Consider the following 54,186-nt stretch of genomic DNA (forward strand, 5'->3'; position numbering starts at 1 on the left):
TTCAATTTAAGATTTTGTTCGGCTCAATGAATACTGAACATTACATAAAGTAATGTTTGAATTGACTGTGCTGAATCTTTCGATTCAATGGTCACTTCGTTTCATTGAAACCTAATTTGATACCGAAGTATCTAATTGGATTATCATCAACGAGTGCCCACACAGATTGATAGGTTCTTATTTTTAAAGAGCTTTTCTAACATTTTCAGCAACTTAGTTGCTCGTCGTTAGGGGTGCGTATCTTACTTTACACCGTGAGAGAGTCAAGCATTTTTTTCAAATTCTTTTTTCTCTCTTCTCGACTCGCTGTGTGACTTTCGTCTCACTCCGTGTCGGTGGATGCGCAGTATAGGGGGTTGAGAAATTAGTACAAGCGTTTTTTGCAAATAAAAAACCAACCGGTCACAAATTAGTCAAAAGTGCGATATTTGCATATTTCTTCGTCACATTTGAGACATATCACAGCAATTGGTTGGAAAAACACCAACCATATACGTAAGATTCATGTGTCTATTCTGTTAATGGACAATCGATCTCTTTATCACTATGTGTAGTAATTAAAATGACGTCTAAAAAAAATCTGATTTTATGTGTTGGGCTGGCCATCGTTGGGGGAATCATCTTCTCTCAATTCATCATCCCACCAGCCTTGAGCTTCCTCATTGGTGTTATCGCTACTGCTTTTCTTTTTTCATTTTCTAGCAAAACACCTGTTCTTCAATCTTCGGATCCTGATCCTTCAACTAAAACGCTGTATGTCGGCAACCTTCCTTATAAGGCCAATGAGAGTCATGTTCGCGATTTGTTTGCTGAATATGGACAGGTCTATGCGGTACGCTTAATGAAAGATAAGCGTACTGGAAAAAGAAGAGGGTTTGGTTTTGTAGTGATGGCTGCGGCAGATGCCAAGCCAGCTATCGCTAAACTTAATGAAAAGGAATATATGGAGAGAACGCTAAAAGTGAGAATTGCGAACGATCCTAAACATCCGGATGGTGGTAAACCTGAACAGGATTAAAACCTAGCTTCTTTAAACAAATGTTCAGTGCATCTTCCTGCCAAGGAGTTGCACTGGCATAAATCGACTTACTTCCCTCTTCTGTATCCTCAATTTCATCACTTAATAGCAATGCTTTTACTCGACGTGCAATCGCTGCGCCTGAATCAATTAAAGTAACGTCCCCACCCAAAGCTTGATGAATCTCCTCTTTGATTAAAGGGAAGTGAGTACAACCGAGCACCGCAACATCGACTTTATCGCGAAGGGGAAGCAGGATATTTGTCAGTTCGTCGAGAGAAACGCTGTTGCCTCGCAACTTCTCTTCGGCCATATCTACCAAGCGAGTTGATCCCACCAGCTCAACTGGTTTGCCTTGCGCAAAGTCCCGTATTAACTCGTGAGTATATTGGCGTGTTACTGTCGCCGGAGTGGCGATCAGCCCTACCCCTTTTGATGCTAAAAGCGATGCGGGTTTAATCGCAGGGACAACACCAACAACGGGAATCGATAAATTTTCGCGTAAGGAAGGAAGCACTATGGTGCTCGCCGTGTTGCAAGCAATGACGACAATGTCGACTTGGTGTTCTTCGACTAATGAAGAGACCAGTTGGTTAACTCGTGAAATGAGTACAGCCTGATCGAGTTCACCATAAGGGTAAGCCTGATTATCGAATAAGTATAAGTAGTCTAGCTGGGGCAATAGGCGATGTATCTCTTGGAATACAGAAAGGCCACCAACACCGGAGTCAAAAACTAGGACTTTTTTCTTACTTGCTACTCGCACGAGCCTTACCTAAAGAACAGAAACGTTGCGATCATACTGCGTAGATTTGTTTTGGCAATGCTTTAGCATGGTATCTTTGATGGCTGAATCTATCTCCAGATTCTACATCTCGCTTCGTCAACTCGATATGTCCTTGAAAAGATGGCGAAGACGTGACCAATGTGTGAAATTCACCATTTTCCCCACAGGGATCAATTTGACTTGGTAATGACTCTATTAGGGCTTTGTCATACCAGCGACCACACCATTCTGGAGGGAGAACTCTTCCGTCGATGGTGATTAACATAGTTTGAATACCACGCTCTATGATTTCCATCGCTAGTTTTTCGCTGCTGTCCCCTAATAGAGGAAAGACGCATTCCCAGCCAACAGGTTCAATATAGCTGCGTCGGTAATCGGCAATGCCATTACAAAACATATCACCAAATGCGACAGCTTCTATGTTCAGACCACTACTTTGTAATACATTAACGATGGTCGATTGATAAATGTCGTTACTTGGAAAGATTTCAGGTAGCTCGATAGTAATGAGCGGAAGCGCAAGTAAGTCTGCTTGCATTTGTACGACTTCAAGCGGAGTTGCTTGGAAAGGGACTTCTTTCCCTACGTAAGTCGTGTACAAACCGACAACTTGATAATTTGGATTCTCGTTAAGGCGCTCAAGCGTTAATGTCGAATCTTTACCACTGGACCAACTGATCACCACTCGCTTGGGTTTCTTCATTCGATTTTCCACCACAAAATATTAAAAACCGCCCGAAGGCGGTTTGTGCTCATTCACGATTAGAATTCGTAGCCAACGTTGATATAGTACGCTCGCTCTGCAGCGGGGTAACCTTTTGCCATCTCATACTCTTCATCAAGTAGATTATCGATACGAGCGCTAATAGAGGTCGACTCATTCGGATAGTAAGTCACTGCCGTATCAACCAACGAGTAAGAAGAAAGCGTGATATCTTGTGAAGGCCAAGTGCTGTAATCCACATCTGGACGCTTACCGACGTACTGATAGCTAACCGACCAATCCACTTTATCGAAGCTCACTAAAGCATTCCACTTATACATTTCTTTAGCGCGGCGCTGCAACTGATGCCCTTTATCGTCTTCAGCATCTTTGTAATCTGCACTCAACTGGTGCTGCACAATCCCTGTATCAAACTCAGCAACAAGCTCCACACCTTGGATATGTGTTTCACCATCGACATTCAAATATTTGTATGTGGTTGGATGGTAATCGATAAGATTCGTGATTTTATAGTCATAACCCGTTACGGACCAAAAAACGCCTTGGACATCACCGCTGAATGCTAGCTCCCAAGCATCTGACTCTTCCGGCTTAAGATCTTTCTCACCGTATGTTGGGTCATACTGTTGATATAGGTTTGGAGCCTTAAACGCAGTACCAAAAGAAGCTTTAACCCCAAACTCTGGCACAAACTGGTAACCAGCCGCTAAGCTGTAAGTGAACTCACTACCGTATTCTTCGTTATCATCAAGGCGAGCACTGCCCTCAAGCATTGCTTTATCAATACTGGTGGTTGCCATACCAAACAGAGCGCCATTGGTACGATCAAACGTTTTATTCGCACTCTTGTCTTTATAAGACTCGTTGCGCCAATCAATACCACCAGCCAACGTCGTATTGTTGTTTAGCAAGTAACTGTTGGTCCACTGGACATTTTGCTGCTCAAGTTCATCTTCAGTACCTGAGTGTTTGCCTTTTGCTTGCTCATAGTTCCAAGACTTCTGTTTCTGTGCCGTTACTTGTAGTTCTGACATCACATTATCAGACTGATACTTACCGCCCAGAGTGACAGAAAGATCATCTTTTTCTGCTTCGTAGTAACCGCGACTGCCGTAGCTGCTGTCATATTGATAAACATTTTCGTAAGCACGTAGGTTACCAAATGCAGACCACTGGTCATTGAAGTTATGCACGTAACCTAGCAGACCATTCTTTGTATCAAAGCCATGGCGATCACCGTCATTAACTCCCGGTACAGGACGAACGTTATAACCATCATCACTTTCACTACCAAGCGCGATATTTAGCTGGCCGCTCTCTGTGACTTTAATACCAGATGCCACACTCAATTCTTGATAATCTAAACTACCTAAACCCGCACTTAACTTCGTTCCTTCTTCGTCAGCACGCGCAATGGTGATGATATTGATCACGCCACCAATCGCTTCTGAGCCATAAAGTGACGCACGCGCACCACGTACGTACTCAATACGTTGAACGTAAGTAAGTGGGATTTGGTTAAAGTCCACAGCGCCCTTCGCTGCTCGTGCAAAACGTACGCCATCAACCAGTACTAAAACTTGGTCGGAACTGGTTCCACGAACAAATAAAGACGCTAACTGACCACGACCACCATTTTGTGAAACTTGAATCCCCGTAAGGCGACGCAATACATCTGGTAGGGTTTTCGCTTGAATGCGATCGATGTCTTGTCGAGTAACTACTTCGACATCTGCCAACGTACGGCTTTCGGCTTGCTCAAAACGGTTTGCAGTAACAACGATGGTTTCGTCAGTGGAGGTTTCTTGGGCCTGTAGATAAGAGACAGGTGAAAGCAGCGATGCCAAAGTGATCGCCAGTGCGGATTTTCTCATTGTATTGTCCTAAATCGCGTAATTCCTTCCGAGCCCTGTCATCATGACAGTCCAGTGCTGTGGCTCAGTTGTTGGCAGGTATTCGGACTCAAGAGCACGGGTGTACCGCCTACTTGCTCGACTTCCCACATAAACTAATGCAGTGTCTGATGAGCGTTCGTTCTCTTTTACCGCTGCGCGTCAGTTCTGGATTCACACCAGATTCCCATTTCAGCCATCTAGATTGCTAGATAGCACCAACTTGAGGCAAATATTATTCAGCTATTGATTATTTGTCCAGCCAATATTGCCCTTAGAAGTTGTAACGTTTTGATTGATTTTGCTTTCTACTCTGCCTGTACGCACTATCTTTAAATCAATTCCAGTACAAAACTGGACATCCTATTGAGATTGAATAAAATCTGCGCTCTTAAATTGAATGCACCATAAAAGGTAAGATCATGGCTACTCTTGATGTAAACCCACAACGCTACCAAGAACAACTGGCTGAAAAAGTCGAACGTCTCACTGATATGTTCGCGCCATACAACGTGCCAGAACTGGAAGTGTTTGAATCACCAGAGCAGCACTACCGTATGCGTGCTGAGTTCCGTGTTTGGCATGAAGGCGAAGATCTTTACTACATCATGTTCAACCAAGAAACTCGTGAGAAATACCGTGTTGACCAATTCCCTGCAGCAAGCCGTCTGATCAACGACCTGATGCCGCTATTGGTTGAAGCGATGAAAGACAACGACTCACTACGCCGTAAACTGTTCCAAGTGGATTTCCTATCGACGCTAAGTGGTGAGATTCTGGTTTCACTCCTTTACCATCGCCAACTTGATGAAGAGTGGATTGAAAACGCGAAAGCCCTTAAACAGCGTTTAAATGATGAAGGCTTTAACCTAAACATCATTGGTCGCGCTCGTAAGATGAAGATTGTCCTAGACCGAGACTACGTTATCGAGAAGCTCGATGTAAATGGTCAGAGCTACATCTACCAACAAGTTGAGAACAGCTTCACTCAGCCAAACGGCAAAGTCGCAGAGAAGATGCTGGAATGGGCGGTCGACTGCACCCAAGAAAGCACTGGCGACCTACTAGAACTTTACTGTGGTAACGGTAACTTCTCGCTGGCGTTGGCACAGAATTTCGACCGCGTACTGGCAACTGAGCTAGCTAAACCATCGGTTGTATCTGCACAGTACAACATTGCAGCAAACGAGATTGATAACGTACAAATCTTACGTCTATCAGCAGAGGAATTTACCCAAGCGATCGAAGGTAAGCGTGAATTCCGTCGTCTACAAGATGCAGGTGTGGATCTGAAGAGCTACAACTGCAACACGATTTTTGTCGATCCACCACGTGCTGGGATGGATGTCGATACTTGTAAAATGGTGCAAGGTTACGAGCGCATCATGTACATCTCTTGTAACCCTGAAACTCTAAAAGAGAACTTGGACATTCTATGCGAAACACACAACGTGACGCGTTTTGCTCTGTTTGACCAATTCCCTTATACCCACCATATGGAAGCGGGCGTGCTATTGGAACGCAAAGCGTAACCCACGGCGTCAAATACAAAAAGCGAGCTCAATGGCTCGCTTTTTAATTTGATTCGTTTTGCTTATTCCGCAGAAGTCTTCTTGCTGACAAAACCTAGCTTCTTACCAATCCATGCGAGTAAGATCATTGAAACCATGATCGCGAAGAAGTTTGAGCCTGCTTCTGGGTATTGCGCTTTAATAAACGCAGAGTGACCAAACGCACCTACGAAGAAACACGCCAAGCCAACTAATGGGATATCTTCTGATACCGGATTATTTAGGTACTCTTGGTAAAGAGCTTGTACAGCCAGTACGAGTGCAATCAATGGGAAGATTGAAAACGATACTTCACTCATGGTCAACCATGACAACAAAGCATCACCACACATACCTGCAACCAGTGCCAAAATCAGCGTTTTCTTTTCAGATTTATTTCCATTCGACATTATTCTATCCCGCCTTTTAATCGGTTACGTTCACGTTCTTTGCGATACCAATAGGCCCCTTTGGCTATCATTCGCAATTGCATGATCAATCGCTCGGCGAGTTCATCGCGCTCACGTCGATCTAAATCTAAAGCTTCAGCTCCCGAACTGAAAACCAAAGTCACAGACGCTTCTGCTTGAGTATACGCCTCTTCTCTGGTCACGCCGGTGCTCATTAAATACTCGGTTAATTCTGCCGCAAAATGCTGGATTTCTCGAGCAACAGCGGTACGAAATTCAGCAGAAGTGCCGGAGCGCTCACGCAACAACAAACGAAAAACGTTCGGACTACTTTCAATGAATTCCATAAAGGTTTCGACCGAGGTACGAATTACGCTACCTTCTTTCACAATACGTTGACGCGCCTGACGCATCAGTTGACGTAGTAGCAAACCGCCTTCATCAACCATGGTTAAGCCTAGCTCATCCATATCTTTGAAGTGACGGTAAAAAGAAGTCGGTGCAATCCCTGCCTCTCGGGCGACTTCTCGCAAGCTAAGGCTGGAAAAGCTGCGATCCGCACTTAATTGACTAAATGCCGCATCGATCAATGATCGACGTGTCTTCTCTTTTTGCTGTGCGCGGATTCCCATCGATTTCATTCTTAACTTGCTCTTTTTCTGTAGGGTACAAGAGCCTCAATATAACGCAATTTGCTCCTACGGAGAAAGATATGTTGCTTCGCTCGCTCTGAGCGCGGAGAACGTTACTATTGGCATGCATCTAATTGCAATGTTCTCGATGCAATTTATAGACATACAACATACCAAATCATCCTTTTGTTCGATTCTGCGTGATCACTTCCACTCTCTAACAGGCATTACGTGTACCAATAGAGTAAATGAGTTAAAATCGCGCTAAAGCAATGTTAAGCAAATATAACAAGGAAGGCATCATGGCGCATGTTAATCACTATGACGTGATCGTAATCGGTAGTGGCCCTGGCGGAGAAGGGGCTGCAATGGGATTAACCAAAGCGGGACTGAATGTTGCCATTGTCGAGAAAGAAAGCAGTGTCGGCGGCGGTTGTACTCACTGGGGTACCATTCCATCAAAAGCACTGCGTCATGCCGTTAGCCGCATCATCGAATTTAATAGCAACCCGCTATTTTGTCGAAACAACACCAGCGTTCATGCAACATTTTCTGACATTTTAGGTCATGCTAAATCGGTCATTGATAAGCAAACTCGACTTCGTCAGGGCTTTTATGACCGTAACTCATGCACACTTTTGTTCGGAACCGCGCGATTTATCGATAACTACTCAATTGCAGTGATGCAAAGCGACGGTACAGAAGAAATCTATTCTGCGGATAAGTTTGTCATCGCGACGGGTTCTCGCCCGTATCAGCCTAACGACGTAGATTTCTTGCATGAGCGCATCTACGACAGTGATTCCATTTTGAGCCTGAAACACGACCCTCGCCATATCATCATTTACGGTGCGGGCGTTATCGGTTGTGAATACGCTTCTATCTTCCGCGGCCTTGGAGTGAAAACCGACCTTATCAATACCCGCGACCGCTTGTTGGAGTTTTTGGATAACGAAGTGTCAGATGCGCTGTCTTACCACTTCTGGAACAGCGGTGTGGTAATTCGTAATGATGAGACCTATGAAAAAATCGAAGGCACAGAAGATGGTGTGATTATTCACCTACAATCTGGCAAGAAGATGAAGGCTGACTGCTTGTTGTATGCGAATGGTCGAACAGGTAACACCGATAAGTTGAATTTGGGTGCAGTGGGTCTGGAAGCGGACTCTCGCGGACAACTAAAAGTAAACCGTAACTACCAAACCGATATTGAACACATTTACGCTGTAGGCGATGTCATCGGTTACCCTAGCCTTGCAAGCGCCGCTTATGACCAAGGGCGATTTGTCGCACAAGCCATTACGAAAGGTCAGGCAGAAAACTATCTGATTGATGATATTCCAACGGGTATCTACACCATCCCAGAGATTAGCTCTGTGGGTAAAACCGAGCAAGAGCTAACAGCTGCGAAAGTACCGTATGAAGTAGGACGCTCTTCGTTCAAGCATCTAGCTCGTGCACAGATCGCAGGAAAAGACATCGGTAGCTTGAAGATATTGTTCCATCGTGAAACCAAAGAAATTTTAGGGATTCACTGTTTTGGCGAACGTGCCGCGGAAATTATCCACATCGGTCAAGCCATTATGGAGCAAAAAGGCTCAGCGAATACCATCGAGTATTTCGTCAATACCACCTTCAACTATCCAACAATGGCCGAAGCGTATCGTGTCGCTGCGTTGAATGGTTTGAACCGCTTGTTCTAATCTATGCTTCTTGATAGCAGACAGAAAAACAGCAGGCTTGGACCTGCTGTTTTTATATCAACATTGTGTTAGGAAGGTATCCTTGTGCCATTGGTAGAGAAAGATAACCCCTAAACCAATACCCCGCATCAACATAAAGCTCGTCATTGCAAACCACAGCGCGTGATTTTCCCACTCGGCGAACAAGTAAAAGACAACAAAGAAACTGCTGGTCGCGACAAACATACTATTGCGCATGTCTTTGCCTTTGGTTGCACCGACAAAAATGCCATCCAATAGAAAGCACCACATCGACGCAAGTGGCATCACCACCAGCCAAGGTAGATACACCGCTGCTTGCTGTTGTACCGCCTCAATTGAAGTGATCATGGCGATCAACTGCGATCCCGCCAAACCAAAGAGCGCGGTCAGTCCTAAGCAAATAACCAAACTCCAAAAGAAAGTGCCGACAAGCGATGCACTCAATTGTTGCCTATCTTTGGCACCAATCGCCTTCCCGACCATGGCCTCCATTGCGTAAGCAAAGCCATCCATGCCATACGAGATAGTCATCAGGAAGCTCATCAGAACCGCATTTGCAGCGACAACCTCATCACCAAAGCTCGCACCTTGGAACGTCATAAAGCTAAAAGCCGCTTGCAGACACAAAGAGCGCAAGAAAATATCGCGATTCAATTTCACGAAGCGTCCTAACCCATGCTGAGTGTCAGCAAGTAATTGCTTGGGTGACGGCAACTGACGTGCTTGCCATGTCTTCCACACGCAGACCAAACCAAACGCCATGCCTGAGTAATCAGCAATCACGGATGCAAGCGCAGCACCTTCAACTTTCCAACCTAAGCCCATCACAAATAACAAATCGAGAGCGATGTTGGTGACATTGGTGATGATCACCATCCACATTGGTGCTTTGGAATTTTGCGTTCCGAGCAGCCACCCCAACAACACAAAGTTCATTAGCGCAGCGGGGGCACTCCACACACGGATAGAGAAATATTGCATGCCGTAGTGTTTTACCTCTGCGCTGGCGTCACTCCAGCCAAAGATCAAATCAGCAATCGGGTTATGGGCAATAAGGAAGACTAACGCAAACAGCAGCGCCATAAGTGAGCCTTGCATAAACACCAAGGCAAGTTGCTTTCGGTCTTCACCGCCATAGGACTGCGCAGCCAACCCAGTAGTCGACATACGCAAAAAACCAAGCAGCCAAAACGTCACGCTGATCATGGTGCTGCCCAACGCAACACCGCCCAAATACCAAGCGTGGTCTAGATGACCAATCACCGCAGCATCGACCAAACCGAGCAATGGAACAGTAATATTCGACAGCACCATAGGTATCGCTAAAGCTAAGACTTGGCGATGAACTTTTGGGTTAGATAAAGGAGAGAAGATTGAATTTGTCACAGGCACCTCATCAGTAAGATCGACGAGTGTACCTGAGCGCTTAACGACTAGCCAATTACCACTTGATGTGAACGAGGACTGGCGTGAGGCGATGCTTCAACATTGGAATCTTATTAAGCCAACGCTGCCAAGCTTTCCAACGAGAACAGAATCTATCGAATGGCGAGAAAGCTTTCACCCACTGTGCCCATGGTAACCATTGCAATATCTGTGCTGCAGGCGCTTCAAAGCCATGAGCATAACGATCAGAGCCAAGCTTTTGTCCCCACTTGGTTTCCGTTAAATCTCCTGCCAGCACCATACATAGCTCAGCAGAAACAAAATGTCGACCCAAGGTTTGAATAAATTTCGCGACTTGACGCTCTGTGCAATCGAGCAGTGCCATTTCACATAAAATGAGTACCGGTGCTTGCTCTGGAATAGCTAACGTCTCTAGCCACGACATTTCATCCACACTGCCACAGCGATGTTCATAGCGTTCATTTTTGTGGAACAAGCGCTGACGCCATACCAAATTTTCCGTCACATCCAGCTCTATCCAATGGCAGCGTCCATTATCCAAACGATAAAAGCGGGTATCCAACCCCGCTCCGACATTGATTATCCAAGCATCGGGATACTGCTGTAAGAAGTGACTAACCTGCTGGTCACAAAGCTGAGTCAGCGTCACGTGCAGCAATTGCTTCTGCGCAATATCACCACTCAAACAATCCGGCGCCATCTTACAGCTCAAACACGCTTTAGCAGCTATCGGATCGTACACCAAGCCATTGTCGACCATGCTTTCACGGCTACGCAATAACAGTGGCTTTAATAAATGGTTAGGAACTTGATGTTTAGACTGAGACATGGGCATTTCCTGCGCCAGAGAGAAAACATAGACATTGAAATAGATGATAATGAATATCAATTACATTATCAAGCTTATAAATTGGTCAAAACAAACAAGGTCAAGATGATGATCAAGCTTTTGGAGGAAGTAGAAAAAGAGAAAAGAAGAGAAAAGACAAAACAGCCCAGATCAACTGGGCTGCTTAAATACACTTACATCCAATCGGTATTACGAATAATACCAACGGCTAAGCCTTCAATCGTAAGGTGCTGAGACGTTAAGTCCACTTGGATTGGGGCAAACTCTTCATTCTCAGCATGCAGTAATATGGTTGAACCTTTGCGCTCCAAACGCTTCACAGTCACATCATCATCAACACGCGCAACGACAACTTGACCGTCTCTCACGTCTTGGGTTTTATGCACCGCGAGCAAATCGCCATCCATAATCCCGATGTCTTTCATACTCTCGCCATTTACACGAAGTAAGAAATCCGCTTGCGGTTTGAACATCGCAGGATCGACTTGGTAGTGCGCCTCTACGTGCTCTTGAGCCAGAATTGGCTCACCCGCTGCAACTTGACCAATCAATGGCAAACCCTGCTCATCATTGGCTGCGTCTTCAAGCAGGATACGAATCCCACGAGAAGCGCCTGGAATAATTTCAATTGCTTGCTTACGAGCAAGCGCTTTTAGGTGTTCCTCTGCGGCATTCGCAGAGCGGAAGCCAAGCTCACGCGCAATCTCTGCACGAGTTGGTGGCATTCCGGTGTCGTCGATTTTACTTTTAATCAAATCGAAGACTTGTTGTTGGCGTGGCGTTAACGGCTTCATGTCTCACCTGTCTTTTTATACAGTTAACTGTGAGTATATCCAGTAAATGCTCAAATGAAAACCCAATTGGTTGTTTTTTAATTTATTTGTGGGGAGCTTTCAGCTTACCAATTAAGTTCATTCTTTATTCGTTTAAAACATCGACTTTTCAGTTAATCAAGTCAAAGCAATAACTTAGGGGTTCGACTAATTTACAGCCAATAAAATTAAAAGGTTTGACCAGTTTCTGGTATCCTTGCAGCGCTTAAATTTTATCGCCTAGGCTTATTTCTATTGCCGTACTCATCTCTTTTTATAGAGAAGACATGCAAAGCGGAAACTGAAATAAGGTTAGGCCTGTTTGAATACCTATTGAGGCTGTGAACTTTATGTCTTCTGGACAATCATTTTCACGTTCATTACTAAAACTACCTTTATCGGTACTGGTAAAGGGCACCGCAATCCCGTCGAACCCGATTGAAGATCTGAACATCGACCTAACTAAACCGATTGTATATGCCCTGCCGTTCCGCTCGAACGTGGATTTGCTGACACTGCAAAAACAAGCCATGAGCCTTGGTCTACCCGACCCGCTCAGCCCGCTGGAAATCAATGGCAAAACGCTGAACCGTTTCGTCTTTATCGCTGCGCGTCCAACTGTGATGAACAACGATAATGATGTCCCAACCGATTCTGTCTCTCTGTTCACTGACTTACTGGAACTGCACAAGCTGGATAGTGAGTTGGATGTTCAAATGATCCCTGCAACCGTGCTTTGGGGGCGTAAGCCAGGTAAAGAAGAGAACCAAAAGCCTTACCTTCAACCGATGAATGGTCCGCAAAAAGCCAAAGCGGTAATGGCGGCGGGACGCGACTGCTTAGTTCGCTTTAGTCCCGTGGTATCTCTGCGTTATATGGCAGACTCTCACGGTACCGACAGCGCAATTGCGCACAAACTGGCTCGCGTGGCGCGTATCCACTTCTCACGCCAGAAACTGGCTGCTTCAGGCCCAAACCTGCCACAACGCCAAGTGTTGTTTGCTCGTTTACTAAAGTCTCCAGCTATTGAACTGGCGATTGCTGACGAAGCCAAGAGCAAAAACATCTCGATTGATAAGGCACGTAAAGAAGCCCACGACATCATGGATGAAATCGCTGCCGACTTCTCCTATAGTCTGGTGAAAAACGGCGACCGCATCCTGAGTTGGTTATGGACAAAACTATACCAAGGTTTGCACATAAATAACGCCTCGACTGTGCGTCGTTTAGCGCAAGACGGCCACGAAATTGTGTACGTTCCTTGTCACCGTAGTCATATGGACTACCTGCTGTTGTCTTATGTTTTATACCATGAAGGCATGGTGCCTCCGCACATTGCGGCAGGCATTAACTTGAACTTCTTCCCGGCCGGTCCTCTTTTCCGTCGTGGTGGGGCGTTCTTTATTCGTCGTAGTTTTAAAGGCAACAAACTGTACTCAACCATTTTCCGTGAGTATCTAGCTGAGCTGTTTGCCAAAGGCTATTCAGTCGAGTACTTCAGTGAGGGTGGTCGTTCACGTACAGGTCGCTTACTGCAAGCGAAAACGGGTATGCTGGCTATGACCATCCAAGCAATGCTACGTGGTTTAAACCGCCCAGTAACGCTAGTGCCGGTCTACATCGGTTACGAGCACGTAATGGAAGTGGGCACTTACGCGAAAGAGCTGCGTGGCAAACGCAAAGAGAAAGAAAACGCAGGGCTTGTACTGCGTACTCTGCGTAAACTGCGTAACTTTGGTTTGGGCTATGTGAACTTCGGTGAGCCAATTCAGCTCAACCAATACTTGAACGAGCATGCTCCTGAGTGGACGAAAGACATCGACAGCATGGGTGGTAACAAACCACAATGGATGAATCCTGTGGTCAACGACCTTGCTAATAAGATGATGACGCACATCAACGATGCGGCGGCAGCAAACGCGTTGACCTTGTGTGCAACCGCACTGCTTGCTTCTCGTCAACGTGCACTTTCTCGTGACTCGCTGATCAATCAGATCGAGTGTTACTTAAAGCTACTCAAAAATAATCCGTACTCAAGCACCTCCACTATCCCTACCGAAAGTGCTGAGGAGTTGGTCGATCATGCAATTTCGCTTGATAAGTTCGTGATTGAAACCGATAGCATGGGTGACATCATTTCGCTGGACCGTAGCCAATCGATCCTGATGACTTACTATCGCAACAACATCATTCACTTGTTCGCTCTGCCGTCATTAATTGCCCAAATGCTCATTCGTCAGCGCAACCTTTCGGTAGCCAAGATTCAAGCGAATGTCGCGCAAATCTACCCATTCTTGAAGAAAGAGCTGTTCTTAAGTTACCAAGAAGACGAGTTAGATGAATTGGTCGTTAAAACACTGCATGAATTTGCCGATCAGAAAATGATTAGTCTTGATGGTGATAAGCTAGAGATCAATCAATCGAACAACCAGCCTTTGGTTCTGCTAGGTCGTACGATAACTGAAACGCTGCAACGCTACTCTATCGCGATGAACTTGCTTGTTGCTTACCCTGAGCTGGGTAAATCGGACCTAGAGCAGAAGAGCCAAGATATTGCTCAACGCCTAGGGCGTTTGCACGGTATTAATGCGCCAGAATTCTTCGATAAAGGTGTGTTTACCGCGATGTTCAATACGCTCAAACAGCAAAAATACCTCGATAACGATGGTAACTGTGACACGAAGAAAACGCAGCAATTTGCACGGCTACTGTTCACTCTGCTTTATCCAGAAGTGAAACTGACGATAGAAGAGAGTATTCACCAACTTCGGTCGTAACCGTTTTACCTTCGTCCAATAAGAAAAAAGGCATCCAATCGGATGCCTTTTTCTATTTCTTCGCTTACCAAAATGCGACCAGTAACCCTATCGCTATCACCATGCCAACATAATTGTTGTTAAGGAAAGCCTTAAAGCACAACTCACGCTCACGGTGACGAATTAAGTGCTGCTGATAAACAAACAACGACGCTGCAATCAAAAGGGTCCAGTAGTAACTTTGTCCCAATTGGTAGAACTGCCCTAACCAAACCAACATCGCGAGTGTAATCAGTTGCAACACACCAATAATAAGCTTGTCATGACGACCAAACAGAATTGCCGTCGATTTAATGCCAATCTTTAGATCATCATCTCGGTCTACCATCGCATATTGAGTGTCGTACGCAATGGTCCACAAAGCATTAATGAGGAACAAAAACCAAACAATTAATGGTAATTCCCCAGTTTGTGCAGCCCACGCCATTGGAATCGCCCAGCTAAAAGCCAAGCCTAAAAATAGCTGTGGAATATGAGTGTAACGCTTCATAAATGGATAGATGAACGCCAACACAATGCCAGCGAAGGATAGCTGAATCGTCAGCGGGTTCATGGTCAGCACTAACAAAAACGAGCTGATACCCAAAACCAAAAATAATCCAATCGCTTCTTTTGCTGTCACTTTCCCTGATGGCAGTGGACGTTGCTTAGTACGCTTTACATGGCCGTCGACTTTGCGATCTGCAAAATCATTAATCACGCACCCCGCACTACGCATTAGGAATACCCCCAATACAAACACGATGAATACATCCCAACTCGGCATCCCTTGGGCTGAGATAATTAGCGCCCAAATCGTTGGCCACATCAGTAACAGTGAACCAATCGGGCGATCCATGCGCATCAGTTGCCAATATGCTTTGGCTTTTTCTGCGGACATTTACACTGTCTCCTTAGCGTAAACTGGTGAATTAGATAAGAATAACTCGGCGACTAGCATCGGTTTGTGATTCATCCACAACCTTGAGCGTCGCGCTAACAAACGTCCTTCTGGTACGGCTACCCATCCCATTTGTAAAGAGTCTCGCTCAACGTTATCTGCGCTGAACACTGTTAATCCTAATGGGATATCCCCTTGTTGAGCCAAATCATACTGCTGATCAACTAAGGTTGAGCGAGGAATCAATGTCCGCCCAATAACCCAGTTATTATTATCACCGCACAAAATTACCTCTCTCAGTAAGCAATCTTGTTCGGACAATAACTGGCTTTCGTCCTGTTTTAATGTCGCTGCAGTGACGATCTGATTTTGTAGCAATTCTACCGTTAACGCTTGGCAGTGCTGTTTTAAACGACGTGACAAAGACCCTTGCTCTTCAAGCCAATGCTTGGCAAATTCATTTGGAAATTCGAATTCTTCGGGGTTTTGCCACTCTACTTCCAATAAAGAAGCAAGATAGAGTGATGTTGGCTGATTCATACTAGTATTCAATTGGAGGCTTTATGCGTACAATAAAGCAACAACTTACCGTCCATAGTAATGTATGTAACCGTAAGTTCCGTTATTTGTTATAGACGGCCCATTGTATCAAGACTGAAGCGATTCGAATATCGCGATCCAGAGAAAGAAAAGTTAGAAATATGTACAAACGTTATATAGCCCAAATTATTTTTGCGTTAACCATACTATTCGCCGCACCAAGTTGGGCTGAAACGGAAGAAGCTGGACCTAAGTTGGCATACTTTACCCTAGAGCCTGACCTCACTACTAACTTTTACACCAAAGGCAAAAAGTTAGGTTATGTGCAAGTGCGCATCGACATCATGGTAATGAGTCAACAAGATTTATCAGTTGTTGAGCATCACCAACCTTTGATTCGCGATGCAGTGATTGAATTATTGGGTAAGCAAACAGAAGATACGATTAAGTCCCTGTCTGGCCGAGAAGATCTGCGCAAAACCTTAGTGACGACCCTCAACGAAACGCTTTTGCCTGAAACAGGTAAAACCATCATTGCCGATTTGTTGTTTACAAAATACCTTTATCAATAAACCCAAATCCGTTTTGAACATAAAAAAGACCGCTCTTGAGCGGTCTTTTCATTTCATCTGCTTTAGGCTTGCTGTTGGTATTTCATCTTGCCTGAATCAAACAGCGCAATCGCCATCCCCGACAGTAGCCCAACTAAGTGAGCGGTGTTTGCAATCGCCATAAATGGCTGCACAAAACCAAGAACTAACCATACCAACATAAAGACGATGATTGGCTTGGGTAGCGTAAGGCCTAAATGTGGCAAGCGGTAACCCAATATCCACAAATAACCAAGCAGTGCATAGACCACGCCAGACAAGCCGCCGAAGTTAGCCCCTTCAACATAGAACTGGCCTGCCCCTGAAAACGCTGCCGACACCACAAAGAGTTGCAATAGCTTACCGGAACCGAGACGACGTTCGATGTCGCCACCCAACTGCCACCACCATAGTAAGTTAAACACGATGTGAGTTACTGAAAAGTGCAGTAACGCATGACTTAGCCATCGCCACACTTGCCATTGTTGCCCCTCAAAAGCCGGGAAGTGCAACAACTTAAACACGCCATTGCCAAAGCCAAACATTTGTAACAAGTAGATGATGATACAGACTGTCATGATCAGCAAAGTCATGGGGCCAGCTTTCGCTTTGACCATGCTTATGATACTCGGGCTGGAATAATGAAATGTGCTCTTACGAGTATCGGCAACGTCCCACGAGGCGGCGCTGTATTTTGAATCAGACGGGTTAGCAAGGAACAGCTTAAGTTCGGCTTCCGCTTCTATTTCATGCTGGCTATCAGTCAGCCACAGCGCAAATTGCCCACCCCCTTCTGGCATCATTTCGATGTCAATTTGGCGAGAGGCCATATAATCAATAAAGGCTTGCGCCATACGTGGATTATTTAACGTTACCAATCTCTTCATTAACTTCTCACTATCGGTAGTTCTGCTCGATGCCAGGCTTCAAAGCCACCATCTACACTGTACACCTGTTCAAAGCCTTGGTTAACCAAATATTGCGCCGCACCTTGGCTACTAATACCGTGGTAACACATCACTAGAATAGGTTGTTCGAACTCCACTTCATCCATAAACGCAACGATCGTATCGTTAGTTAAGTGATACGCGGACTCCGCATGCGCAACGGCAAACGATTGAGGGTCACGGATATCTACAAGCTTCGCATCACCCTGCTCGAGCAGCGCTTGCGCACCTTGTACATCGATATGCTTAAACTGATCCATTTACTTTCTCATTGTCTTATTAATATACCCAAGCAACCTCGAACCTAACGTACTAATCAGCACCCGTGGTACAGCATAAAATCCATATTTGAAGCTGCTTGGGTATACTGCCGCTATTGTAACCTATCCAACGGCAAACTTAGACACATGGATAATCAGGCTTTTCAAAAGTGTACACATTCCAACCATTTGTGGATAAAGCTGTGAATTGCGTTGATAAAGTGTACTTGGATCTTTTGATCCACAATATGTAGTGATGATCCTGATCTAACTGTGTGTATATCTATAACTATCCCCAGATGGAAAAGTGCTTGAATCCCTTATTTTGTCCGGGTTTCGAACAGTTGATAAATAATTACTTCACAGAGTTATACACAGGTAGCACATAAAATCCGGATCGCAAACGCTATCGATTTTCGATCGACAATAAAAAAGCCGAGATCACATGATCTCGGCTTTCTATGAAAATCTTACTTTCAATTAGCAGTGGAAATTAAAATTCACCCACAGCCAATTTTAGTTTCTTCATTGCATTTTTTTCTAGCTGGCGAATACGCTCGGCAGAAACACCGAACTCATCAGCTAAGTCTTGCAATGTTGCTTTCTCATCATCTAACCAACGAGAACGCACGATGCGCTGACTACGCTCATCCAAACTCGCTAATGCATGACCCAAGCGATTGTTGGTATGCATTTCCCAGTTGGCGGCTTCAATGTTGTCGGCCACATCAGACGATTTGTCTTCTAGGTATAGCATCGGCGCTGTGTAAGCGTTTGAGCTGTCGTCTTCATCAGTTGGCATATCAAAGGTTGAATCCACCGCCGCTAAGCGTGATTCCATCTCGCGAACTTCAGAAGGCTCAACACCTAACTCGCGCGCAACGGTTTCTACTTCACCGTTGTTAAACCAACCCAAGCGCTTTTTCGACTTACGCAGGTTGAAGAACAATTTACGTTGCGCTTTAGTGGTCGCAATTTTCACGATACGCCAGTTACGTAGCACGTATTCGTGGATCTCTGCTTTGATCCAGTGGACAGCGAAAGAAACCAAGCGAACCCCTACTTCTGGGTTAAAACGCTTAACGGCTTTCATTAGACCGATGTTACCCTCTTGCACAAGATCCGCCATTGGCAAACCGTAGCCAGAGTAACCACGAGCAACGTGAACAACGAATCGTAGGTGCGAAAGAATTAGACCTTTTGCAGCCTCAATCTCACCTTTATAGTGTAATCGTTCTGCCAGCTCACGCTCTTCGTCTGCAGTCAGCATTGGGTAGCTGTTTACTGAGCGAATATAGCTATCAAGGCTATCTTGCGTGACTAGAGCCATCGGATACGCTTCTTTTGTCATTCAATTCCTCATCAATCTCTGATCTGGAGCATTACATTGCAATTTAGCTTCGATATCTTGAACTCAAAATGAACAAGTTTCAAGAAGGGGAAGCAATTATCCATAAACATTTGGTCTAAGCAAGGGTTCAAAATTAGCTAGTGCTAATGAAATCCAAGTAATAAGACCGCCATCACTTAAACTGGTTCAATTTCTTTTAAATGTCGTTGCGCAGAAAAGCGCGCCGCAATACATCCCAAAAGACTCCCAATGATGATTAGTAACAAAGATTCATCCCAACTTAGACCAATCAGGCGGAACTGGCTATCGTACAACGCAGCAAGGTCTTCCACCGCACTATTCATGACAATGGTCACTAAAGCCGTTACCAACCACGCAATAGTGGCACCTAACACGCCAAACCACATACCTGTGTACAAGTAAGGGCGCAGAATGAAACTGTCCGTCGCACCGATCAGTTTCATGGTTTGAATCTCTTCTTTATTCGCCAGCACATTAAATCGCAATGTATTGCCAACGATTAAAAATACCGCACCGAGCATCAGCACTGTCAGGGTAATGACAATAATACTCGCGAGAGTTTTGATGGCATCAAGACGCGCTAGCCAGTCTTCGTCAAGTCTCACGTCGGTCACATCTTGTTGCTCTCGAACGTCTTTGGCTAATGACTGAATATCACTTTTTAGCTCCGAATCTGGCGTAATCACCAACACACCAGGTAGCGCATAGCCACTTAAGAGGCTGATAGCTTGGTCGAACCCTGCATATTGGCTTAAATCAGATAGACCTTGTTGCGGTGAAATATACTCTACCTCTTTTACCAAAGGCCAAGTTTCAATTTGATCTTTGAGAACCATCACTCGCGCATCCGGCATACCTTCAACTAAGTAAGCACTAACTTGTGAAGGAGAAGCGACATCTTCCGCTGCCCCCGCAACGTTTTTCCCCAATAGATACAAACAAGCTGGCATGGCAAGTGCCATGGAGATGACCGCTAGAGTCAGAATGTTGCCTAGTGGTCGTTGCCATAAGGCGCTAAAAGAGGATTTAGCGTGTTTTGCGTGGACAGAGAAAAAACCATCGGTATTCGCACGCTTGGCACTGCGGCCTTTCCCCTTCTTTTGGGAGTGCTTGTTACCTGCCATAGTCTTCTACCTCACTTAGGAAGCCTTGGTTCAATTCAAAATGACGATACTGTGGGCGAGTGTTTACTAACCCCACATCGTGCGTGGCAAGTAGGATAGTCACGCCCGCACGGTTAAATTCTTCGAATAGACGCAACACACGGTTGGATAATTCTGGGTCAAGGTTACCCGTCGGCTCATCAGCCACCAGCAACGTTGGTCGATTAACCACAGCACGGGCAATACCGACGCGCTGTTGTTCACCACCAGAAAGTTGACTAGGTAGACAACGAGCTTTATCGAGTAAGCCCGTTTTATCTAACGCCGCAGAAACACGGCGTTTGATTTCGTTTTCAGAAATCGATTCGATACGCATTGGCAGAGCGACATTGTCGTACACACTGCGATCCATCAATAGGCGATGATCTTGAAAAACAATCCCAATATTGCGGCGCAAAAAAGGGATGTCTTTGCCTGGAATACGCGTGATGTCGTGGCCATTAAAATGGATTTTGCCATCGGTTGGTCGCTCTATCGCGCAGATCAATTTCAGCAAGGTACTTTTACCAGCCCCGGAATGTCCGCCTAAAAACGCCATTTCACCGCGCCTCAGGTGAAAATCGACTTTTTGCAGTGCTTGTCGACCACCTCGGTAAGCTTTGCTTACTTGCTGAAATTTGATCACCGTTGATTTCCTCTAACTCTTTTTATTCTTCACGACTAAACAGTGCGTCAATAAACTCTTGAGTTTCAAATGGACGCAAGTCTTCGATACCTTCACCCACACCAATGTAACGAATTGGAATACCGAACTGATCAGCAATAGCGAAAATTACGCCGCCCTTGGCTGTACCATCCAGCTTAGTCAAAGTAATCCCGGTTAGAGGGGCAACATCACTGAAAAGTTTCGCTTGGCTAATGGCATTTTGTCCTGTGCCTGCGTCAAGCGTTAGCATGATCTCATGTGGTGCAGAGTCATCAATTTTCTTCATCACACGTACAATCTTACGCAGCTCTTCCATTAGGTTCGCTTTGTTCTGTAGACGACCTGCTGTATCAGCAATCACCACATCCACACCACGTGCTTTTGCCGCTTCAATCGCATCATAGATAACAGAGGCACTGTCTGCGCCAGTATGTTGAGCAATCACAGGAACATTATTACGTTCACCCCACACTTGTAGCTGCTCAACCGCTGCGGCACGGAAAGTATCGCCCGCTGCAAGCATCACTTTTTTGCCTTGAGTTTGGAACTGCTTCGCTAGCTTACCGATGGTCGTGGTTTTACCCACGCCATTTACACCCACCATCAAGATGACGTAAGGCGTTTTGTTGCTATCGATTTCTAGTGGCTGTTCGACTTTAGAAAGAATCTCAGCCATTTCTTCTTTCAACAAACCATAAAGGGCTTCGCCGTCTTTCAGATCGCCACGTGTGGCTTTTTCTGTCAGGTTGTTGATAATTTTTGTTGTGGTATTCATGCCCACATCAGCAATAAGCAGTTGCTCTTCTAGCTCTTCAAATAAGTCTTCATCGATTTTCTTACCGCTGAACAGACCGAAGAAGCCAGCACCAATATTTGCTTTTGTTCGGCTTAGGCTGCGTTTAAGACGAGCAAAAAAGCTTTCTGTTGGCTTTTCTTGTTCTTGAACACGAGGCGCGGCCGATACGACTTCTGGCTCTTCTGCTTCTGCTTCTGCTTCTGCTTCTGCTTCTGCTTCTGCTTCTGCTGGGGCAGCCTCTGATTGTTTCGCTTCTTCTTCAAGTTCTGGCGTTGCTTCCGCTTGCTCAGCAACCGCTTCGGTTTGCTGCTCTTCAGAAGGCGCTTCCACTGCTTCTTCTTTTACTGTTTCTTCAGTTTTTGGTTTTGGGCTTTGTTCTTCGTCACCAAAACCTAGCCACGAAAGTAATCCGCGCTTCTTTTTTTCCGTCATCTGGGGCTATCCTAGATTGTTCTTTTATCTATTAATGACTCTTTTTTGACAAGATTATCATCTGTCTAAAAAAGGCTAATGACAAAGTTCTGAAAACTTTCCGATTAGGTAATTCTAATCTTATTAGTGTTACACTCTGTCATCTTGAATATTCTGGGCTGTATCCAAGCTCCAAGCTCATTGCTTGGGCGATTAGATATAGTATCACTTTATTAGCGGTCAAAAAATCTATGGTAAGACGTCGCCAGCAAAACTCATCACAAAAAAAGCCAACAACGGGCTTTGTTCGCATTATTAGTGGCTTATGGAGAGGCAGAAAACTTCCTGTACACGATGCTGAAGGCTTACGCCCCACGACCGATCGCGTCAAAGAAACGCTGTTTAACTGGTTAGCTCAAGATGTACCACAGGCAAAATGTCTCGACTTGTTTGCTGGCTCTGGCGGCTTGGGATTTGAGTCAGCTTCGCGCCAAGCAGAGCAAGTGACCATGGTTGAGCTAAACCCACAAGCTTTCCAACAGTTACAAAAGAATGTTGCCTCTCTTAACGCGAACAACATCCAAGTGGTAAATACCGACGCACTGAGTTTTTTGAAGCAACCGGGTTCTGCTCATCATGTGGTGTTTATTGACCCACCGTTTCGCAAAGGCCTATTGGATGAGACCGTGGCTCTGCTAGAACAAAATGGCTGGCTCGCGGAAGATGCGATGATTTATATTGAAACAGAAAAAGAACTCAATATTGCCAACTTACCAGAAAACTGGCAATTACATCGAGAAAAAACAGCAGGCCAAGTGAGCTATCGTCTGTACGAACGTACCTCCGCATAACGCCTCGATTTAAAAGGATACTTAAATGAAAGCACTAATTATGCTGGCCAAAGCGGCTATCGCCTTTGTTTGGTTAGTATTAATCCTAAATATTTTTATGCCCTTTCCCGGCAATGCCGCGATTGCGCTTTACATCATGACCGCTTTTTTGTTCATCATGCACGGTTTACAAATGGCCATCTTCATTGGTGCATTTGGCGACAAAATAAAAATGAGCAGTTGGGAAAAATATTCAATCCTGATTTTTGGTATTTTTGCCCTACTCGATATTCGTCGTAAACACATGATGTAATCGCTCAGATACGAAAAAGCCGCTCTTGTGAGCGGCTTTTTTTCTGCGTTTCGTTCGTCACCCAATGTAACTTTTTACACCATCCAAGAACATTTGAGTGGAGATCATCACCAGTAACAAGCCCATTAAGCGTTCTACCGCCTTCAAGCCACGTTCACCCAACAAGCGATTAAAGAAGCCATAAAACATCAGTATAAAAAATGTTGCGCCCCACGCAATTACGACTGATGCTGACATTTCCAACATTTTCTCTGGATGTTGCGAAGACAGTAAAAGCAAGGCTGCAATCACTGAAGGGCCTGCGATCATAGGAATGGCCATCGGAACAATAAAGGGCTCCTCGCCTGCTGCCAGTCCAGTGATGCTGCCAGCACTCGGGAAAATCATCTTAATCGCAATAATGAAGAGAATAATGCCACCAGAAATGCTGAGCGTTTCTGGCTGGACATGCAAAAAACTTAAGATGCTTTGTCCTGCAAACAGAAATAGCATCAAGATCAGTAAGGCAAACAGTAGTTCACGAATCAATACCTTACGACGACGCTTGGGATCGATATGTTTGAGAATAGACAACACAATCGGCAAGTTACCGAGAGGGTCCATGATTAGAAACAGCATGGTCGCTGCAGAAAGAATGTCCATATTCTGGCCTCACCTAAAAAATGGCGGCCAGTGTATAGCAAACTGACAACATGAGTATATGACTGAGGGCGAAAACACCATATTCACCCTCGATCTTAGCCGCCGTTTAGTGATTGCAAACTCGCGCCATATTGACCACAAACTTACCTTCAAGCTCACGAATTTTGTCGCGCTTGAGCAAAAATGCTAGTAATGCATCTAAGTCTAGATCATTCAGTTTACAGGTGTGAAAGCGAACGCTAGCGCCAAAGTGCTGTGTGAGGGCTTCGCGATCCATTGGCGTTTCTCTAAGTAGGTTTAGCAGCTCGTGAGCATGGATTTCACTCATTATTGACTCCAGTTATTAAGAACAATGCGTTCAGTTTACTGAAATCCTCAAGATCTGCTTTGACTTAAATTAGTAAATGATTGAGGCAACAATGAGGGCATGAGCAAAAAAGTAACTACCACTCACCCACAAATAGGCGTGTTTCATCGGTTTTCGATAACCGTGTATCGCGTATGCCAGCGCCGAATAGATGAGAACTAAGGTTCCGCTAAAGCCGATAGCATTGGCGTAACTCGGCACTTGTAACCAAACTTCACCGGCTGCCCAAGCAAGTTGAACCAGCATCATCCCCATGATCACAACGGGGAATACCAGAGAGTCGAGTTGAGGTAGCAACAAAAAGAACGCCACGATACTCGCTGCAAGCAGCAGGGCCAACAGCCACCAGACAATCTCACCATTAAGCTGCACCCAAAATGACTTGCTGTAGCATACCTGGGCAACCAGATAAGCCGTAAAATAGATTAGCTTACGAGTTTTAAACGAGTGCAGCGTATCTGCCACCATAGACACAATAAGCCCACCCGCAATCCAGTAGGTATATGTTGCGGATGCACCTTGAGTTAACACCAACACAAGAAGAAGTAGCAGAGTAAAGATTTTAAACACGAGGGATTGTGTCGGGTTAGCTTGCTTTGCTCCCAACACGGAATACACACCTGATAGCCCTATCGCCAGCCAACTCCACATGCAGTATACACCTTTTACTTAAACTCGCCGCTAGTCTAGGTAGACCAGTTTTGATGTAAAGACACAATCTACGAAAGTTGGATCTCGCTAGCGATTCGAAACATTTTGTAACCCTCAGCCTACGTAATAATAAAGCCGATGAGCCTGAATGATGCCACTAAACATTGGGGCCAAGCTTTGCTCATCAGCCGAACCCATCAAATCACACGACACAATAACCAGCGCTTTCTAAAACTATTTAACTGAAAAACAGATAAGTGCTCCAGGTAAGCCGCCATTTCACAAACTGACGATTAAACCACCAGGATGTATGCAATGCAGGCAACAAGAATAAATAACAGACACAAAATAGAAAATAGTCTTAGTAGCGCTCTAAGAGAGGAGGAACTACTGATGATTAGGGGTAAAAACTAAGAAAACTGACCTTAATTCAGTAAAAAAAATATCAGACAAGAAAAGTAAGTCAATGATAAATAAAATCATAATTTCAATAACAGATAAAAGTGCGGACTTCATAAACCATAAAATCACTAAACACTTTTGAAGCCCATATTTTCTCATAAGGTAAGAAAATCTCACTCCATGCTTTCGATTTGACGATGTAACCTCATAGCACATTTTTTAATTTTCTCAATTTTTGAGAAATACAGACAAAATAAAGACCCAACATACCATTCGAAACAAAAAACAATTACAAAGCCAACACCACAAACCATTTAACATTATAAAATCAAACATTTAAAACAATAAAGGATAAAAACAAAACAATGTGAACACTTTAAATACAGGACAAAAAACATAGTTTCATTAGTCAGAATCACGTAAAACCAGACAAGTTAAGTGTGGTTTTTGAAAAGATTAACGAGCATATGTTGATCAAACCCCAAAAACAGTGCTATATTAAATTCATCGAGTTCATCAAAGATTAAGGGGTAGTGTTATGATTTCATCTTCTCAAAAACAAGGGCTGGTTATGATTGCAGTGGTTGTGGGTTTAATGACACTGCCAATGATGTACTAACCCAATGATTTAAAATAAAAAAGGACGCAAATGCGTCCTTTTTTATTTATCTGTATAGCTCTACTGAATGTGCTTAGACAAAATATCCCAGTGCATATAGTAGAAACCAAGAGCGGCCAGCGTAATCAACGTCATTAGCAAAATTGCTGTACGCCAAATAAAGCGAGAGCTTCTTGGTGTCAGCTCTTTTTCACAAGCATCACATGCCGCCATAAAGCCTTTACGATCATCCAGCTTGTAATCGTCTTCGTGCACCACTTTGTTACGCACGGTTGCGATGAATCGAAGCTTTGCTATCACGTCATGCGGTAAACGTTCTTCACAACTATTAATAAGTTGGTGCAACCCTTTCCCTTCTGCATGGTACTGAGTACGCAAAAGTTTTTCGATCGTTCGGGTACGCATGACTACTTTTTCAATATCTGACATCGTAACCCTCCTTACCAGACCCTTCCTATGTTCATTATTTTTATTCTTCTATAAATTTAGAGCTTTTTCGAGCCGTTAAGTGCAATTTTACTTTCAATTTGTGCCCTTGAGCTCATATAGCCTCACAAGTGAAAGCCGCTTCGTTCAGCTTTAGTGACTTCGCTTGCAGATGAAGCGACGATTTCATCGCGTCCCCATTGAGATAAACCGTGAAGTGCGCCGAATAAATTTCATGTCCCTTTCATTAGATTATGAATAAGTTACCTCAACTCATCGTTTCGTCAGCGAGTTCTGTAGAATGGGACCCGATAAAACATTGGAGGTTAATATGCCAATCTCACTTATTGTCGCCCTATTCGCCCTTATTGCCTTGGGCGCGTGGGTGTTTTTCCGTTTTTATAGTAAGCACTATGTGGGCGAAGACGCTCCAGAGCAAAGCGCGCAGGTAACGGTTTTAGATAAACAAGCGATAGACATACCAAACGCACCACCAGGTCAAGACGATCAAGAGTATTGGATTTACGTTCAACGTGGTTCTATCGGTCCAAAGCGTGAATTCCAAATTGGAGTGCATTACTACCATGCACTCAACCCTGGAGATAAGGGAACACTGACCTATCGCGGCAGCAAGTTCCTTCACTTCGCTATCAAACGTTAAGGCAGTAACCAACGAGTCTTGGCAGAACGAGAAAAGAGATAGCTCATCGCCAAGGCTCCAGCTCCACTTAGAACGATCCAGACTGGAATCACCCACGCAGGATGTCCTGTGTACCAACCGAACTCTTTCATCGGCCATAAGAAAATAGGGTGAAGTAAGTAAATCCCTAAGCTGTGCTGACTGATCACACTAACCACTTTTTGTACTTTTGGTGATAAGCCTTCACCAAAGTAACGCCCGATCATAAAAATCATCGAAGCCGCTAGAATCACATTCAGTGTTTTATAAGAGAGCCAGCGCCCAACCGTATACTTCTCCGCCTCTAAGCTATTTGTCACAACCATCGTAAAGGTCACTGCCAACGCCACGAGTCCTAGCCCAACAAATAAGGTCACCATAGAGCGATTCAAAGGTACCTTTTGAAATAAAACATACCCCAGTGGAAGGTAACCCATATAAAGCCACATCTGATTACTCCACGGGCCATCAATCTTGAACAAGAACAGTGTGCTGGTGAAAAGCCAAAATGCGAGATAGGTATACAAGACGTTGTCATCCACGTTGCGTACCATCCATTGAAACAGCGGAATCACAAAATACAGTGGTATAAAGTAATAGAAAAAGCCGAGATGGTAATACGTTGCGTGGAATGGGCTATTGCTTAATACCTCTTTTACGGTTTCAAAATCAAAGCCTTGAGAAGTCCAACCTGAAAGGTATGCATAAAACATCGACCAAATAAGAAATGGAACTAAAACTTTGCCCAAACGCCTTTTGATATAATACTTACCGTCAAATGGTCGAGTGTCACTGAGCATTAGCGCTCCGGTGATCAAAATAAAAACTGGCACTGCCCAGCGAGTTACGCTATTCACGCCTACCGCAGTCAGCCATTGGTCAAATGGAATCACTCCTAACTCATTTCGATACGGTGCCAAGACGTGAATGGCGATCACTGCTACCGCTGCGAAGCAGCGCAATAAATCAAAAAACAGAACCCTTTCTCTCATACCTTTCCCTACTTTGAGTCGCTTATCGTTTATAGCATAGGGTAAATCTCAACCAGTGAAATGGTTAACAATCTGTTTTTGCTTATTTTTAACTCAACAATGACCTACAACGGGGATTTCATCACCACTCTAATCACTTAACGAGAACCAAAAACCAAGCATCAGTATTCACTCTCGATGCCAAACCGACACAATCTGATTACAGCAAACGGCGCATAAGAAACAAAAATGGCTCCGATTTGGAGCCATTTATACCATCTACAGATAGCGATACTGGGGATAGTTACGCAGTAGCAACATCAGCTTTTGGCAACTTAATTGAAATCAGCGTCGTCAGTGCCAAGAAAGCAAAAGAAACCCATAAGCACGCTGCAAGACCAGCCTCTTGGTAGATCCAACCCGATAATACCGTGCCAATCAAACGTCCCATCGCATTGGCCATGTAGTAAAAACCGACATCCAACGAGACGCCATCGCCTTTAGCGTAGCTCACTATCAAGTACGAGTGCAGCGAAGAGTTAATGGCAAACACAGCGCCAAAAATCATCAAACCTACCACAATCACCAATTCAGGCTGCCAACCGATTTGCACACCATAAGCAATACCAGCCGTAATTAACGCTAGGATTCCTGCCCACACCAATGCTGCACTACCATCAGGCACACGACCTTGCGCTTTGCCAGTAATACGCGGCGCAAAGCCTTGCACAAACCCATAAGCAATGACCCACGCTGCGAGAAAGCTACCAACCCACAAGTGATCCCAGCCAAACACGCTACCAAGATAAATAGGCAGAGCAACGACAAACCACACATCACGAGCACCAAACAAGAACATGCGTGCTGCGGATAAAATGTTTATCGATTCAGACTTGGAGAATATTTGGCGAAACTTAGGTTTACTCTTTGCTTTACCCATGTCCGCTTCTAGCCAGATCATGCTGCAAACAAACACTAATGTAAGTACACCCGCCATAATAAACATCGAGTTTTGAAAACCCACCCAAGACAGCAGCAAGCCACCAACAAAAAAGCCCGCTCCTTTGAGTGCATTCTTCGAGCCAGTCAAAATCGCTACCCATTTGTAGAGCGCACCTTGCTGTTCGTCTGGTACTAGCGTTTTAATCGCGCTCTTAGCACTCATTTTGTTCAGATCTTTGGCAATCCCCGACAGAGCTTGCGCTGCCATCACCCAAGGAATGGTCAGCCATGCATTTGGTACTGCGAGCATCAGCAACGCAAACACTTGCATCGCTAAACCAATGTTCATGGTTTTATTTAGGCCTAACCTTGCGCCCAACCAACCACCAACCAGGTTTGTCACCACACCAAAAAATTCATAGAAAAGAAACAGTGAGGCAATAGCTAACGTGGAATAACCTAAGTCATGAAAATAGAGCACCACCAGCATACGCAGTGCGCCATCGGTCACCGTAAAGTTCCAATAGTTAAACGTCACTAACATGTACTGACGAATACTTTTGCTTAATTGAGAAATCATATTGACCTCATATGTACAGCGATAGAAGCATTTAGATCATCATGTTCTAAATACTTCCTAACCTGTACAGCAACATTGACCAATACAATGTTGCTGTGATTTTCAAAAAATGCCCCAACATCAATAAAAAGCAAAATACACCTTAAAAACAATGCATTAGTTAATATTAATGGCTTTTCTTGTAAACAGTCGTATCCTGAAGAAGCTCGAATTTAGCTTTTGGATCATAATGAACCAAAAGCTATTTAAGCTGATCAAGCGTCTTGAGCCACGCGTTCGATGTACTCAACTTGCACAGGTTTTGTAAATGCACCAGGGCGCAATGCCTGCACTTCTCGCACGATATCTTCTAACTGCCATTCCTTTTCTAGGAGTAGGTGAGCAGCGAACAAACCTGTGCGCCCCGAACCACCCATACAATGCATCGCAACTTTGCCACCTTGAGCAAGAATCGCGTGCAGTTTCGGACTGGCTTGTTGCCACTTCGTCGCAAATTCTTCATTTGGTGCGCAGTCGTCTTCAATCTCGATCTGGAACCATTTCATACCCAGCTGCTGAGTGGCTTCACCCAATGCAGAGACATTCTTCGCAGCTAATTCACTATCATCTAATGCAGTAACGACCGCTTGAACACCCTGCTCTTTCAACTGTTCTAACGACGTATGCAAATCGACACCTTTCGTTCCTGGGCACGGTGTTAAGATTAAAGCACCGGAGTCCAAATCTAATTGCCATGTAGGATGAGACATTGTGACCCCCTTTTAAGCCAAACCAACGTTACGAACCAGCTCTGCTGTGCGCGTTGCATAACCCATTTCGTTATCGTACCAAGCGTAAATCTTAACCATACGAGAACCCACAACCATGGTTGATTGCGCATCAACGATGGTTGAACGTTGGTCGCCTTTATAATCGATAGAAACTAAAGGACGCTCTTCGAAGCCAAGGATGCCTTTCAAATCACCTTCAGATGCTTCTTTTAACAGTGCATTCACTTCTTCTGCTGTGGTATCACGCTTCACATCAAAAATGATGTCTGTTAACGATGCGTTTGCTAGAGGTACGCGAACCGCATGACCATTAATTTTGTCTTTTAATTCTGGGAAAATTTCGACAATCGCCTTCGCGCTACCCGTCGTAGTCGGGATAAGGCTCATGCCGCATGCTCTTGCACGGCGTAGATCTTTGTGTGGCGCATCTAAAATAGTTTGCGTATTCGTCAGGTCGTGAATGGTCGTAAAAGAAGATTGTTCGATACCCAATTTCTCATGAATGACTTTAACCACAGGTGCGATACAGTTAGTCGTACACGAAGCTGCTGTCACGATACGATGTTTTTCAGGGTCGAAAATATGGTCGTTCACGCCCACCACAATGTTCGCGATACCTTCTTCTTTCACAGGTGCGCTTACCACGACACGTTTCACGCCTTGCTCTAGGTATTTATTTAGGAATGATGTTTTGCGATGTACGCCTGTCGCTTCAATCACAACATCACAATCAGACCAGTTCACCGCATCGATATCGCGTTGTTGAGTCGTGGCGACACGCTTGCCGTTGATGACGAGCTCACTGCCTTCGACCTGAACTCCATGATGCCAACGACCTTGCACTGAATCGAATTCTAATAAGTGACCAAGCGTAGCTGCGTCACCTGCGACATCGTTGATTAACACAAACTCCAATTCTGGCCAATCAAATGCCGCTCGCAGCGCTAAGCGACCAATTCGGCCAAAGCCATTAATTCCTACTTTAATTATCATAGTTTTACCCTCTAATCTTCTACCTTGAATCTCTATTCGCTGTTAACAGCAAGCCTCACGACTTTTATCGTGTAAGCGTGTGATGTCGTCTTGGTATTCCTGCTTCAAACAGTTTGATGCCACTAAGTCTTCAATTAACTTTCGCATCCAACCTGGTAATTGCTGTGATAACTCGTAATACACCCATTGCCCTTGGCGTTTATCCACCAAGATGCCACTGGATCGTAACTGAGCAAGATGACGAGAAACTTTCGGCTGGCTCTCTTGTAGAGCAAACGCCAAATCGCCAACGCAAGTTTCACCTTCACGGGCCACGAGCATTAAACAACGTACGCGTGTTTCATCGGATAACAGCTTAAAAAACTGATGTGGAAGCATAATGAACATACCTATATATGGATATGCGTATATGTTTATTTAATTAAGATATATCGTCAAGAGGAAACCGTCCATCGTCATAAAAGTTTCACATCTAACGAACAGCTTGATTGTAAAGAGAGAGATTCAAAAAGATAAAAGATAAGACAAGAAATTATGCAGTCGCGATGCTTTGACTCCAGCGAACCGCTTCACCTAAGGAGAGCTTCACTTCCTCTAAAGGCAACCCCAATTGCATCGTGATTTTTTCAACCCCTGACCAATCGGCACGCTCGTAGCACTCTTCGAGGGAAATAAGTGCACCATAAACCCCTTTGCGATGTAATAGCGCTTGTTGTACTGAATGACTAAGCGGTAACTGCCTAACTAAAGATTCCACCGAAAGATCCAGCAACGCATCTAGAATCGACAGCAAACCAACCATGAAACCTTGTTCGTTGAGATGAGAGAATGGCTGATAGCGCGACATCAATTGGCAAAATTGAGCTCGTTGCAATGAAAGGTGATACAGCTCTCGAGGCTTGTTACTGGAGATATACGATGCCACAACCAAAGAGACAAACTGCTTAAGGTTATCCTGGCCAAGATAAATCAATGCCTGACGAAAAGAGCTGATTTCGACAGCCAAATTCGGCGCTTGCGTATTTACAAAACGCAATAATTTATACGACAGCGCGACATCTTGCGTAATGATGGACTCGATACGAGTAAAGTCAGGCTCAGGAGCACAAACTTCACGAAACAGTTGCAATGCCAACACTTGCTCAGGACTGACGTATTTAGTCTGCGAGACGAGTGGCTTGCTAAAAAAATAACCTTGGAAAAATTTAAAGCCAGCCGCTTTCGCTTGCTCAAACTCTTCTGCGGTTTCAACACGTTCTGCTAAAAAGTGGTATTTGACGCGTTTTGCAAGGTGTGTTGTGACCAGTTCACAGGCCTTTTCAAGCCCCATCGCCATAATGTCGAGCTTCACAATATGCACATATGGCAAAAAACGACGCCATTCTGGTGTTAGGGTGAAGTCATCCAAAGCGATCAAATAACCTTCTCGATAAAACTCACGAATCGCATCAAGAAGCTCATCCGTAGGTTGGCACGTTTCCAACACTTCGATGACAATTTTGTTTTTCGGCAAACTGCGCGGCAAACGTCGCACCAAACTTTGATGAGGAAAGTTAATAAAGCATCTTGAAGAGGCAATCACTGGGTTAGTACCCAGCGATAGGAAGTTTTCGACGATCAGTCGGTATGTCGCTCGATTTGAATCAATATGTGAAGGGTATGCGTTACTCTCCCCGTCTCGAAACAACAATTCATAACCCAGCGTCTGTCTTTTTCGGTTAAAGATCGGCTGGCGAGCGACATACGTTGTATTCATGCTAAAGAAGGACCTATAAATGGCTTATGACTTTGCAGCTGCTAATAATGCACCACAACCCATGAACATTGAACCGAATACTTTGTTTATTTTTCCCATGATTTTATCGGAGCGAATAAAGCGTCCCATTTGTGCTGCCAAGCTCGTGTAACCCAACATTACACACGCATCAATCACGACCGTAGTGACGCCAAGCACCAACAGTTGCGTGATTTGGTCTTTTGCTGGGTCAATAAACTGCGGGAACAACGCCACCAGAAAAACAATCGATTTAGGGTTGGTGAGGTTAATTAACACTGCCTTGTACAACAGCGCCGTGCCTGACATCTCGTTGTGGTTTTCAGCTGCGACTAAGCTTGCTGTGTCGCGCCATTTCTGAATCCCCAACCAAACCAGATAAGCGGCACCAACCCATTTAATGACAGAAAATGCGGTTGCTGACTGCGCGACAAGCGCACCAATACCCGCCCCCACCAGCGCGATGTGGATAACTAAACCAATTTGTAAGCCAATAATGGCACCCAGTGATTTACGGGTACCGTAACTCAAACCATTACTGATTGAGTTCACCGTGCCAGAGCCCGGAGCCAAACTAAAAACGATTGCTGTTACTACATAAGCTAACCAGACATGGGTATCCATTGCATTTCCTCACTAATTCTTCGATGATACATCGCGTAAACAACGTATCTTCAGGTAATCAACTAATGGCGACTAACCATTCACCTTTGACTTATACTCAAGAGACATTATTTGAGCAAGCAATTGGTGGTCCGATCGCAGCACTTTGGCAAACTCGCCAAGAGGGCTTTGTTAAAGGGACTGAGAAAAAGAACATTTACTGGTGCAAGCTAACCAACCCAGAGCATAAAAAAGCCGTGCTCATCGTAAATGGACGCATTGAGTCTTCCTGGAAATACCAAGAGCTGTTTTACGATCTCTACCGCCAAGGTTTCGATGTCTATTCCTTTGACCACCGCGGTCAAGGTTTATCAGATCGTTTATTATCTGACTCAGATATGGGTCACGTCTATGACTTTACTGATTATATTGATGATATGGACATCGTCGTAAAAAAACACGACCTTAGCGAATATCAACAATGCTTCATCATCGCGCACTCTATGGGCGGCGCGATCGCGACACGTTACCTGCAAACTCACCCAGAACACCCTTTTACTGGTTTGATTCTAAGTGCACCCATGTTTGGCATTAACCTGCCATGGTACCTATCACCAATAGCGATTCCGGTCACACAAATTATGTCAGCGGTATCGACTTTGCCACGCTATGCACCAGGACATCAGGCCTACTTCCCTAAGCCCTTTGAAGATAACCCACTTAGCCAAAGTTACGGCCGCTACCAATGGTTCCGAAACCTATATACGGAAAAACCGGAACTGCAAGTCGGTGGGCCAAGCACTCGCTGGGTTTGGCAAGGGCTCATGGCCGCTAAGCAGTGCTTTTTATTAACTCGCCAAGTCAAAATACCAGTCATCCTAATACAAGCCGGAAACGATCGGATTGTTAGCAACCTCGCGCAAAAGCGTTTTATTGATAAATTGCGGAAAACCAACCCACACGCGGAGCTGCTTTCTATCGAAGGCGCACAGCATGAAATCTTATTCGAGACCGATAAGTATCGTAATCAAGCGCTCGATGCGATTTTCCGCTTTATGAATGACCCTAAATCGCCATCAAACGAACAAGCACAATAAGAACTCTAGGCGACCATTTCACGACTAAGATTAAAGAGGAAATGTCTACACATCGATTTACCCTCTTTTTCATCCTCATTTTGGCGTACACTGCTTGAACTTGGCTACTTTGACACAGTGTTTAACCGCATAGTGCTACGGGCCCAAGTTCCCCCGCATTCGGAGCAGTACGATCTAGTCAGTCTGCTGTACTCCGTTTGCAATTCACCTGTTCCACACTATCCAAACCGTTTACGAGGACTTCATGAGCACATCGCTACCTTGCAAAGAGATCACCAAAATCGTTGCCTCTGATCTGGATGGCACGTTACTCGCACCAAACCATCAGCTCAGTGCTTACTCAAAAGAGACGCTAAAAGCGCTGCATGAAAAGGGTTATACCTTTGTCTTTGCAACCGGCCGTCACCACGTAGACGTTGCGAGCATCCGTCGCCAAGTTGGCATTCCAGCTTATATGATCACGTCAAATGGTGCCCGAGTGCATGACCAGGAAGATCAGCTAATGTACAGCGAGAATGTCCCTGCGGAACTGGTACAAGGCGTGATCGACACGATCAAACATGATCAAGAAATACTTATTCACATGTATCAAAATGATAGCTGGTTGATGAACAAGGATGATGAAACGTTACGTGACTTCCACGATGAATTCACTTACGTCTTATTTGATGAAGACCACGCCCCAACTGACGGTATTGCGAAAGTTTTCTTCACGCATCCAGGAGAAGACCACGAACGTTTGGTCGTATTTGAAAACAAACTACGTGAGCAGTTTGGTGATAAGCTGAACATCGCATTTTCAACGCCTTGGTGTTTGGAAGTAATGAGCGCTGGCGTGTCTAAAGGTCATGCTCTTGAAGCGGTAGCGAAAAAACTCGACCTCACGTTAGAAAACTGCGTAGCATTTGGTGATGGCATGAATGACGTAGAAATGCTGTCGATGGCAGGTAAAGGGCTAGTTATGGGTACATCACACGAAAAAGTGATGAAAGCTCTACCAAATAATGAAGTAATTGGCAGCAATGCAGAAGATGCGGTTGCACACTACCTACAAGAACACTTGCTGTAAGCTTCAATACTCCAAATAATGAAGGGCTGCACATTCGCAGCCCTTCTCTTTTATCGCTGACTTGGCAGCTTCTCTTTGCCAAGAATCGCGTCCCATTCTTCTTCTGTCACGGGCATAATCGACAAGCGATTTCCACGTTTCACCAACGGCATGTTCTCAAGTTCTGGCATCGCTTTCATCACCGACAACGGAATCACTCGCGCCGTTTTACGTACAAACTCTACATCCACCATAATCCAACGCGGGTTGTCTGGGTCTGACTTTGGATCGTAATAATCGCTTTCGGGATCGAATTGGAAATGATCGGGATAGGCTTCTCTCACAACTTTAGCAATACCTGCCACGCCAACATGTTTACAAGAAGAGTGGTAAATCAGGACTAAATCGCCCACCTTCACTTGGTCACGCATCATATTGCGCGCCTGATAATTACGAACTCCCTCCCAACATGAAACCTTTTGGGTTCGAAGCGTGTCAATAGAAAAGGTATCTGGTTCAGTTTTAAATAACCAATATGCCATAATGCCATCCGATGCCGATTGAGTAACAATAATGAGGAAGATATAACATGAAGGCTTTGAAAAACCCAGTGGCGCTTGCCACCCTGCTGGTTCTGCAAGCATGTAGTTCACAGTCGCCACAATCTGGTGCCGCTGACCTAACCTCTCCACCAGCAACCTTAGATAAGCCTGAAACCATTCAACCTCAAACTTTTATGCTGCGCGGAAAAGTGATCGTCGGTCACGAGAGCCAATACATCATGCCTTGTGGCAGCGACAAGCAATATTGGTTGCAACTGTCACCACAGCAAATGCAACGAGCAATTCAGTTAAATAACGAGCCTTACCAGACCATGTATGGCGAGGTTATCGGCCACCTCAACCCACCGGGCATCGATGGGTTTTCTGATGATTTCGATGCTAACTTTGTCGTGGAACAAGTGAACTTCCTCACAACGGAAAATCCAAACCGTTGTCAGCAACCAAACAAACCAACTCGCGTGTTTGGTAATGAGCCTTCTTGGTCGGCAAGCTTTGAGGCTAATGGACTAACATTCCAGCAAATCGGCAAACAAACCACAAAATTAGCGATTAAAAGCAGTCAGCTTCAACCTCGCCAGCGCACTTATCAACTACAAGATGGTGAGCTTCGCTTAACAGAAAACCTCTGCTCAGACACAATGAGCGATTCTTTGTATGGCTGGAAAGCAACACTAAAACATGATGGCGAGACGTATCAAGGTTGTGGTATGGCTGCAAACGTCGATGCAACGCTTGGCTGGGCTAATACCTATGTCGCGACCTCAACTCAATCACAAGGTTTTGAAGTACAAATGACCTTAAACCCAGACCATAGCGCCACAACAAAATACCGTTACGCCAATGGACAAGCACCATTAATCGAGCGTGGTTACTGGCAACAGTTAAGTCCGTCTCAGGTTCAAGTTGTCATGACGCATCATCAACAGCAAAGACTAATGTCAGAGCGACTGTTTACTCGAGAAGGCAATCAGCTCAAAGCGACCAAAGAAAAAGTCGGTAACTTGGTATACCCAATCGCCGATGGTGGTTTAGTCCTTTATCCTGCCACCGTTCGTGATGAAGGCATCATGCAACCAGCCGAAAAACGCACCAACAACCCCATCGGTAGTGCTGACGTCCCTTCTAGTGCAGAGTTTGATTCAAAAGTAGATGCCGCGGTGCGCAACTACTTCTTTATCCATCAAACCACCCCCAACAATAACCAATACCGTTGGCTAACTTACGACCTCAACAGCGATGGTAACGAAGAGTTATTGGTACAGTTGGATTGGTGTGGTTCCGGAGGCTGTACATTGCTGATATTTGAACATCACGAAAAGGAATGGCGATTTAATAGCCGCATTACACTAGTGCAAAGCCCGATTATGCTCGGCCAACAAACCTCTCATGGTTGGCGAGATCTGATTTTTAATGTCAGCGGTGGCGGAGCTAAAGCGGCTCAACACGTGATGCAATACACTGGGGTTAGCTACCCACTCAACCCAAGCATGGCGCCAACGGCAACGCCGAACCAAGTCAGTGGTGTGCGTCTGTTCTCTGATGGGATAAGCCCGGTGCGCGAAGGAGTTCGTCTGTAATGTCACAACCGTGTCCAACCTGCGGTTTTCAATTCAATTGTATGTGCTCGCTAATGCCGAAACTTACCAGTGAGCACAACATCCTGCTGTTAATGCATCCGAATGAACTGAATCGTGATACTAATACCGGCCAGCTACTAGAGCAGTGCCAACTCAACATTGAGCGAGTAATCTGGGATCGCAAACAGCCACCAGCAGAATTGCTCACTCTATTAGCTGATCCGTCGCGGTATCCGGTGTTGCTCTTCCCCTGTGAAGAAAGTATCACACTCGAACATGTGGTACTCCAAAGCCAGCAACAAACCAAAACTCCACTGTTTATTATTTTGGATGCCACCTGGCAAGAGGCGCGCAAGATGATCAATAAGAGCCGTTGGTTAGAAGGTATCCCTACTATGGGATTATCTGCGTCGGCGGACTCACAATATCAGCTGCGACGCAACCAACAACAAGGCAATTTGTGCACGTTTGAAGTCGCTGCACATTTGCTCGGGCAACTTGGAGAACAAAACAACCAACAACAAATGCAGCGCTTTTTTGCCCATTACCTCGCTCTGTTCCAAGCTGAAAAGAGTGGACACGCTCTTAAGCGTTAACCATTAAGCTCAGTAGAAGAACCAAACAAAAAACGCAGCCTACGCTGCGTTTTTTACGACAAGAAGTTTCACGTGAAACATCATTAAAACAGTCGAGTCGGCTCGCCAAGATAGTAACCCTGCAAATAATCCACCCCCATGTCTTGTGCAATGGTACACACCTCCTGATTGTGGACGAACTCCGCCACCGTCTCCGCGTTAAACACCTGGCACAAACGCACCAACTGGGAAGCGATCTTGCGCTGTTTTAAGTCTTTATCAATATCACGAATCAAGCTGCCATCGAGCTTTATGACTTCTGGCTCCAACTTCAGGATTTCATCGATATTCGAATAGCCGGACCCAAAGTCATCAACAATGATACGCGCCCCTAAGCTTCTAAAATGACTGCACACTTCTATCATTCGGCCGTAGTCTTTGATCTGCTCAGATTCCAGCACTTCTAAACCAATTCGCCTTGGGTCATTTAGCTGGCTAATTTCATGCTCTAAAAGCATTAAAGTTTTATCACTGAGCAAATCTTGCGGCGATAAGTTTATAGAAAAGTCACCTTGCTTATCTCGCATATAATGCAACGTAGAATGAATCATGTGCCGACTTAGTCGAGTGTAAAGATGCGTATCAGAGATAATTGGCAGAAAACGCCCTGGCGCAATCACCGTTCCATCGGCTTCCAGAATACGAACCAAACATTCTTGGCTTGCCAATTTGTGGCTACCCGCATGCACAATAGGTTGGCTATAAGTGATGATATTCTGTTTGAGAATGGCTCTACTGACGCAACTTAGCCATCCAAGTTGCTCTTTACGCACATCCTCACTGACTTCAATATCTTTCGCATTACAGATATGGGTATTACTGCGTACACCAGAGCGCCTCGCTTCGATGCCTTTGAGTAAGAGCTCATCCACTGAAGCGGATGGAAAGTCTCGACGACTCACTAAGCCGCCGCATAGCGAGATAGAAAGATAATCTATTTCACGTAGGCCAATTGGCTCAAAATTAGTTTGTTCTACCGCGTCAGCAAAACGCGTAAAGTGCTGTTTGATGGTCTCGCTGCTTTGATCAGCTTTAAATATGAACGCCCATTCACCAACCCCAATACTATAAAGCTGCAAAGCCGTTGGCATGCCGAAACGCTTTCGTAGTCGATTCGTAAAGTGCATTGAGAGATCTTTGAGTAATTGATCTCCCACTCGGTAGCCGTATTTTTCGTTGATATGACTAAAGTTAAGTAGCTTTAGAGTCAACAAATGCTCATCCAAATCGATGTTACTCAGCCGCTCTTGCAATGCGACCCGGTTTTGTAACCCCGTACGACTGTCGCGTCGATAGCTTTCTTGTAACTTGCGCGTTTGGCGATCGAGTTGATATCCCATATGTGCGTTCATATGGTTGAGATCGCCGATCGCATTTCGAATCAAGCTAAACAACGGTGAAATAGAGGAGCTAACGGGCGACTTAGGCAAGTTCAATGTTTGCACTTCGTCTCCCTCTCGCATCGCTAAATACGTCAGGCTGTGATGAAGAATTTCGGGCTGACCAATACCACCATGCAGCTCCCCCATACAGTAACTACCAAACGTCGTCGCAATATCTTTGAAGGCTTGGACTTCGTCGCTGCTGTCAATAAAGTCTAACCGTGACGCGCAGTTAAAAATCATCACGACTTCAGGTTGGTGCATGGCTAACTCAACCACACCATGCCGCACTTGCTCGAGCGTTAACGAGGGATGGTTATAGCAAAATTGCACTTCGTCACCAAGACACCAGGGCCTGTCGAAGCTCATACTGCCATCAGCGTGTAGCTCCGTTACCGTACAAACTTCCTTTCGCCCTAAGCTTTCTCGATACAAAGGAAAGCTGAGCAGTTGACTCAGCGTCACGTCATGGCCATCCGCCAAGTAACGCTTGTATACGTCCAGCGCTTTCTTCTCACCTAAACAATACAAGCGCGTTCCTTTTGCATGAGTGACTTTGTGTGGCATGCCAATCGGGTTCCATTCCGAATACGCATCAGTCCATAGCTTCAAAGTATCACTGTGCAAAGCTACGGCAACCACGGCATTATCGTAAACTCGGTTTTGATATAGCACCCAGCAGCCATCGTCAATACTCTGCGCCAACCCTCCAGAAATCACGACTTCTTCACTGGCGAAGGTTTGAAACAAGGGATAGTCACGTCGTTCAATTTGCACAGCAAAGCTGAGGATCACCTGTGAATTATGCTGCATTAGAAGAGAGCGCTTGAGCTCCCCGCCATCAATGTCAGGGGAGTAAGAGTATGTTTGTACCGCAGAAGTCAGCGTGGTTTGCTCAAATTCAATCACACTCACTAGGCAACCAGAGGTAAATATCTCCCCTTCCAGAATCACATTACGCGTACTATGCCCCATAACATGAGCATTCGGCAGCGACGACAAAACGGCGTCTGCAAGTGTGGTCGTAATTTCGCGCGATTGCGTCGACAATATTTGTACTAAATATTGTTTATCTGAGGAAGTCGGAAAAGTGACTAAAAAGTCATTCAGTTGACTGACATCGTGAACCAGTTTTGAAAAAGCTCGCATGGACCTACCACTGCCGTAACACTATCTTCACCACGACGTGTGGCGTTACTGTTTTTATTTAATAGAGAATAATTTACGTGGCTTTGCGCTGCTTTTCTAGACACAAAATGAGATTAGAATGGATTAATGCGAAAGCAATTAAAAAAGTGTGAGTAACGGCTGCAAACTATTGATTTCAATATCAGGTAAAGTACGTGTTTTTGAATGGTTAATGACATTTTTATTCATATCATTAAACCAACAGGCTGCAAAACCAGCCAACTTTGCACCATGCACATCCGTGGTTAGATGATCACCGACATGCAGAATATTCTCCGCAGGAATATCCAAGAATCGCTTCGCTTTAGTAAACATATCGGTTGCGGGTTTCGCCAATCCATCTGGTCCTGCTTTAAGTACCTGTTGGAAATAAGGCGTAAGACCGATGCGGTCTAAATCCACATTACCGTTGGTGATTGCTACCAACGGGATGTGCTGCGCGAGTTCCTCCAGTACATCGAGGCTTTGCTGCGGCACTTCAAAACGGTTACGCCAGTCCAACGCAACGTCTACTGCGGCTTTCGCGGCGGCATGTGCTGCGTCTTCGTCGTAGCCTACTTGGGAGAAGGCTTGCTGAAGTTGCACTAAACGCCATAAAGTGACATCGCTCTTCAGCTCGGGTTGTTGCTGCACAACTCGCTGTTTGAGAGCAAACCAATCCGCTTTGTTCATATGAGCAACCGCTGGATGATGGTGCTTGAGCCAAGATAGCAACTCACGCTCCATGCGAACGATCACAGGATAGTTGTCATAGAGGGTATCATCTAGGTCAAAGGTCATTGCCTTAATAGGCTCGATACGGCGATAAAATTTCATACTTCGGCTCACTCCCCGTTCTTTTTGCGTGCGCGTGGGTGGGCTTGGTCGTAGGCTTGCGCCAAATGTTGGAAATCCAAGTGCGTGTAGATTTGGGTCGTCGAAATGTTCTCGTGCCCTAAAAGCTCCTGCACCGCACGTAAGTTATTGCTTGATTCGAGCATATGTGTCGCAAATGAGTGACGCAATTTATGCGGACTAATATGGCTTGCGACAGACTGTTTCTGCCCCCATTCAGCCATGCGCTTTTGCACGCTACGATGCGAAATACGCGTTCCGAGCTTAGATACAAACAAGGCGGGCTCACCTGGAGCGGCTAAATCACCACGAACGCGTAACCACTTCCCGACCCACTCGGTTGCCATCCCAGAGAACGGCACTTTACGTTCTTTATCGCCTTTACCAATAACACGAAGCTCACCACTACGCAGTTGTACGTCACGTACATCCACACCCACCAGTTCAGCCAAACGTAAGCCGGCGCCATACATCAGCTCCATCATGGCGCGATCGCGCACAGCCAGCGGGTCGTCCTCGTTGACTTCAAGTAATTGGCTCACTTCGTCAACATCGAGGTTTTTGGGCAACGGGCGTTTTTTGCGAGGTGCTGAAACCCCTTTGGCTGGGTTAGCCGACATCTCGCCACGCAGAATAAGGAAATCGAAAAAGCTACGCAGCGATGAGAGGCGCGTTGCCAAACTGCTGGCTTTCATGCCTTCTCGCATGCCCTTACCTGCTAATTGGCGCACCCAACCAGCATCCACTTGAGACCAATCTTTGAGCCCCATTTCAGCTAAGTGCTGCGCCATTGTTTCTAGCTGCTGTTTGTAATTGCGCTGAGTATGTAGGCTAAGCCCCTTTTCGCTTCGTAAGAATTCATAGAAGCGCTCAAGAGGCTTTTGCAGACTATTTGGCAGAGGAGTGTTGGGAGTTGTCGTCATCGTAACTTTGCCATACCAGTGTTTGAGCGAGATGTGCCACTACTAATGATAGGTGACGCAAAAACAAGGTATCCATATCTGGCTGAAAATGGCCGCCATCTTCACTAGAAAAAGCAAGCACGCCCAGTGTTTGCTGTTTCACGAGCGGCAGTACCACATAGGACCCCATTTCCGGCACTTCCATGTTGCCAAACAAAGCTTCACGATCCACTTTGCGAAGACGTCCTAAGTACGCATCTTTGCCATTTAAGTGAGTGGTCGCAAAGCGTTGATAACTTTCCTTACTCAATTGAATCGATGCGTCGCATTGACTAAACAATCGAACAAACGCACGTAAGCCCAATGCTTTGGCTTTCTCTTCGATAGAATGAATGACTTGTTTAAAGTCACCACACTTTAGAATCTGCGCCTGCAAATCCATAAATTCGTAAAAGGTGCGATCATTGTTCGCCGCAAGCGACATTAGTGTAGTGATCTCTTCCTCTAACTCTTCAATGCGCTGACGTTGACGATTCATTTGGATGTGCACCAAAGATACCGCGCCTAAGTCTGAGTGTGGGAAAGATAAACGATCCACAAGCTCCGGACGTTGCACAAAAAAGTCTGGATGATCTTTGAGGTACTCGGCCACTACTTCAGCCGTTAAGGCATCTGCTTCTACTTGAGACAAACCGTTTCCTTTTTCTTCAACTAGCAAGATAATTGACCATCAAATACATGCGTTGTAGGTCCGGTCATAAACAACGGCTTGCCAGGACCTTGCCATGCAATTCGCAATTCACCACCAGGTAGAGAAACCTTAACGTTTTCATCCAACAAGCCCTGCAGAATCCCAACCGCGACTGCCGCGCATGCACCACTACCACAAGCTTGTGTCTCTCCTGCGCCTCGCTCATAAACTCGAAGACGAATATGGTCACGACTCATCACCTGCATAAAGCCAGCGTTGACGCGCTCTGGGAAACGCTCATGCGACTCAAGCAGCGGACCGAGAGTTTCCACTTCTGCCGTATCCACATCGTCGACCACGGTCACTACGTGCGGGTTACCCATGCTCACAGCACCACAAAACAAGGTATTGTCGCCTGCTCGCATGATGTAAGTTTTCTCTTTTTGCTTCGCTTTGAAAGGAATTTTGTTCGGTTCAAACTCTGGCACGCCCATGTTGACCGTCACTTCCCCATCATCTTCGATGTTAAGAATCATCTTTCCTTTCTTGGTGCTCACGCTGATGCTGTATTTATTGGTCAGCCCCTTCAAGCGAACAAAGCGGGCAAAACAGCGTGCACCGTTACCACACTGTTCAACTTCACTACCATCGGCATTAAAAATCCGATAATGGAAGTCGGTTTCAGGGTCGTAAGGGGCCTCTACCACAAGCAATTGGTCAAAACCAACGCCAGTATGACGATCCGCCAAGCGGCGGATCAGGTCTTGCGAGAAAAACACGTTCTGGGTAATACAGTCGACGACCATGAAGTCGTTGCCCAAACCGTGCATTTTGGAAAAGTGGAAATGCATTTGTTGTGTGTTACTCCGGTAGAATCTGTTCCAGCTGCCACAAACTGGTCAGCTCCTCACGCTGGCGAACTAAGTGGCTTTGTTTACCGTCCACCATCACTTCTGCTGCTCGGGTACGAGTATTGTAGTTCGAAGACATCACAAAACCATAGGCACCTGCTGAACGAACCGCGAGTAGATCACCTTCTTGCAAAACGAGTGCGCGATCTTTACCCAAGAAGTCGCCGGTTTCACAAATAGGACCAACCAAGTCGTAAGTCTGAGCTTCACCCTTTCGCGGTGAAACTGGCACAATATCTTGCCATGCTTGGTATAGCGCAGGACGCATCAAGTCGTTCATTGCAGCGTCGATAATCGCAAAGTTTTTATGCTCAGTATGTTTTAAAAACTCAACACGCGTTAGCAAGATACCTGCGTTCGCAGCAATTGCACGGCCTGGCTCAAAGATCAGCTCCAAGTCTTGGTGATTTTCAAGACGGCCTAGTAACGCTTTGGCGTAATCAGAAGGCTGAGGTGGTAATTCATCACGATAGACCACACCCAAACCGCCGCCGACATCAAGGTGACGAATGTTAATGCCTTGTGCTTTTAAATCATCAATCAGAGCTAATAAACGGTCTGTCGCGTCGATAAATGGGTCTATATTGGTCAGCTGAGAACCAATGTGGCAGTCGATGCCTTGCACATTCAAGTTCGGCAGGCTTTGCGCGAATTTATAAACATCTGGCGCACGATCAAACGCAATGCCGAATTTATTGTCGCGAAGACCAGTCGAAATGTAAGGGTGTGTTTTCGCGTCGACATCTGGATTGATACGAAGAGAAATTGGTGCAATCACACCAAGCTCACCCGCAACCTTGTTCAAACGTTCTAGCTCTGGCTCAGATTCAACGTTGAAACATTTGATACCTAGCTCAAGAGCGCGCTTCATCTCTGCCGATGTTTTACCAACACCAGAGAAAACGACTTTTTTCGGATCACCGCCTGCGGCAATCACACGCTCAAGTTCACCACCCGACACGATGTCAAAACCCGATCCCAAACGCGCTAGCGTGTTCAATACGCCTAAGTTTGAGTTGGCTTTCACCGCGTAGCAAACTAGGTGAGGATGCTGACCCACAGCACTATCAAACGCCTTCCAATGGCGCTCTAGCGTGGCTCGAGAATATACGTAAAGAGGAGTGCCATATTGCTCTGCAAGAGCTTGAAGTGGGACGTCTTCGGCCCAAAGCTGGCCATCATCCTGATAGTTGAAGTAATCCAAAATTCGCTTCCCTTATTTTATTCGACTGCTGAACCCTAATTTCACCCTAAGGTGCGGTTATTTATTGTGATTGCTCATTCTGTTGAGTGTCATCTGGAATGTATAGTGAGCCAGACTGACCACACCCCGCTAAGGTCGCGGCAACCATCACAAACAACACAGTAACTAATTTTTTCATTTCGCATATCGTGATTATTGAATCAATGCCCCCTATAATCGCACCACACTCAGGAAAAGCAATAGGATAGACGGATGAACGATACTGAATTTCATCAACTGGTGGATGCGCAGATGCAAATCATCGAAGAATCCATCGATGATTCAGGCGCAGACATTGATTACGAAGTCACTGGCAACGTAATGACATTGGAATTTGAAGACCGCAGCCAAATCATCATTAATCGCCAAGAGCCGATGCATGAGATCTGGCTAGCGTCCAAATCTGGTGGTTTCCACTTCAAGCTTATTGAAGGTAAATGGACCTGCTCAAAAACGGGTATGGAGCTATTTGAAATGGTGAAGCAAGAGTGTGAAAAGCACGCAGGCGAAACCATTGATTGGGCATAATTCTGGTCAATCGTCACCAAAACAAAAAGAGCACCGAAGTGCTCTTTTTGTTTATTGATACGGGTTTAATTACGCATTCACAGTTTTGGTCGGGCGACTCGGTGAACAACCGTCATTACGGTAAGGAATGATATACGCATTCCCCTCTTCAGGGTGAATAATTTGATAGTACTGAGGCAGGTTAAAGTTAATAAACTTCGACGCGACGCGACTATCGTCTTTTACCGACGTGTAGAAACTGTTTACAGACGAAATCATTTCATCTTTGGAGCCACTAAATTGGTGATACACTTCCACTTGATTTGACTCATCCAACACATAAATATTGAAGCCATCTTCGTTATCTTCAAAGAAGAACTGCACTAGACCTTCACTGGCAAACCCATCCACCGCTTCAGGCATTTGATATTCTTGCTCACGATCGAGCATTAACAGCGGCGAGCCTTTGAGTTTGTTAGTAGAAATGCTGCGGTAGAAATCGATGGAATTTTCTAGCTTCTGCACCGACACACCACGACGTTCAAAGAACAACCCATAAGTCTGGTTACCAAGACGCATCGCTTTAAAGCGGCGACGTTTCTCTTGCTCTACTGGTTTCAAGCGTAAGTCGATACATTCAGCTAAAAGCTGGTAAACCATATTGCGCATCACACCACGCATGTTCTTCGCATAGCAGAACACATCCACTGATTCTGGTGGCAACGCATCTTGGTGCATTTTGCCCAAAATGGTTTTCAGTGCATCCAGCATCGCCGTTTCCCCTTTGAAATGCAGCGTACGCACTTCATGCCAAGAATTACGGTAAACAAGGTCAACACTGCCGACTAAATTTTTATGTTCTGGACCAAAGCTAAAAATATCGGTGTTCTTAACATCCACTTTCAACGAACGACCAGAAAGTTCAGACGTCGGATCATTTTCGAAGTTGATGAACATCGCAAGCTGGCTTATTTCACAAGGACTCGCTAGCGCCTGCATAGATGGACGACGCTTACGCAACGCAAAAGTATTTCGTAAGTCACTCACCATTTGGTAAAACTTATCAATATCTAGCTGCGCTTCACGTACCACGGCATGTAAACGAGTCGATTCAGTGATCAAGCCATTGAAGAATGCCCAAGCAACCAACTTACTCAAGTATTCATGATGCTCTAGATATGGTTGCCCCAAAATGCGGTGCGCAATAAGTGGTTGTTTATAGAGGTACCAACCAGACTTGTTCACTCCCCCTTTTTTCACTTCGATAAAGCTCAAGTCAGGCTCGTGCAGATCAGGTGAAATCTGTGGGTTTAGTAACGTTACTTTGCCCGGCAATACTTCAAAAGCCGCGTAAAGTTTACGGGCCAAAATACTGATGTCTTGCGGACTGATAGCAGAAGTGATGTCGTTACGACGCGCAAATTGAATCAAGTTACGGTAGCTTTGCATCAACGCATCCAGCAATGCATGATGTACCACCTTCACTTGTTCAACCTTCCAATTACGGCGGTCATCGAGCTCTGCAACGACACTGGCATCCCAATTCCATTTTGCAATCATATCGCTCAGCGCTTCACGACGCCAAGCTACTGAGCCAACATTCGGCTCACGAGATAGTTTTTCATGGGTTTTGAGATAGAAACAGCGACGCACTAAATCCAAACGTGTATCGTCTTGAATTCGCTCTAAGTAACGGGTTACTTTTTCCAACATTAAGTAGTACGCATCCATGCCATAGAGATCAGGCTCATGGGCAAAGAAACGACGTTTAGTGTCGATGCTTAACAATTGAGTATGCGGGTATTCCCACGAGTAAGCTTCTAGCAAGATGGCTTTTAATACCGATTTGTAGGGAGAGTCGATGCTTTTGTATAACTGCCACAAGTTCGAGCCGAAGTATTCTTCAGCAGGAATGCAGTTCAATTTACCAAAGTCGATCCATTCACTACAGTCGATGTAACCATCACTGCAAAGTTGAGAAACGTACTCGTCGTAACACTCTTCCATTTCTGGCGGCACGATTTGCCATAGCAAACGCTGTCCGGCAATACGCACCGCACTACGATAGAATTCATCTAGCAAAAGTAAGTGCTGAGATGAACCACAGTTATCACCTGTCATCTCCTCAGAATGATTGCTTCTAAAGCGCTCTTTATCCATTAAGAAAAAGTTCGCTTCCACGCCTTTGCTTTGTGCCCAATCCGTGATGAGTAGGCATTTATTGGTCAATAACTCGCGTTCGTCACAATCCATCTCTGGTGAGATACACACCCAAATATCCAAATCACTGGAAGTACTTTGACCAATCGAGGAGGTACTGCCCATGGTGTACAAACCCAATATAGCGGGCTTTTCTACCGTCTTGAGCGGCTGACCAATGGCAAGTTGAATATCATCTATGAATTGTTGCTGAATGCTATTTAGTTCAAGCCCATGCACACCAAACGGGACATCGGCATCATAATAGCCAGGAATTACAGGATGGTTGTAGTTCAACAAGGCAGGAATCAAATGGAAGACTTGCTGGCTTTGCGAATCCATAAGCGCCAGCGCGCGATCAACTCGCTGCTGATTCAAATTATCTAGTCGCTGGATGATTTTTTGGGTGTAAGCCTGCAAGGGGAATTCCTTGGTTGAACAATCACGAAAATCTGCTGACGTTTTAAACCAAAATGGCTTAAAAACGTGATCAATTTAACACTTTTATTGGTGCGGGTAAAGCTTCACGCCCGCGTATCACTCTGGATACAAAACCATACTTTAGTCACAAAATTAATCGCGCGGTAGTGTCGCTCTTATTACCTATTACTAATAATAGTCCTTAGTCTAATTGAGAATCCAGTCACACTATTTTCATAACGTCATGTAATTCCATTCATAGCCTTCAGAGATAACGAACTAACAGTAAGCATTTCTTGATGAGAATGGTAGGATAAACCCAAATCCAAACAGCATTGAGAAAATCATGACACAATCCACACCGATTCGCATTGCAACTCGAAAAAGCCCTCTTGCTTTATGGCAAGCTTACTTTGTTAAAGACGCCCTTCAAGCCGCTCACCCAGGCTTGGAAGTCGAGTTAGTAACCATGGTGACCAAAGGTGACGTGATTTTAGATACACCACTAGCAAAAGTTGGCGGCAAAGGCTTGTTCGTAAAAGAGCTTGAAGTCGCGATGCTAGAAGGACGTGCAGACCTCGCCGTTCACTCAATGAAAGACGTACCCGTCGATTTCCCAGAAGGCCTTGGCCTCGTGACCATTTGTGAGCGTGAAGATCCTCGTGATGCCTTCGTCTCTAATACCTATAGCCACATTGATGAGCTCCCTCAAGGTGCCGTGGTTGGTACTTGCAGTTTGCGCCGTCAATGCCAACTGAAAGAATATCGTCCGGACATCATCATCAAAGAGCTTCGCGGTAATGTGGGCACTCGCCTTGGTAAGTTAGATGCGGGTGAGTATGATGCAATCATTCTTGCTGCGGCTGGCCTCAAACGATTGAAGCTTGAAGAGCGCATTCGTAGCTTTATCGAACCAGAGCAATCACTACCAGCGGTAGGGCAAGGTGCTGTCGGTATTGAGTGCCGCCTTGACGATGAAAGACTGCTTAAGCTGCTTGAGCCACTTAACCACCAAGACACCGTAGACCGCGTTTTGTGTGAGCGCGCAATGAACCTTACGCTAGAAGGCGGCTGTCAGGTACCTATCGGCAGCTATGCCCTGCTAGACGGCGACAACATTTGGCTACGCGCATTAGTTGGCGAACCAGATGGCAGCGAAATTGTGCGTGGTGAAATTCGTGGCCATCGTAAAGACGGCGAAGCATTAGGAGTGCAGCTAGCCAATGAGCTGCTAGATAACGGCGCTCGTGAAATCCTAACTAAGCTGTACGCAGATCACGAATAACCATGGCAGTGTTGGTCACTCGGCCGGGAGAGCAAGGCAACGCGCTTTGCTCTCTGCTCGAAAGGCACGGCATTTCCGCATATCACCATCCTCTGATCGACATTGTCGCCGATCTCACGGACACGCACCTCTCTAAACATCTACATCAAGCTCAAATTGTTATCGCTGTTAGTCGACATGCAGTGCAATGTGCACAGCAAATCTTAGCCAGCAACGGGATGTCATGGTCGAAACAAGCTATTTACCTTGCCGTTGGTCAAAAAACAGCACACTATTTAAGCAAATGTACCCAACAGAAAGTACACTATCCCCAAGTCAGTGATAGTGAACACTTATTGCGACTACCAGAGCTCAACAATGTGGCACAACAACAAGTTCTTATCCTTCGTGGTAACGGCGGAAGAGAGCTGATCAAAGATGCATTGGTGAGACGTGGCGCAAAAGTTCACTATAGTGAGACTTACAAGAGAGAATTCATCCCATTCGATCCAGTAAGCTGTGTCTCACTATGGAAAAACCTACAAATTAACCAGATTGTTGTCACCAGTGGTGAACAACTGGATTATTTGTGCAGCCAATTGACGTCGGAGCAATTGACTTGGCTTAATCAACAAGAGTTGTATATCCCCAGTCAGCGTATCGCTGACATCGCAATTCAAAGGGGGTTCACTCGCGTGAGATGCACGGGAAGCGCATCCAACCAAGAATTACTGGCGGCTCTCCAGCCCTAGCTACACAGGATATAGGCATGACAAGTAAAAATAACGACCAAAAAAATAACGATAAAAACCTTTCCGAAGAAACCTCATCGGCACCGCTAGTCGAAAAAACCACATCGCAGCAGGATGCGGACCTTAAAAAAGAGCAACCACAAGCGGCCGAGCCCCCAAAAACAGCAGAACCAACCAAAGTCGAGTTTGAAGAAAAACAAGGCAAACGCGGTGTCAAACTAGGCACGGTCGCTATCATCTTATCGATTATTTTTGGCGGTGGCCTCGCGTACAAGCTGCATCAACAGCAAGCCGATTACCAAGCGCAGATCGCCCAACTAAAAAGTCAGCTAGAAAGCACTCAAGCCTCCATGAAGCAAGAGCTCAGCCGGGTACAAGAAGAAACCATCGAGAAAGCAACAACCGTGACACACAAAGCGGAAGTGGTACTTGGACAGCAACAGAAGAGCATTGAAAGCTTACAGCTCGCCGTTGCCGATGTGAAAGGTCGTCGACCAAACGACTGGCTATTGGCGGAAGCCGATTACCTCGTCAAATTAGCCGGCCGTAAATTGTTCTTAGAGCACGATGTAGAAAGCGCGACTCAACTGATGGAAAGTGCAGACCAACGCATTGCAGCGCTGAATGACCCTAGTCTCGTCAAACTACGTAAAGCAATGGCGAACGATATCACCAAGCTTCGCACTATCCCGCTAATTGACCGTGATGGATTGGTACTACGCTTAACTGCCCTACAACAGCAAGTAGACAAGCTCCCTCTCGCCAATGCACTGCTACCTGAAGCTGAAGCCGTAGAAAACACTGAAGTGTCTGAAGATATCGCAAACTGGCAAGATAACTTAATGACCTCTTTGAAGGACTTTTCAGAAAACTTCATTACCTTCCGCACGCGCGATGGTAACGTCATTCCACTGCTTTCTCCTGAGCAACACTTTTACCTGAAAGAAAACATCAAAGCCAAATTGGAAACGGCAATAAAAGCGGTGTACCAAGAGCAAGGTGAAATTTACACCACGTCTCTAAAAACAGCAGACAAATGGGCATTAGCTTTCTTCAACCAAAACGATAATTCTGTTAAAGAGTTCAACAAAACGGTTAACCTACTAAGTCAGCAAAATATTCAAGTGGAATACCCAACAAAACTGCAAAGTCAGTCTCAACTATCAGATGTCATCCGTGAACGCCTACGTCGTGAAGTCACAACGATGACAGGCATGGAGGATAAGTAATGTTTCGTCTTATTTTCCTATTTGTTGTACTAGGCGCAGGACTATTTGTTGGCACCCAGTTTTCTGGTCAGCAAGGCTATGTACTCATCTCCATTGCCGAGAAAACGATCGAGATGAGCGTAACGACATTAGTGGTTTTCGTTATCGCTGCACTCGCAGGTCTTTTTCTGCTTGAGTACCTGATTAAGAAGTTAGTTTATGCTAGTTCTACAACATGGAACTACTTCAGTGTTCGCAAAATGCGCCATTCCCGCCGATACACCAATGAAGGCATTATTAAACTTCTAGAAGGTGACTGGAAAGGTGCTGAGAAGAAAGTAACTCGCTGGGCAAATCATCACGATATGCCGCTGCTTTGCTACTTGGTTGCGTCTGAAGCCGCGCAAGGCCAAGGTGATAAAGCAAAACGAGATCACTATCTAGAGCTAGCGAGCCAACAAGAGAACGCCCATCTCGCAGTAGAACTGACTCGAGCGAAACAATTTATCCGCGACAACGAGTTCGAGTCCGCTTTCGATACCTTGCAATCGTTAAAAAGTCAGTATGCGAGTAACTCTATTGTATTGAACTTGCTGAAAACAACGTACATGCAGCTAAAGTTGTGGCAACCTCTTATTGACCTCTTGCCACAACTAACCAAAGCAAAACTCATCACGGAAGAAGAACATGCAGAGCTGATTCAAAAGGCGCAGTGCGGCTTACTCCATGAAGTAGCGCAACAACAAGGTAGCGAAGGGCTAATCTCCCATTGGAATAGTCTCTCACGTAAAGTGAAACAAGACACAAACCTCGTTGCCTGTTTTGCTCGAGAACTCATCACACGAAAAGCTGATGCAGAAGCCTTTACCGTGCTAAAAGAAGCATTAAAAAAACAACCTGCCCCAGAGCTTTATCAACTTCTGCCAGATCTAAACCTGCCAGATACCCACCCTGTCGTGGTCTTCTTAGAGGGAGTAGTGAAGAAAGAACCGGATAACGCCGCTGCCCATAGCGCATTAGCGCACTTCTATTTCCGTCAAGAGAAGTGGCAAGAAGCCCAGGATCACTTTGAGATCGCCTTAAAGCTTCGCTCTGACGTCTCTGACTATGCATTCCTAGCAGACACACTAGAGAAGCAAAATCTAACCAAAGCCGCTCACGAAGTCTCTCGTAAAGCTCTCACGCTCGTACAGAATGACTAACTTAAGATGACCTAACCAAGCCGACAGCTTACCTGTCGGCTTTTTTATTGCCTGCTATTAACCCTTCAGTCCTTAGTCATCAATATGTTTATCCAATTCATTGGCTCCCAAGTAGTTCTCAACTTCCTAGCAACTCACTATCGTTTCACTTTCCTCTTCTCTTTTGACCACTCTGATCCTGTCATTCCAGCAGAATCCAAAACAATTTTAAAAGATGCAGGAATACGTAACTTTAGCCTGTAGAAGTATGGTTTTAAGACGTAGCTAGATTTAGGCAATAGAGCACGCGCGTCGCTAGACTGAGTAAAACAAAAAGATACATCAGTGAAACAGTGACTATTTGAGTATGCTTATTTGTTCGGTCTATCCCGTAAAAGGGGCTAGAGAAGCAATGGTAGTGCTTTAAGAGAACAATAAGGCAATATATGGTTCAACACCTTAACAAAGCATCTCCAACAACCTTATCTGGACAGCATGCAGTGTGAGGATGAACAGCTTTAGAGGCAACTGCACTTCTTAGCAAAAATCAAAACGTCACAACCAATACCAATACCGATACCGATACCGATACCGATACCGATATTACTTAGTCCAAAAGTAGATCGCATATGGAATTGATTTTTGGCAAGCACAGATAGAGTAATAAAGATGTGCGGAAATGAAAAAAGCCTCGCTATTTCTAGCGAGGCTTCTTAATAGTGGCGGAGAGATAGGGATTTGAACCCTAGATACGCTATTAACGTATGCCGGTTTTCAAGACCGGTGCTTTCAACC

Annotated in this window: 53 protein-coding genes and 1 riboswitch; of the genes, 17 read left to right on the top strand and 36 right to left on the bottom strand. The window is 45.3% G+C overall.

All coding sequences use genetic code 11. From position 1 onward, the window contains the following. The first annotated feature begins 562 nt into the window (after window positions 1-562). A complete protein-coding gene (locus R7Q48_RS21405) occupies window positions 563-1,018 on the top strand; it encodes an RNA-binding protein (protein ID WP_017636066.1) in 456 nt (151 codons plus the stop codon). Here R7Q48_RS21405 and murI read toward each other — a convergent pair. From murI to btuB, 3 genes are read right to left on the bottom strand one after another with little or no spacing between them, the layout of a single operon-like run. Then, window positions 981-1,784, bottom strand: a complete 804-nt coding sequence (murI, locus tag R7Q48_RS21410; RefSeq protein ID WP_005389694.1) for a glutamate racemase — start codon at window positions 1,782-1,784, stop codon at window positions 981-983. The two genes, R7Q48_RS21405 and murI, sit on opposite strands and share 38 nt — an antisense overlap. 31 nt (window positions 1,785-1,815) lie before the next feature. Further along, a complete protein-coding gene (locus R7Q48_RS21415; RefSeq protein WP_167415512.1) occupies window positions 1,816-2,508 on the bottom strand; it encodes an adenine nucleotide alpha hydrolase in 693 nt (230 codons plus the stop codon). A 59-nt stretch (window positions 2,509-2,567) separates the two neighbouring features. Then, window positions 2,568-4,403: a TonB-dependent vitamin B12 receptor gene (btuB, locus tag R7Q48_RS21420; protein ID WP_005378674.1), complete on the bottom strand. Its 1,836-nt coding sequence runs from the start codon at window positions 4,401-4,403 to the stop codon at window positions 2,568-2,570. 55 nt (window positions 4,404-4,458) lie between these two features. Beyond that, window positions 4,459-4,659: riboswitch (cobalamin riboswitch) on the bottom strand. Window positions 4,660-4,843: 184 nt separating this feature from the next. Here btuB and trmA point away from each other — a divergent pair. Continuing rightward, complete coding sequence (trmA, locus tag R7Q48_RS21425) at window positions 4,844-5,953, top strand: tRNA (uridine(54)-C5)-methyltransferase TrmA (RefSeq protein ID WP_213868979.1); 1,110 nt, start codon at window positions 4,844-4,846, stop codon at window positions 5,951-5,953. Between the two features lie 62 nt (window positions 5,954-6,015). Here trmA and R7Q48_RS21430 read toward each other — a convergent pair whose 3' ends face one another. Beyond that, window positions 6,016-6,381, bottom strand: coding sequence for a YijD family membrane protein (locus R7Q48_RS21430; protein ID WP_005378634.1), 366 nt, complete (start codon window positions 6,379-6,381; stop codon window positions 6,016-6,018). Continuing rightward, window positions 6,381-7,022 (bottom strand): HTH-type transcriptional repressor FabR, encoded by a 642-nt coding sequence (fabR, locus tag R7Q48_RS21435; protein WP_005378632.1) that lies wholly within the window; start codon window positions 7,020-7,022, stop codon window positions 6,381-6,383. The genes R7Q48_RS21430 and fabR overlap by 1 nt, the downstream gene beginning before the upstream one ends. Before the next feature lie 263 nt (window positions 7,023-7,285). On the opposite strand from fabR, the gene sthA reads away from it, so the two are divergent. Continuing rightward, window positions 7,286-8,716 (top strand): Si-specific NAD(P)(+) transhydrogenase, encoded by a 1,431-nt coding sequence (gene sthA, locus R7Q48_RS21440; protein ID WP_005389689.1) that lies wholly within the window; start codon window positions 7,286-7,288, stop codon window positions 8,714-8,716. Between the two features lie 57 nt (window positions 8,717-8,773). Here the strand turns inward: sthA and dinF are convergent, their stop codons facing one another. The 3 genes from dinF to lexA form a co-directional block, all read right to left on the bottom strand. Next, complete coding sequence (gene dinF / locus R7Q48_RS21445) at window positions 8,774-10,123, bottom strand: MATE family efflux transporter DinF (protein WP_318132435.1); 1,350 nt, start codon at window positions 10,121-10,123, stop codon at window positions 8,774-8,776. 55 nt (window positions 10,124-10,178) lie between these two features. Further along, complete coding sequence (locus tag R7Q48_RS21450; protein ID WP_005378679.1) at window positions 10,179-10,973, bottom strand: class I SAM-dependent methyltransferase; 795 nt, start codon at window positions 10,971-10,973, stop codon at window positions 10,179-10,181. Window positions 10,974-11,167: 194 nt separating this feature from the next. After that, window positions 11,168-11,788, bottom strand: a complete 621-nt coding sequence (gene lexA, locus R7Q48_RS21455; RefSeq protein ID WP_005378682.1) for a transcriptional repressor LexA — start codon at window positions 11,786-11,788, stop codon at window positions 11,168-11,170. Between the two features lie 368 nt (window positions 11,789-12,156). On the opposite strand from lexA, the gene plsB reads away from it, so the two are divergent. After that, on the top strand, window positions 12,157-14,583 hold the full coding sequence (gene plsB, locus R7Q48_RS21460) for a glycerol-3-phosphate 1-O-acyltransferase PlsB (RefSeq protein ID WP_033907264.1): 2,427 nt from the start codon (window positions 12,157-12,159) through the stop codon (window positions 14,581-14,583). Between the two features lie 64 nt (window positions 14,584-14,647). Here the strand turns inward: plsB and ubiA are convergent, their stop codons facing one another. Further along, window positions 14,648-15,502 carry a 4-hydroxybenzoate octaprenyltransferase gene (gene ubiA / locus R7Q48_RS21465; protein WP_005378684.1) on the bottom strand — a complete coding sequence of 285 codons (855 nt, stop codon included), beginning with the start codon at window positions 15,500-15,502 and terminating at the stop codon, window positions 14,648-14,650. Next, the gene (locus R7Q48_RS21470) at window positions 15,503-16,042 is read right to left on the bottom strand and encodes a chorismate lyase (RefSeq protein ID WP_005378686.1); all 540 of its coding nucleotides are present in this window, start codon (window positions 16,040-16,042) and stop codon (window positions 15,503-15,505) included. A 161-nt stretch (window positions 16,043-16,203) separates the two neighbouring features. Between R7Q48_RS21470 and R7Q48_RS21475 the strand changes: the two genes are divergently transcribed. Next, a complete protein-coding gene (locus tag R7Q48_RS21475) occupies window positions 16,204-16,614 on the top strand; it encodes a flagellar basal body-associated protein FliL (RefSeq protein ID WP_005378687.1) in 411 nt (136 codons plus the stop codon). Between the two features lie 62 nt (window positions 16,615-16,676). Here R7Q48_RS21475 and glpG read toward each other — a convergent pair whose 3' ends face one another. From glpG to ftsY, 6 genes are all read right to left on the bottom strand, one after another. After that, entirely contained in the window at window positions 16,677-17,519 is an 843-nt protein-coding gene (gene glpG, locus R7Q48_RS21480) for a rhomboid family intramembrane serine protease GlpG (protein ID WP_256903370.1), read from the bottom strand. After that, entirely contained in the window at window positions 17,519-17,839 is a 321-nt protein-coding gene (glpE, locus tag R7Q48_RS21485; RefSeq protein WP_005378691.1) for a thiosulfate sulfurtransferase GlpE, read from the bottom strand. The genes glpG and glpE overlap by 1 nt, the downstream gene beginning before the upstream one ends. A gap of 493 nt (window positions 17,840-18,332) precedes the next feature. Further along, window positions 18,333-19,190 carry an RNA polymerase sigma factor RpoH gene (gene rpoH / locus R7Q48_RS21490; protein WP_005378693.1) on the bottom strand — a complete coding sequence of 286 codons (858 nt, stop codon included), beginning with the start codon at window positions 19,188-19,190 and terminating at the stop codon, window positions 18,333-18,335. 176 nt (window positions 19,191-19,366) lie between these two features. Next, window positions 19,367-20,335: a permease-like cell division protein FtsX gene (gene ftsX, locus R7Q48_RS21495; RefSeq protein WP_318132436.1), complete on the bottom strand. Its 969-nt coding sequence runs from the start codon at window positions 20,333-20,335 to the stop codon at window positions 19,367-19,369. Then, the gene (gene ftsE, locus R7Q48_RS21500) at window positions 20,325-20,999 is read right to left on the bottom strand and encodes a cell division ATP-binding protein FtsE (protein ID WP_005378697.1); all 675 of its coding nucleotides are present in this window, start codon (window positions 20,997-20,999) and stop codon (window positions 20,325-20,327) included. The genes ftsX and ftsE overlap by 11 nt, the downstream gene beginning before the upstream one ends. A 22-nt stretch (window positions 21,000-21,021) precedes the next feature. Next, the gene (ftsY, locus tag R7Q48_RS21505) at window positions 21,022-22,248 is read right to left on the bottom strand and encodes a signal recognition particle-docking protein FtsY (RefSeq protein WP_017821295.1); all 1,227 of its coding nucleotides are present in this window, start codon (window positions 22,246-22,248) and stop codon (window positions 21,022-21,024) included. A 230-nt stretch (window positions 22,249-22,478) separates the two neighbouring features. On the opposite strand from ftsY, the gene rsmD reads away from it, so the two are divergent. Both rsmD and R7Q48_RS21515 read left to right on the top strand, forming a co-directional pair. Beyond that, window positions 22,479-23,078, top strand: coding sequence for a 16S rRNA (guanine(966)-N(2))-methyltransferase RsmD (gene rsmD / locus R7Q48_RS21510; protein WP_151514318.1), 600 nt, complete (start codon window positions 22,479-22,481; stop codon window positions 23,076-23,078). A 25-nt stretch (window positions 23,079-23,103) separates the two neighbouring features. Then, window positions 23,104-23,370, top strand: a complete 267-nt coding sequence (locus R7Q48_RS21515) for a DUF1145 domain-containing protein (protein ID WP_005378704.1) — start codon at window positions 23,104-23,106, stop codon at window positions 23,368-23,370. Between the two features lie 57 nt (window positions 23,371-23,427). Here the strand turns inward: R7Q48_RS21515 and R7Q48_RS21520 are convergent, their stop codons facing one another. The 4 genes from R7Q48_RS21520 to R7Q48_RS21535 all read right to left on the bottom strand — a co-directional run bounded on the left by R7Q48_RS21520 (window position 23,428) and on the right by R7Q48_RS21535 (window position 26,480). Next, window positions 23,428-24,012 (bottom strand): YhgN family NAAT transporter, encoded by a 585-nt coding sequence (locus tag R7Q48_RS21520; RefSeq protein ID WP_005389671.1) that lies wholly within the window; start codon window positions 24,010-24,012, stop codon window positions 23,428-23,430. Window positions 24,013-24,118: 106 nt separating this feature from the next. Next, complete coding sequence (locus R7Q48_RS21525; protein WP_005378711.1) at window positions 24,119-24,340, bottom strand: YecH family metal-binding protein; 222 nt, start codon at window positions 24,338-24,340, stop codon at window positions 24,119-24,121. 69 nt (window positions 24,341-24,409) lie between these two features. Beyond that, on the bottom strand, window positions 24,410-25,030 hold the full coding sequence (locus R7Q48_RS21530; protein WP_005389670.1) for a lysoplasmalogenase: 621 nt from the start codon (window positions 25,028-25,030) through the stop codon (window positions 24,410-24,412). A 1,081-nt stretch (window positions 25,031-26,111) separates the two neighbouring features. After that, on the bottom strand, window positions 26,112-26,480 hold the full coding sequence (locus R7Q48_RS21535; protein ID WP_005378717.1) for a hypothetical protein: 369 nt from the start codon (window positions 26,478-26,480) through the stop codon (window positions 26,112-26,114). A 328-nt stretch (window positions 26,481-26,808) separates the two neighbouring features. On the opposite strand from R7Q48_RS21535, the gene R7Q48_RS21540 reads away from it, so the two are divergent. Then, window positions 26,809-27,138, top strand: coding sequence for a DUF2500 domain-containing protein (locus R7Q48_RS21540; protein ID WP_042523937.1), 330 nt, complete (start codon window positions 26,809-26,811; stop codon window positions 27,136-27,138). Here R7Q48_RS21540 and R7Q48_RS21545 read toward each other — a convergent pair. The 7 genes from R7Q48_RS21545 to rhtB form a co-directional block, all read right to left on the bottom strand. Then, a complete protein-coding gene (locus tag R7Q48_RS21545) occupies window positions 27,135-28,148 on the bottom strand; it encodes an acyltransferase (protein ID WP_017636080.1) in 1,014 nt (337 codons plus the stop codon). The two genes, R7Q48_RS21540 and R7Q48_RS21545, sit on opposite strands and share 4 nt — an antisense overlap. A gap of 283 nt (window positions 28,149-28,431) precedes the next feature. Next, window positions 28,432-29,649 (bottom strand): organoarsenical effux MFS transporter ArsJ, encoded by a 1,218-nt coding sequence (gene arsJ, locus R7Q48_RS21550; RefSeq protein WP_005383628.1) that lies wholly within the window; start codon window positions 29,647-29,649, stop codon window positions 28,432-28,434. 254 nt (window positions 29,650-29,903) lie between these two features. Next, entirely contained in the window at window positions 29,904-30,398 is a 495-nt protein-coding gene (locus tag R7Q48_RS21555) for a cyclin-dependent kinase inhibitor 3 family protein (RefSeq protein ID WP_256903371.1), read from the bottom strand. Window positions 30,399-30,410: 12 nt separating this feature from the next. Beyond that, window positions 30,411-31,412, bottom strand: a complete 1,002-nt coding sequence (locus R7Q48_RS21560; RefSeq protein WP_318132437.1) for an ArsJ-associated glyceraldehyde-3-phosphate dehydrogenase — start codon at window positions 31,410-31,412, stop codon at window positions 30,411-30,413. A 42-nt stretch (window positions 31,413-31,454) separates the two neighbouring features. Then, a complete protein-coding gene (locus tag R7Q48_RS21565) occupies window positions 31,455-31,790 on the bottom strand; it encodes a metalloregulator ArsR/SmtB family transcription factor (protein WP_005378730.1) in 336 nt (111 codons plus the stop codon). A 154-nt stretch (window positions 31,791-31,944) separates the two neighbouring features. Continuing rightward, a complete protein-coding gene (locus tag R7Q48_RS21570; RefSeq protein WP_017636082.1) occupies window positions 31,945-33,168 on the bottom strand; it encodes an EAL and HDOD domain-containing protein in 1,224 nt (407 codons plus the stop codon). A gap of 24 nt (window positions 33,169-33,192) precedes the next feature. Next, on the bottom strand, window positions 33,193-33,810 hold the full coding sequence (gene rhtB / locus R7Q48_RS21575; RefSeq protein ID WP_054702154.1) for a homoserine/homoserine lactone efflux protein: 618 nt from the start codon (window positions 33,808-33,810) through the stop codon (window positions 33,193-33,195). Between the two features lie 65 nt (window positions 33,811-33,875). Between rhtB and R7Q48_RS21580 the strand changes: the two genes are divergently transcribed. Both R7Q48_RS21580 and R7Q48_RS21585 read left to right on the top strand, forming a co-directional pair. Then, window positions 33,876-34,886 carry an alpha/beta fold hydrolase gene (locus R7Q48_RS21580; protein ID WP_005378733.1) on the top strand — a complete coding sequence of 337 codons (1,011 nt, stop codon included), beginning with the start codon at window positions 33,876-33,878 and terminating at the stop codon, window positions 34,884-34,886. A 244-nt stretch (window positions 34,887-35,130) separates the two neighbouring features. Then, entirely contained in the window at window positions 35,131-35,955 is an 825-nt protein-coding gene (locus R7Q48_RS21585) for a Cof-type HAD-IIB family hydrolase (RefSeq protein WP_017636084.1), read from the top strand. Between the two features lie 50 nt (window positions 35,956-36,005). Here the strand turns inward: R7Q48_RS21585 and R7Q48_RS21590 are convergent, their stop codons facing one another. Beyond that, on the bottom strand, window positions 36,006-36,476 hold the full coding sequence (locus tag R7Q48_RS21590; RefSeq protein ID WP_005378735.1) for an EVE domain-containing protein: 471 nt from the start codon (window positions 36,474-36,476) through the stop codon (window positions 36,006-36,008). A gap of 47 nt (window positions 36,477-36,523) precedes the next feature. Here R7Q48_RS21590 and R7Q48_RS21595 point away from each other — a divergent pair, with 47 nt between their 5' ends. Both R7Q48_RS21595 and R7Q48_RS21600 read left to right on the top strand, forming a co-directional pair. Further along, window positions 36,524-38,074 carry a hypothetical protein gene (locus tag R7Q48_RS21595; RefSeq protein ID WP_318132438.1) on the top strand — a complete coding sequence of 517 codons (1,551 nt, stop codon included), beginning with the start codon at window positions 36,524-36,526 and terminating at the stop codon, window positions 38,072-38,074. After that, window positions 38,074-38,670, top strand: coding sequence for a tRNA-uridine aminocarboxypropyltransferase (locus R7Q48_RS21600; protein ID WP_258515764.1), 597 nt, complete (start codon window positions 38,074-38,076; stop codon window positions 38,668-38,670). The genes R7Q48_RS21595 and R7Q48_RS21600 overlap by 1 nt, the downstream gene beginning before the upstream one ends. Before the next feature lie 83 nt (window positions 38,671-38,753). On the opposite strand, the gene R7Q48_RS21605 is transcribed toward R7Q48_RS21600, so the two are convergent. The 7 genes from R7Q48_RS21605 to lptM form a co-directional block, all read right to left on the bottom strand. Further along, entirely contained in the window at window positions 38,754-41,240 is a 2,487-nt protein-coding gene (locus R7Q48_RS21605; protein WP_005383644.1) for an EAL domain-containing protein, read from the bottom strand. 138 nt (window positions 41,241-41,378) lie between these two features. Further along, window positions 41,379-42,095: a 5-amino-6-(5-phospho-D-ribitylamino)uracil phosphatase YigB gene (yigB, locus tag R7Q48_RS21610; RefSeq protein WP_053350826.1), complete on the bottom strand. Its 717-nt coding sequence runs from the start codon at window positions 42,093-42,095 to the stop codon at window positions 41,379-41,381. An 8-nt stretch (window positions 42,096-42,103) separates the two neighbouring features. Beyond that, a complete protein-coding gene (xerC, locus tag R7Q48_RS21615; RefSeq protein ID WP_005378742.1) occupies window positions 42,104-43,036 on the bottom strand; it encodes a tyrosine recombinase XerC in 933 nt (310 codons plus the stop codon). Then, window positions 43,002-43,733 (bottom strand): DUF484 family protein, encoded by a 732-nt coding sequence (locus R7Q48_RS21620; RefSeq protein WP_213971082.1) that lies wholly within the window; start codon window positions 43,731-43,733, stop codon window positions 43,002-43,004. The genes xerC and R7Q48_RS21620 overlap by 35 nt, the downstream gene beginning before the upstream one ends. Continuing rightward, complete coding sequence (gene dapF, locus R7Q48_RS21625; RefSeq protein ID WP_005378744.1) at window positions 43,727-44,557, bottom strand: diaminopimelate epimerase; 831 nt, start codon at window positions 44,555-44,557, stop codon at window positions 43,727-43,729. The genes R7Q48_RS21620 and dapF overlap by 7 nt, the downstream gene beginning before the upstream one ends. A 10-nt stretch (window positions 44,558-44,567) precedes the next feature. Next, window positions 44,568-45,821, bottom strand: coding sequence for a diaminopimelate decarboxylase (gene lysA, locus R7Q48_RS21630; protein ID WP_033907276.1), 1,254 nt, complete (start codon window positions 45,819-45,821; stop codon window positions 44,568-44,570). A gap of 61 nt (window positions 45,822-45,882) precedes the next feature. Continuing rightward, window positions 45,883-45,999, bottom strand: coding sequence for an LPS translocon maturation chaperone LptM (gene lptM / locus R7Q48_RS31735; RefSeq protein ID WP_005378746.1), 117 nt, complete (start codon window positions 45,997-45,999; stop codon window positions 45,883-45,885). A 74-nt stretch (window positions 46,000-46,073) separates the two neighbouring features. On the opposite strand from lptM, the gene cyaY reads away from it, so the two are divergent. Further along, window positions 46,074-46,388: an iron donor protein CyaY gene (gene cyaY, locus R7Q48_RS21640; RefSeq protein ID WP_042523922.1), complete on the top strand. Its 315-nt coding sequence runs from the start codon at window positions 46,074-46,076 to the stop codon at window positions 46,386-46,388. A gap of 69 nt (window positions 46,389-46,457) precedes the next feature. On the opposite strand, the gene R7Q48_RS21645 is transcribed toward cyaY, so the two are convergent. After that, complete coding sequence (locus R7Q48_RS21645) at window positions 46,458-48,986, bottom strand: class I adenylate cyclase (RefSeq protein ID WP_053350817.1); 2,529 nt, start codon at window positions 48,984-48,986, stop codon at window positions 46,458-46,460. Window positions 48,987-49,332: 346 nt separating this feature from the next. Here R7Q48_RS21645 and hemC point away from each other — a divergent pair, with 346 nt between their 5' ends. The 4 genes from hemC to R7Q48_RS21665 are packed head-to-tail and all read left to right on the top strand — an operon-like array spanning window position 49,333 to window position 53,412. Continuing rightward, window positions 49,333-50,271, top strand: a complete 939-nt coding sequence (gene hemC / locus R7Q48_RS21650) for a hydroxymethylbilane synthase (protein ID WP_033907277.1) — start codon at window positions 49,333-49,335, stop codon at window positions 50,269-50,271. A gap of 2 nt (window positions 50,272-50,273) precedes the next feature. Next, window positions 50,274-51,002, top strand: coding sequence for a uroporphyrinogen-III synthase (locus tag R7Q48_RS21655; protein WP_042523918.1), 729 nt, complete (start codon window positions 50,274-50,276; stop codon window positions 51,000-51,002). Window positions 51,003-51,019: 17 nt separating this feature from the next. Next, window positions 51,020-52,231 (top strand): uroporphyrinogen-III C-methyltransferase, encoded by a 1,212-nt coding sequence (locus R7Q48_RS21660; protein ID WP_213961326.1) that lies wholly within the window; start codon window positions 51,020-51,022, stop codon window positions 52,229-52,231. Continuing rightward, on the top strand, window positions 52,231-53,412 hold the full coding sequence (locus R7Q48_RS21665) for a heme biosynthesis protein HemY (protein ID WP_017635979.1): 1,182 nt from the start codon (window positions 52,231-52,233) through the stop codon (window positions 53,410-53,412). Before R7Q48_RS21660 ends, R7Q48_RS21665 begins: the two co-directional genes overlap by 1 nt. The last annotated feature ends 774 nt before the right edge of the window (window positions 53,413-54,186 follow it).

This window comes from Vibrio sp. 378 (assembly GCF_033339435.1).

Bases quoted from the DNA above. Each gene is read 5' to 3' on its own strand.
- R7Q48_RS21405 (WP_017636066.1), top strand. From the start codon at position 563: ATGACGTCTAAAAAAAATCTGATTTTATGTGTTGGGCTGGCCATCGTT.
- R7Q48_RS21415 (WP_167415512.1), bottom strand. From the start codon at position 2,508: ATGAAGAAACCCAAGCGAGTGGTGATCAGTTGGTCCAGTGGTAAAGAT.
- btuB (WP_005378674.1), bottom strand. From the start codon at position 4,403: ATGAGAAAATCCGCACTGGCGATCACTTTGGCATCGCTGCTTTCACCT.
- trmA (WP_213868979.1), top strand. From the start codon at position 4,844: ATGGCTACTCTTGATGTAAACCCACAACGCTACCAAGAACAACTGGCT.
- R7Q48_RS21430 (WP_005378634.1), bottom strand. From the start codon at position 6,381: ATGTCGAATGGAAATAAATCTGAAAAGAAAACGCTGATTTTGGCACTG.
- fabR (WP_005378632.1), bottom strand. From the start codon at position 7,022: ATGAAATCGATGGGAATCCGCGCACAGCAAAAAGAGAAGACACGTCGA.
- sthA (WP_005389689.1), top strand. From the start codon at position 7,286: ATGTTAAGCAAATATAACAAGGAAGGCATCATGGCGCATGTTAATCAC.
- R7Q48_RS21450 (WP_005378679.1), bottom strand. From the start codon at position 10,973: ATGTCTCAGTCTAAACATCAAGTTCCTAACCATTTATTAAAGCCACTG.
- lexA (WP_005378682.1), bottom strand. From the start codon at position 11,788: ATGAAGCCGTTAACGCCACGCCAACAACAAGTCTTCGATTTGATTAAA.
- plsB (WP_033907264.1), top strand. From the start codon at position 12,157: ATGTCTTCTGGACAATCATTTTCACGTTCATTACTAAAACTACCTTTA.
- ubiA (WP_005378684.1), bottom strand. From the start codon at position 15,502: ATGTCCGCAGAAAAAGCCAAAGCATATTGGCAACTGATGCGCATGGAT.
- R7Q48_RS21470 (WP_005378686.1), bottom strand. From the start codon at position 16,042: ATGAATCAGCCAACATCACTCTATCTTGCTTCTTTATTGGAAGTAGAG.
- R7Q48_RS21475 (WP_005378687.1), top strand. From the start codon at position 16,204: ATGTACAAACGTTATATAGCCCAAATTATTTTTGCGTTAACCATACTA.
- glpG (WP_256903370.1), bottom strand. From the start codon at position 17,519: ATGAAGAGATTGGTAACGTTAAATAATCCACGTATGGCGCAAGCCTTT.
- glpE (WP_005378691.1), bottom strand. From the start codon at position 17,839: ATGGATCAGTTTAAGCATATCGATGTACAAGGTGCGCAAGCGCTGCTC.
- rpoH (WP_005378693.1), bottom strand. From the start codon at position 19,190: ATGACAAAAGAAGCGTATCCGATGGCTCTAGTCACGCAAGATAGCCTT.
- ftsX (WP_318132436.1), bottom strand. From the start codon at position 20,335: ATGGCAGGTAACAAGCACTCCCAAAAGAAGGGGAAAGGCCGCAGTGCC.
- ftsY (WP_017821295.1), bottom strand. From the start codon at position 22,248: ATGACGGAAAAAAAGAAGCGCGGATTACTTTCGTGGCTAGGTTTTGGT.
- rsmD (WP_151514318.1), top strand. From the start codon at position 22,479: ATGGTAAGACGTCGCCAGCAAAACTCATCACAAAAAAAGCCAACAACG.
- R7Q48_RS21515 (WP_005378704.1), top strand. From the start codon at position 23,104: ATGAAAGCACTAATTATGCTGGCCAAAGCGGCTATCGCCTTTGTTTGG.
- R7Q48_RS21520 (WP_005389671.1), bottom strand. From the start codon at position 24,012: ATGGACATTCTTTCTGCAGCGACCATGCTGTTTCTAATCATGGACCCT.
- R7Q48_RS21525 (WP_005378711.1), bottom strand. From the start codon at position 24,340: ATGAGTGAAATCCATGCTCACGAGCTGCTAAACCTACTTAGAGAAACG.
- R7Q48_RS21530 (WP_005389670.1), bottom strand. From the start codon at position 25,030: ATGTGGAGTTGGCTGGCGATAGGGCTATCAGGTGTGTATTCCGTGTTG.
- R7Q48_RS21535 (WP_005378717.1), bottom strand. From the start codon at position 26,480: ATGTCAGATATTGAAAAAGTAGTCATGCGTACCCGAACGATCGAAAAA.
- R7Q48_RS21540 (WP_042523937.1), top strand. From the start codon at position 26,809: ATGCCAATCTCACTTATTGTCGCCCTATTCGCCCTTATTGCCTTGGGC.
- R7Q48_RS21545 (WP_017636080.1), bottom strand. From the start codon at position 28,148: ATGAGAGAAAGGGTTCTGTTTTTTGATTTATTGCGCTGCTTCGCAGCG.
- arsJ (WP_005383628.1), bottom strand. From the start codon at position 29,649: ATGATTTCTCAATTAAGCAAAAGTATTCGTCAGTACATGTTAGTGACG.
- R7Q48_RS21555 (WP_256903371.1), bottom strand. From the start codon at position 30,398: ATGTCTCATCCTACATGGCAATTAGATTTGGACTCCGGTGCTTTAATC.
- R7Q48_RS21560 (WP_318132437.1), bottom strand. From the start codon at position 31,412: ATGATAATTAAAGTAGGAATTAATGGCTTTGGCCGAATTGGTCGCTTA.
- R7Q48_RS21565 (WP_005378730.1), bottom strand. From the start codon at position 31,790: ATGCTTCCACATCAGTTTTTTAAGCTGTTATCCGATGAAACACGCGTA.
- R7Q48_RS21570 (WP_017636082.1), bottom strand. From the start codon at position 33,168: ATGAATACAACGTATGTCGCTCGCCAGCCGATCTTTAACCGAAAAAGA.
- rhtB (WP_054702154.1), bottom strand. From the start codon at position 33,810: ATGGATACCCATGTCTGGTTAGCTTATGTAGTAACAGCAATCGTTTTT.
- R7Q48_RS21580 (WP_005378733.1), top strand. From the start codon at position 33,876: ATGGCGACTAACCATTCACCTTTGACTTATACTCAAGAGACATTATTT.
- R7Q48_RS21585 (WP_017636084.1), top strand. From the start codon at position 35,131: ATGAGCACATCGCTACCTTGCAAAGAGATCACCAAAATCGTTGCCTCT.
- R7Q48_RS21590 (WP_005378735.1), bottom strand. From the start codon at position 36,476: ATGGCATATTGGTTATTTAAAACTGAACCAGATACCTTTTCTATTGAC.
- R7Q48_RS21595 (WP_318132438.1), top strand. From the start codon at position 36,524: ATGAAGGCTTTGAAAAACCCAGTGGCGCTTGCCACCCTGCTGGTTCTG.
- R7Q48_RS21600 (WP_258515764.1), top strand. From the start codon at position 38,074: ATGTCACAACCGTGTCCAACCTGCGGTTTTCAATTCAATTGTATGTGC.
- R7Q48_RS21605 (WP_005383644.1), bottom strand. From the start codon at position 41,240: ATGCGAGCTTTTTCAAAACTGGTTCACGATGTCAGTCAACTGAATGAC.
- yigB (WP_053350826.1), bottom strand. From the start codon at position 42,095: ATGAAATTTTATCGCCGTATCGAGCCTATTAAGGCAATGACCTTTGAC.
- xerC (WP_005378742.1), bottom strand. From the start codon at position 43,036: ATGACGACAACTCCCAACACTCCTCTGCCAAATAGTCTGCAAAAGCCT.
- dapF (WP_005378744.1), bottom strand. From the start codon at position 44,557: ATGCATTTCCACTTTTCCAAAATGCACGGTTTGGGCAACGACTTCATG.
- lptM (WP_005378746.1), bottom strand. From the start codon at position 45,999: ATGAAAAAATTAGTTACTGTGTTGTTTGTGATGGTTGCCGCGACCTTA.
- cyaY (WP_042523922.1), top strand. From the start codon at position 46,074: ATGAACGATACTGAATTTCATCAACTGGTGGATGCGCAGATGCAAATC.
- hemC (WP_033907277.1), top strand. From the start codon at position 49,333: ATGACACAATCCACACCGATTCGCATTGCAACTCGAAAAAGCCCTCTT.
- R7Q48_RS21655 (WP_042523918.1), top strand. From the start codon at position 50,274: ATGGCAGTGTTGGTCACTCGGCCGGGAGAGCAAGGCAACGCGCTTTGC.
- R7Q48_RS21660 (WP_213961326.1), top strand. From the start codon at position 51,020: ATGACAAGTAAAAATAACGACCAAAAAAATAACGATAAAAACCTTTCC.
- R7Q48_RS21665 (WP_017635979.1), top strand. From the start codon at position 52,231: ATGTTTCGTCTTATTTTCCTATTTGTTGTACTAGGCGCAGGACTATTT.